The sequence below is a fragment of the Novosphingobium sp. NBM11 genome, assembly GCF_015390225.1.
Taxonomy (GTDB): Bacteria; Pseudomonadota; Alphaproteobacteria; order Sphingomonadales; family Sphingomonadaceae; genus Novosphingobium.
On the sequence record NZ_VUOG01000001.1, the window covers coordinates 4,052,688 to 4,109,210 of the forward strand.

Sequence of the window (56,523 nt, forward strand, 5' to 3'; positions counted from 1 at the left end):
AAAACACGTCGCGGTCCACGGCGAGCGCCGAGCCGGCGGGCACGCGGGCCTTTTCCGCCGCCGCCATCAGCAGACTGTCGCAGCGGCGCATTTCCTCGTGCAGCAGGCCGACGGCGTTCTTTTCGTGATCGTCCGACCGGAAGCTGTTGGAGCAGACCAGTTCGGCCAGCCCCGTGCCCTGGTGCGCCGCCGTGGTGTCGCCGCCGCCTGGCAGATTGGCGCCGCGCATTTCCGAAAGGCGCACGCGCACGCCGCGCCGGGCAAGCTGCCATGCCGCCTCGCTGCCGGCCATGCCGCCGCCGATGATGTGAACCTGATGCGTCATGCCCCGCGCATTGGCATTGCCTTGCGGCGCGGACAACCCCAAGGTGCGCGGCCATCACGCGGGAAGGACGGTATGACAGGTCGCGCATTGGCCGAGCGGCGGCCCTGGCTGCTCGCCAGCCTGGTCTTCGGCATCAGCTACTGGTTCATCGCCGGCGGGCCGGTGCCGGGGCTGTATCAGATCGCGTGGAAGGGCGCGGGCGTGGGCCTGCTCGCGGTCTATGCCTGGCTGCACCACCCTTCGCGCGGGGCGCACCGGATCGCGCTGGTCATGGCGCTGGGCGCGCTGGGCGACATGGTGCTGGAAGTGGCGTTCACCGCCGGCGCGGCGGCGTTCTTCTCGGGCCACCTCGTCGCCATCGCGCTCTACCTGCGGCACGGGCGGGGCAGGGCGGTGCGTCCGCTGGACAAGGGCATCGCGATCGCGCTGGTCGTCGGCGTGCCGGTGCTGGCCTGGCTGCTGCCGACGGATCGGGCGATGGCGATGCAGGTCGCGCTCTATGCCCTGCCGCTGGGCGGGATGGCCGCGGCGGCGTGGCTCAGCGCCTTTCCGCGCTGGCGGGTGAGCGCGGGCGCGCTGCTGTTCGTGGCTTCGGACCTGCTGATTTTCGCGCGCATGGGGCCGCTTGCCACCAGCGCGCTGCCGCACCTGTTGATCTGGCCGCTCTATTACTTCGGCCAGTTCTTGATCTGCACCGGCGTGATCGCCACGCTGCGCCGCGAAGGGGAGTTCAGCGCGGAGTAGGGCTCCGATCCCTTATCCCGCCACCGGCAGGGCGATCGTGCCGTCCGGGTGATGCCGCAGCGGACCATAGGCGATCACCGCGTCCAGCGGCAGGCCGGTGCCGTAAATGTGCGGGAACAATTGCCCCCCGCGCGAGGGTTCCCACTTCACCGCATCGCCCAGAGCGTCCAGATCGACCGTGACGATGTGCAGGTCGGTCTGCCCGGCGAAGTGCTTGCCGATCGTTTCGGCAAGCTGCCCGGCGGTGGAGAGGTGGATATAGCCGTCGGCCAGATCGACCGGCGCACCGGCGAAGCGGCCGCTATCGGCCAGCTCCGCCATCTGCGGCGCGGTCAGCACCTTGTAGGCGACGGCAGGGGTCATGCTTCGGACGGCGCCTCGCCATCGGCCGCACCTTCCGGCACTTCGCCCTCGCTGCCCTCTTCCTCGGCCAGACGCACCGCGCTGACCACATGCTCGTCATCGGCGACGTGGAACAGCCGCACGCCCGCGCTGCCGCGCCCGATCACGCGCAGCGAATCGAGCGGCAGGCGGATCAGCTTGGCCTGATCGGTAACGAGCATCAGCTGGTCGGCCTGCACCGCCGGGAAGCTCGCCACCACCGGGCCGTTGCGGCCGATGTTGTCGATATTGGTGATGCCCTGGCCGCCGCGGCCGGTGCGCCGGTATTCGTAGGCGGACGAAAGCTTGCCATAGCCGTTGGCGCAGACGGTGAGGATGAACTGCTCCTTCTCGGCCAGCTCGGCGTAGCGCTCCGCCGCCATCTGCGGTTCGCCTTCCTTCTCCGCCTTCCACGGGGCGAAGCGGAGATAGTCCTCGCGCTCGTCCTGATCCTTCACGCCGACGCGGTGGAGGATGGACAGCGAGATGACCTCGTCGCCTTCTTTCAGGGACATGCCGCGCACGCCGGTGGACGTGCGGCTCTGGAATTCGCGCACATCGTCCGCCGGGAAGCGGATGGCCTTGCCCTGCCGGCTGGCCAGCAGCACGTCATCGCCTTCGGACAGCAGCGCGACGCCGATCAGGCGATCCTCGCTCTCTTCCTCGAACTTCATCGCGTACTTCCCGTTCGACGGGATGTTGGCGAACAGATCCATGGCGTTGCGGCGCACGTTGCCTTTCGCCGTGGCGAACATGACGTGAAGCTTGCTCCATTCGCCTTCGTCCTCGGGCAGCGGCAGCACGGCGGCGATCGTCTCGCCCTGGTCAAGCGCGGGCAGCAGGTTGACCACCGGACGGCCGCGCGTGGCCGGTCCGCCTTCGGGCAGGCGCCACACCTTCAGGCGATAGACCTTGCCGGCGGTGGAGAAAAACAGAACGGGCGTGTGGGTGCTGGTGACGAACATGTTCGCCACGGCATCCTCTTCCTTCGTCGCCATGCCGGAGCGGCCCTTGCCACCCCGGTTCTGCGCGCGGAAGGTGGAGAGCGGTGTGCGCTTGATATAGCCATCGAGCGTGATCGTGACGACCATGTCCTCGCGCTCGATCAGGTCCTCGTCCTCGATCCCGTCCGCCGCCGGCGCGATCAGCGACACGCGCGGCGTGGCATAGGCATCGCGCACCTCGATCAGTTCCTGGCGCATCACGCCATAGAGCTTCACGCGGTCGGCCAGGATCGAGAGGAACTCCTCGATTGCCTTGGCCAGCACTTCCAATTCGCCGCCGATCTCGTCGCGGCCGAGCGCGGTCAGGCGGTGCAGGCGCAGATCGAGAATGGCGCGAACCTGCGTTTCCGACAGGCGATAGCTTTCGCCGCCGATGCTGGCATCATCCTCGATCGCTTCGACCAGCCGGATATAGGGCGCGATCTCGCCCATCGGCCATTCGCGGGCGAGCAGCGTTTCGCGCGCCAGCGCGGGATTGGCCGATCCCCGGATGATCCGCACGACTTCGTCGAGATTGGTGACCGCGATGACGAGGCCGAGCAGGATATGCGCCCGGTCCCGCGCCTTGTTCAGTTCGAACTTGGTGCGCCGCGTGATCACTTCCTCACGGAAGCGAACGAAGGATTCGATGATGTCCTTCAGGCTGAGGATTTCCGGGCGGCCGCCACGGATCGCCAGCATGTTGGCCGGGAAGTTCGATTGCGCGGGCGTGTTGCGCCAGAGTTGGTTCAGCACCACTTCGGGCGTGGCGTCGCGCTTGAGGTCGATAACCACGCGCACGCCTTCGCGGTTGGATTCATCGCGGATGTCCGAGATGCCCTCGATCCGCTTGTCCTTGGCCGCTTCGGCGATCTTCTCGACCAGGCCGGACTTGCCGACCTGATACGGGATCGAGGTGAGCACGATCGAGCGGCGATCGCCCCGGCCTTCCTCGATCTTGTGGCAGGCGCGCATGATGATCGAGCCGCGGCCTTCGTGATAGGCCTTGCGCGCTCCGGCCGCGCCCAGGATCAGCGGCGCGGTTGGGAAGTCCGGCCCCGGAATGATCTCGATCAGTTCGTCGATCGTGATCAGCGGGTTGTCCATGTAGGCAAGGCAGCCGTCGATCACCTCGCCCAGGTTGTGCGGCGGAATGTTGGTCGCCATACCGACGGCGATGCCGCCCGCGCCGTTGACCAGCAGGTTGGGGAAGCGCGCGGGCAGAACCGAGGGTTCCTGCCGCGACCCATCGTAGTTGTCGGTGAAATCGACGGTATCCTTGTCGAGATCGTCGAGCAGCGAATTGGCCACGCGCGCCAGCCGCGCCTCGGTATAGCGCATCGAGGCCGGCGGATCGGGGTCCATCGAGCCGAAGTTGCCCTGGCCGTCGATCAGCGGCAGGCGCATCGACCAGTTCTGCGTCATGCGCGCTAGCGCATCATAGATCGCGCTGTCGCCGTGCGGGTGATAGTTGCCCATCACGTCGCCGACGATCTTGGCCGATTTGCGATAGGGCCGCCCGGCGACGAAGCCGCCTTCCTGGCTGGCGAAAAGAATGCGGCGGTGGACCGGCTTCAGGCCGTCGCGCACGTCGGGCAGCGCGCGGCTGACGATCACGCTCATCGCGTAATCGAGATAGCTGGTCTTCATTTCATCGACGATGTCGATCCGCTGGAATTCGGGTTCCGGCGCGGGGGCAGGGGGATCGATGATGGTGGTGTCGTCGCTCACGTCGGTGGCTATTTCGCTCTGGTTGTGGGAATTGATGACCGGCCCTAGGACAATCGGGCGGGAATGGCCAGCAACGCCGGGAATTTCGGGCCGTTACGGGGGTAGTTTTCCACACATGCGACAGGTTGACCGTGTTGCGGGACGAAGTGCCGTTCAATCGCGGTTCACTGCGCAAAAGGTATCGCCGGAGCGGTTGCAAAGGTCATGATTCCGCGCCACTAGCGGAGCCGGCCACAAGTCAACGAACGCCGGCCGGGGCAGGGTGCAAAAGCGATTTCACAACGCTTGCCTTCGGGTTTCCGGGTCGAACAGGAGAATGCATGATGCGGGTTTCTTTCGGGAAGTTTGCCAAGGGTGGTGCAGCCCGCATGGCGCTGGCGACCGCGCTGGCAACCGGCCTTGTCGCGGGTGGAGCGACGCTGGGCGCGACAGCCGCCGTCGCCAAGGAAAAGGAAGCGGCCAAGGCCGGCGCCTTCTCCAAGGAATTCGTCGCCGTTGCCGGGCCTTTGCAGAAGGCTCTGGGCGATGCGGCCGCCGCCAAGGCGAAGGGCGCTTCGGACGCCGATATCAAGACGCAGCTTGCCGGCGCTCCGGCGCAGCTGGCAGCCGCCGAAGCCGCGATCAAGAACCCCACCGACCGGATGACGGCCGGCCAGTTCGCGGTGAACCTCGGCGGCATGCTGGGCGACATCGGGATGCGCGAGCGCGGCATCAAGAACATGCTCGACAGCGGGCTGGTGCCCGCCGACAAGGTCAGCGAATACCAGTTCTATCTCGGCAACTTCGCCTATACGCAGAAGGACTGGCCGGTCGCTGTCGATGCGCTGACCAAGGTCGTGCAGGCGAACTACAGCGAGGACACGGCGGCGGAGTTGCTGGCTGATGCCTACGTGCAGCAGGGCAAGTCGGCGGAAGGCCTTCAGGCGCTCAAGCTCGCCGTTGACACGCGCAAGGCCGCCGGTGGCACCGTTCCCGCCGACTGGTTCAAGCGCGCCAACCTGATCGCCTACAAGGCGAAGCTGGGGCCACAGGCGATCGAATGGTCGACGATGATGGTCGCAAACGATCCCTCGCCGATCAACTGGCTGGGAGCCGGCCAGCTGACCCGTGAATTCGGTACGTTCACCAATCAGGAATCGCTCGATCTGGGCCGCCTGATGATGCGTTCGGGGGCGTTCCAGAGCGATCCCAAGTATCTCGAACGCGAATACGTCGAATATATCGAGGCCGCCGACCCGCGTCGTCTGCCGGGCGAAGTTCTGAAGGTGGCGGAAGCCGGCGTCGCCGCCGGCGTGCTGCGCGCGAACGACCAGTTCGTGGCGGATGCGATCTCGCAGGCCAAGGGCCGCATCGCGGCGGACAAGGCCTCGCTGCCCGGCCTGGAGCGCGATGCCCGCGCCGGTGCCGATGGCAAGGGTGCGCTGGCAACGGCCGACGCCTACCTGTCCTATGGCGATGCCGCCAAGGCCGAGGATCTCTACAAGCTGGCGATCCAGAAGGGCAACATCGACAAGGATCGCGCGCTGACCCGCCTGGGCATCGCCCAGTGCGATGAAGGCAAGTACGAGGAAGCCAAGGCCACCTTCGCCCAGATCACCGGTGCCGTCCGCGCGCCGCTGGCCAAGCTGTGGACGGTTTACGCGACCACCAAGGCCGCCAAGTAACCGCTGGCGCCAGGTGTATGAAAAAAGGGGGCGGCCACTGCGGTGGTCGCCCCCTTTTTTGCGTCCTTCACCCGGACAGGGGTTTACCCGACGGGATGGAAATCGCCGCTGGCTTCATCCAGCAGGTGAAGAACGCCGTCGGAAATCGCGAAGAAGGCGCCGCGCAGGATGAGTTCGCCCCTGGCCTCCTTGCGCTGGATGCACGGGAAGGTGCGCAGATTCTTGAGGCTGGCCTTGACGCCGGCCTGCTCCATCGCACGCTCGGCCGTGCGCCCGGTCGTGCCGTGCGCCTCGGCCACGGGCTCGCGCGCCTCGTCCAGCAGGGCGATCCAGTCGGCGATGAAGCCGCCTTCGCCCGGTTCTGTTCCGCGCAGTTCCTGTGTCAGCGCGGCCTTGCAGCCGCCGCACATGCCGTGGCCCATGACCACGACTTCCTTCACCTTCAGTACCTGCACCGCGAATTCCAGCGCGGCGGACACGCCGTGATGGCCGGGGGAAGTTTCGAACGGCGGCACCATCGCCGCCACGTTGCGCACCACGAACATCTCGCCGGGGTCCGTATCGAAGATCTGCGCGGGATCGACGCGGCTGTCGGAGCAGGCGATGATCATCACGCGCGGCTCCTGCCCTTCGCTCAGCTGCTGCCAGCGTTCGAGGCGAGGCGTCCATCCATGGTCACGGAAACGGCGATAGCCGGCGATGAGCTTGTCCAGCTCTGGCGATGAATCGTCTGACATGGTGAAGGCTAATGCGCGGGTCGATTGCCACTTTCAAGTGCCCGAAGATGCGCCTATCTGGACGCCATGAACGATCTAGCCTCATCGCCTCGCCCGGAACGCCAGCGCAAGCCGGACTGGATCCGCGTGAAAGCGCCGACCAGCCGCGGTTACGGCGAAACGCGCCAGCTGATGCGCGACCTTCGGCTGAACACCGTTTGCGAGGAAGCGGCCTGTCCGAACATCGGCGAATGCTGGACCAAGAAGCACGCGACCGTGATGATCCTGGGCGACGTCTGCACGCGCGCCTGTGCGTTCTGCAACGTCAAGACCGGCATGCCGCGGGCCGTCGATCCGCTTGAGCCGGATCAGGTGGCCGAAGCGGCCGCGAAGATGGGGCTGGAACATATCGTCATCACCTCGGTCGATCGCGACGACCTGCCCGATGGCGGCGCTTCGCAGTTCGTCAAAGTGATCGAGGCGCTGCGTCGCGCCACGCCGAAGACGACCATCGAAATCCTGACGCCCGATTTCCGCAACAAGATGGAAAGCGCGGTGGAATCGATCGTCGCGGCCGGGCCGGACGTGTACAACCACAACCTTGAAACCGTGCCCCGGCTCTATCCCACGATCCGGCCCGGCGCCCGTTATTACGCTTCGCTGCGTCTGCTGGAGCACGTGAAGCGGCTCGATCCGCGCATCTTCACCAAGTCGGGCATCATGCTGGGGCTGGGCGAGGAGCGCCTCGAGGTCCATCAGGTGATGGACGACATGCGTTCGGCGCAGATCGACTTCCTGACGATGGGGCAATACCTCCAGCCCACTCCCCGCCATGCCAGCGTGGCCGAGTTCGTGACGCCCAAGGCATTCGAGGCCTATGGCGCGATCGCGCGGGCCAAGGGCTTCCTGCAGGTCGCCGCCAGTCCGCTGACCCGGTCCAGCTATCACGCCGGTGACGATTTCCGCGAAATGCGCGCCACCCGTGAAGCGCAATTGGCCAAGGCCGCGCAGAAAGCCGCAGCGCAGGGCTGATCGGGCGTGCCGCATATCGCCGAGAAGCGGCGCCTGCCCTGGTCGCCCGAACAGATGTTCGATCTGGTGGCGGACGTGCGCCGCTATCCCGAATTCCTGCCATGGGTCGTCGCCACACGCATCCGTTCGGAAAACGAGTCGGAAATGATCGCGGACATGCTGGTGGGCTTCAGCGCGCTGAAGGAGAAGTTCACCTCGCGCGTGCGGTTCGATCGTCCGCGGGGAATCGTCGTCGAATACCTCGACGGCCCGTTGCGCAAGCTGGAGAACAACTGGGCCTTCGCGCCGGATGGGGAAGGGGGCTGCATCGTCGATTTCCAGGTCGACTTCGCGTTCCGCAACGTCATTTTCGAAAAGCTTGCCGGGCAGTACCTCGACAGCGCCTTCCGCAAGATGGTGGCCGCGTTCGAGACGCGGGCGGAAGCGCTTTACGGCAGCAGCAGGTCCAGCGCGACCAGCGTTGCCTGACGGCGCACGTCCGCGCGCGTCTTCGCGTCCTCGAAGAACTTCATCTCGGCATTGACCGCTTCCGGGTCCTCGCCGCGTTCGGCCTTGGCGAAAACGACCGTCCCCACCGGCTTCTGCGGCGATCCCCCGTCCGGCCCGGCAACGCCGGTGATCGCCACCGCCACGTCCGCGCCGGAATGCTTGAGCGCTCCCTGCGCCATCGACCAGGCGACGGCGACCGAGACCGCGCCGAACGTGTCGATCACGTCCATGGCCACGCCCAGCATCTCGTTCTTGGCTTCGTTGGAATAGGTCACGAAACCGCGATCGAGCACGGCCGAACTGCCGGCGATTTCGGTCAGCGCGGCAGCGACTAGCCCGCCGGTGCAGCTTTCGGCCACGGCCACCTTGCGGCCGGCAGCCAGATTAGTCTCGATCACGCGGCGCGCCAGATCGGCGATGTCGGCGGGAAGCAGGTTGTCCATGAAATCGGGCTTTCGGTGTCAATTCTGCGCGGGGCAGATCAACAGCTTGGGAGTCTTGCCGGGCTTGGGCTTGTCCGCGACAGACAGGATGAAGGTGATCAGTTCGGCGGTGTTTTCCGGCGGCAGCGGCGCCAGCAGCCGGGCACCACGTTCGATGGCGACGCATTGATCCGGCTTGATCCCGCTGCCGACCAACTGGCCGACCATGCCTTCCGCAAAGGGTTGAAGCGCCTCGTCAGGCATCTTGGCGAGAAGATCGCGCGTCTGGGCATCGCCCTTGTCCCCGCCCAGCTTGAACAGGGCGGCCTTGGCCGTGGGCCAGGCGGCGGCCTTGCCCGCCGCATAGCGGGCCACAAGCGACCGGCCCTGCGTGGCGAAATAGCCGTTGGGGGAAAGCTGAGGCTGGCAGGTGGTGATGGCGCTGTTCATCACGGTCGGCAGCGCGAACGTGACAAGGCCCGTCACTTCCCGTTCGGTCAGGCAATTCTGCGCCAGAGCGGCCTGCGACTGGAGAACAAGCGCGGCACCCGCGACCAGCGTCGCGGCGATTCTGGTGGAAGAACTGACAGGACGCATGGCGTTTCCTTTCACTGGACCGGAACGACGGTGGCGACGGCTTGTGCGGCGATGCCTTCACCCCGTCCGGTCATGCCAAGCCGTTCGGTGGTCGTGGCCTTCACGCTCACCCGGCCAATGTCAATTGCAAGAATCTCCGCCAGCCTTGCGCGCATCGTCGCCTTGTGCGGGCCGATTTTGGGCGCCTCGCAGATGATCGTGACGTCAACATGCGCGATGGCGTGGCCGGATTGCGCGACAAGCTCGGCCGCGTGCGCCAGGAACCGGTCGGAAGAAGCGCCTTTCCAGCGGGCATCGGACGGCGGAAAATGGTCGCCGATGTCGCCGGCGGCGATGCTGCCAAGCAGCGCATCCACCAGCGCATGGATCGCCACATCGGCATCGCTGTGCCCGGACAGGCCGTGGGTGTGATCGATGCGCAGCCCGCATAGCCACAGTTCCTCGCCGGGGACGAGGCGATGGACGTCAAAGCCCGATCCTGTGCGGGGATAAGGAATCGTCACCGCGTTCTCCTGAAGGTCACTCTCTCGAAGGTCACTGGCGAATGTGACCTTGCGCAGCCTTTCCTCACCCTGAACCAGCGCGACCGCGTGCCCGGCGGCGACGGCGACCTGCGCGTCATCACCCGCTTCGGCTTCGCCCTGCCAGGCACGGTGCGCGGCTAGGATCACCGGGTAGCGGAACGCCTGGGGCGTCTGCACTCTATAAAGCCCTTCGCGCCGCGCCGGTTCCAGCATCATGCCGTCTCCGCCGCGCACGAGGCTGTCGACGACAGGAAGGACCGGAATGGCCGCTTCGTGCCGGGTCAGCGCTTCCACCAGCGCCGCGATCACGCTTTCCGGCAGATCGGGGCGGGCTGCATCGTGGATCAGCACCAGGTCGGGGGCGTCGGCTTCGAGCGCTTCCAGCGCGGCGCGCACCGAAAGCTGGCGTGTGGCGCCACCCGCCACAAGGCGGACATCGGAAATCCCGGCGAGCGACTCCTCGGCGGTTGCACGCCAGTTCTCCGGAATGGCGACGACGATGGGAGCGATGCCTGCGTCCGCCATCCGCTTCACCGAATGGCGGACAAGCGGTGCGCCGCGCCACTGGGCGAACTGCTTGGGGACAGAGCCACCGGCGCGCAGACCTTGGCCAGCCGCGACGACAACGGCCGCGACTCGCTTGCCGGCCGGATCGGGAAACGTGTGGTTCATGCGTGCGCGCCTCTATCAGCCTTGCCGTGCGCCCCGCAATGGACTAAGCGCTGCCTGTTTTTTAGGCAGATTTGTACATACGATGAGCACGCTCCCGCATCCTCCGCGCCTCGCACCGCTTCAGGTCGGGCCGGTGCGTATCGATTGCCCGGTGATCCTGGCCCCGATGACCGGGGTTACGGACATGCCCTTTCGCACGCTCGTGCGGCGCTTCGGATCGGGCCTTAACGTTACCGAGATGATCGCCAGCCCGGCGATGATCCGCGAAACCCGGCAATCGCTGCAGAAGGCCGCCTGGGATGCCGTGGAGGAGCCGGTTTCGCTCCAGCTGGCCGGTTGCAACCCGGTCGAGATGGCGGAAGCGGCGAAACTGAACGCCGATCGTGGCGCCGCGATCATCGACATCAACATGGGCTGCCCGGTGAAGAAGGTGGTCAACGGCGATGCCGGATCGGCTCTGATGCGCGATCTGCCGCTGGCCGCTTCGCTGATAGAGGCGACGGTGAAGGCGGTGGACGTGCCCGTTACCGTCAAGATGCGCATGGGCTGGGATCACAACGCGCTGAACGCGCCCGAACTGGCGCGGATCGCCGAGGATCTCGGCGCCAAGCTGATCACCGTTCACGGCCGCACGCGCAACCAGATGTACAAGGGCAGCGCGGACTGGGCCTTTGTGCGCAAGGTCAAGAAAGCGGTATCGCTGCCGGTCATCGTCAACGGCGACATCTGCGGCATCGAGGACGTGGCCACCGCGCTGGAACAGAGCGGCGCCGATGGCGTGATGATCGGGCGCGGCGCCTATGGCAAGCCGTGGCTGCTGGGGCAGGTGATGCACTGGCTCCAGACCGGCCAGTTGCGGGCCGATCCATCGATCGACGAACAGTATCGGCTGATCGTGGAACACTACCAGGCCATGCTCGATCACTACGGCGCGGAAACCGGAGTGAAAATGGCGCGCAAGCATCTTGGCTGGTACACCAAGGGGCTGCCCGGATCGGCCGAATTCCGCAACCGGGTGAACTTCATCGATGACCCGCGCGAAGTGCTCGATAGCCTGGCGCGCTTCTACGCGCCCGCGGAGCATCGCGCGGCGGCATGACCGGGGCGGCGGACTGGCGCCTGCCCGACGCGGCCAGGCCGGATGCCAAGCGCCTGATCGGCAGCATGCCGATGGCGGTTCTGCTGATCGCGCCCGACCTGTCGATCGTCTCCGCCAACCCGGCCGCCGAACAGTTGACGGGGCAGGGAGCGAGCCGCCTCGTGGGGCGCCGCGTGTCGAGCCTGTTCGAGTTCGACGAACCACTGATCATGAACCGTCTCACGGAAGGCGAGGCGCAGCTTTCCGCGCGCGACGCGCAAGTTCGGATCAACAACCAGCCCGCGCGCAGGCTTGACGTCATGACCGCGCCGGTGGCGCATACCCCGGGCTGGCAATTGCTCGTGCTGCACGAACCCATCGGGGTCGAGGCGCTGGGCGGCAGCGTGGGCGGGGCAAGCGATCAGGGCGGGGTAACGCTGCGCGCGCCCGAAGTCTTGGCGCACGAGATCAAGAATCCGCTCGCGGGAATCAGGGGGGCGGCCCAGCTTCTCAATCGCAAACTGGAAGGAAGCGACCGGGCGCTGACGGAATTGATCACCTCGGAAGTCGACCGCATTGCGAAACTGATCGACCAGATGCAGTCGCTTTCTCGGCGCAGCCAGGAACCGGCGGTGCCGTGCAATCTGCATGAAGCGGTGCGGCGCGCGCAGGCGGTTATCGCGGCAAGCGACCCGGGCCGGGTGGTGATCGAAGAGGAGTTCGACCCGTCGCTGCCGCTGATCATGGCCAATCCCGACGCTCTGGTGCAGGTCCTGCTGAATCTTCTGACCAACGCGCGTGAGGCGTGCGAAGGGCAGACGGACCGCCGCATCGCGGTGCGCACGCGCTTCGCCAGCGGTATCCAGTTGCACACGGGGCCGGAAGGCAAACCCTTGCGCCTGCCGATCGAACTTCGCGTGAGCGATAACGGGCCTGGCATAGACCCCGCGCTGCGCGATCATATTTTCGAGCCGTTCGTCACCGCCAAGAAGCAGGGGCAGGGGCTGGGACTGGCGCTGGTGCAGAAGCTGGTGCGTGAAATGAACGGGCGGATCAGCCATGATCGGGACGAGGCACGGGGCTGGACGCATTTCCGCCTGCATCTGCCGGTGGCGGGAACGGTGAGAGGACAGGCATGAAGAAGTACGTCCTGCTGGTGGAGGACGACGCCTCGATCGCCCTGGTCATCACCGCGGCGCTGGAAGCGGAGGGCTTCCTCGTCGACCGCTGCGACAGCATCGCCGAACGCGATCGGCTGCTGGCCGGCCAGCGCTATGGGCTGATGCTGACTGACGTCATGCTGACCGATGGCGACGGCATCGAAACGCTGGGACGCGTGCGGCAGGGCTATCCGCGGCTGCCGATCATCATCCTGTCCGCCCAGAACACGCTGGATACCGCCGTGCGTGCCAGTGATACCGGCGCCTTCGAATATTTCCCGAAGCCTTTCGATCTTGAGGAACTTGTCCGCACCGTGCGCCAGGCTTTTGCCTCGGCGGCGACCACGGAAACCGAGAACGAGCACGAAGACGTGCCACAGGCGCTGCCGCTGGTCGGGCGCAGCCAGGCCATGCAGGCGGTCTATCGCATGATCACGCGCGTCCTGCGCAACGATCTCACCGTCCTGATCCTGGGTGAGTCCGGAACGGGCAAGGAACTGGTCGCCGAAGCGGTCCACCAACTTGGCAATCGCTCCGCCGGGCCGTTCGTGGCGGTGAACACCGCAGCCATTCCCGGAGAACTGATCGAAAGCGAACTGTTCGGCCACGAAAAAGGCGCGTTCACAGGCGCGGTGGCGCGCCATGTCGGCAAGTTCGAGCAGGCGAGCGGCGGCACGCTGTTCCTCGACGAAATCGGCGACATGCCGATGCAGGCGCAGACCAGGTTGCTGCGCGCGCTCCAGTCCGGGCGGATCCGCCGCGTCGGCGGGCGTGACGAAATCACGCTGGATTGCCGTATCATCGCGGCCACCAACAAGGATCTGCTACCGATGATCGCGGCCGGGCAGTTCCGCGAAGATCTGTACTACCGGCTTGCGGTCGTGCCGATCGAATTGCCCCCCTTGCGCGATCGGGCGGACGATATCGAGGCGTTGTCGCGCCATTTCCTGTTCCAGGCCGCGTCCGAAGGGCTGCCGCGCCGCCAGCTTTCGCCCGGCGGCGTGGCCTTGCTCGCCCAGCAACCGTGGCGCGGCAACGTGCGTGAACTGCGCAACTTCATCTATCGCCTCGCGCTGCTGGCGCGCGATGAAGTGATTGACGCCAGCGCGATCGAGCCCCTGCTGATCCAGGACGGTCCGGCATCCCCTAGGCCCGTCGAAGACATCGGCGCGCACCCCACGGCCAGCGGTGGCACGACGGGTGAGGGCGGGGCGACGGATTTCGCCTCTGCGCTGGCGCACTGGTTGGAGCAGGCGCGTCCCGCAGCCGGCGCTCTCTATGACGAGGCGTTGGCCGCTTTCGAGAAGCCGCTGTTCCTTCATGCCTTGTCGCAGACCGGCGGAAACCAGCTGCGCGCGGCCCACTTGCTGGGGATCAATCGCAACACCTTGCGCAAACGTCTGGCCGAACTGGGCATCCATCCCGACGAGGCGATCCAGCGCGTCTGATTCCCGGATCGTTCCACCTCCCGCCGAACGGCAGAATTTACTTGCGCTTGTGCAACAGCGGTGTTGTATATGAGCAACTATGGTTGGTGAAGGCAAAGCTGGCGTGAACCGCTCGCCGCGCTGGTGGCGGCGCTTGCTGATCGGCCTGCGGCGCGCCAACGTGTTCTTTCTGCTGGAGCTCGTCGCCACGACCGCGCTCGTCGCCATGCTCGCGGTAAGCTGGATGGCGGTCAGCGCCAATACTGCCAGCAACCAGTTGCTGCCTTCGCGGCTGACGTCCACGCTGCTGATCGGCACGCTGGTTCCGGCGATGGCGCTGATCGTCCTCGTGGGCCGGCGGATCGCGCTGCGCCGTGCCAAACAGAGTGGTCTGGGCGCCAGTGGGCGCCTGCACGTCCGCCTTGTCTGGCTGTTTTCGCTGATCGCCGCGATCCCGACCCTGCTGGTGGTGATCTTCGCCTCGCTGCTGTTCCAGTCGGGCGTGGAGTTCTGGTTTTCCGACAACTCGCGCGGAATGCTGGAGAACGCCAACAGTCTGGCGCGCGGATACTACGCGGACAAGCTGCGCGATGTCGGCAACGAAAGCGTGGCCATGGCCAGCGACATGCGCGCCTATCTGAACCAGACGCCGATCACCAGCCAGGACTTTGCCGAGGGGTATTCGTGGCAGGTGATAAGCCGCAAGCTGAACGAATCCGCGCTGATCGAAAAGGGACCGGACGGCAATTTGCGCACCGCCGCCATTGTCGATCCCAACAGCGACGAGAGCCGCGAGCGGATCACGCCCGACGATATGAAACGGCTCAATGCGGGCGAAGCCGTGGTGGTCAAGGCTTCCGCCCAGCGGATCGAGGCGATCTCCACGGTCGATCCCGTGCGGGGCATTTATCTTTATGTCGCGCGCAATTCCGATACCTTGGCGCTCAACCAATGGGCGCGCGCGCAGAGCGTGCTCAAGGCCTATGACATTCTCAGCGGCCGCGCGCGCGCGCTGCAGTTGCGATTCAACCTCGCGCTGCTCACGATCAGCCTGGCGCTCGTGGGGCTGGCAGTGTGGGTGGCGCTGCGCTTCGCCGACCGGCAGGTTTCTCCGTTGGTGGAACTGGTGTCCGCCGCGCGGACGGTGGGTAGCGGCAATTTCTCCATGCGCGTGGCGCATCGCGGTGGCACCGACGAAATCGCGCTGCTGGCGCGCGCGTTCAACCGCATGACCGCGCAACTTGAAGGACAGACGCAGGCGCTGGTCAGTGCCAACAGCCAGCTCGAGGTGCGCCGCGCCTTCATCGAGGCGGTGCTGGAATCGATTACCGCCGGCATTATTTCGGTCGGACCTGACGGGACCATCCAACTCGTGAACAGTTCGGCGCAAAAGCTCCTGCAGGCGGCGGGCGCGCCCGATCTGCTCGGCCGCCCGCTGGACCGGATCGCCCCGCAGTTCTCCCAGCTTGCCGCCAGCGGCCAGCACGGGGGCATCGTTCAGTATGCCAAGGGCGGCGATCTGCTGACGCTGGCAGTGAAAATCACCGCCGATCGCAACGGCCACGTCATCACCTTCGAGGACATCACCCGCCAGTTGCTGGACCAGCGGCGCGCGGCCTGGTCCGACGTGGCGCGCCGGATCGCGCACGAGATCAAGAACCCGCTGACGCCGATCCAGCTTGCCACCGAACGCCTGCGCCGCCGTTATGGAAGGCAAATCACCACCGATCCGGAGCTGTTCGAGGAACTGACCAGCACCATCATCCGGCAAGTGGGCGATCTGCGGAAGATGGTCGACGAATTCTCCTCGTTCGCGCGGTTGCCCAAGCCCGTGTTCAGGGCCGAGGATGCGAGCGATCTCGTGCGGCAGGCCCTGTTCCTTCAGGAAGTGGCGCATACCGAGATCACCTATAGCTTCAGTTCCGACGGGGATTCGGCCGCTATCCAGTGCGATCGGCACCAGTTCGGCCAGGCGATGACCAACGTGCTCAAGAACGCGGCGGAAGCGATCGACAGCCGGGCGCGCAAGGAGGATGTCGATTTCAGGGGGCGCATCGCCGTGCACCTCGCCAGCACCAATACCGCCGTTACCGTCACCGTCACCGACAACGGGATCGGCCTTCCGGCGGAGCGCGAGCGCATCCTGGAACCGTATATGACCACGCGCGAGAAGGGCACCGGTCTGGGGCTCGCCATCGTGAACAAGATCGTCGAGGAACACGGCGGGGAAATGACGTTCTCATCGGCGGATGAAGGTGGCACGTGCGTCTCCATGCGCTTCGCGCGCGAGCCGCAATCCGAAGCGGCGGCGGCACCGGAACCACCCGGCGTCGTCACGGTCTCCTGAACCGGCGCGTGAAATCAAGATTTACGGAACCTGCTCGATTTACGGAACCCGCACATGGCACTCGATATCCTGATCGTTGACGATGAACGCGATATCCGCGAGCTCGTCGCGGGCGTCCTCAGCGACGAAGGCTATGGCTGCCGTCTTGCCGCCGACAGCACCGCCGCGCTGGCGGCGATCGACGAGCGCCGGCCCAGCCTCGTCCTGCTCGACGTATGGCTTCACGGCAGCCCGATGGACGGGCTGGAAGTGCTGGACGAGATCAAGAAGCGCGAGCCGGAACTGCCGGTGATCATCTTTTCCGGTCATGGCGGCATCGATACCGCGGTATCCGCGATCAGCCGCGGCGCGATGGACTTCATCGAAAAGCCGTTCGAGGCGGAACGCCTGCTGCTGCTGGTCGAGCGCGCCACCGAGACCGAAAGACTCCGTCGCGAGAACGCGCGGCTGCGCAGCGGCTTTGCCACCGCTGACGAGTTCACCGGCAACAGTTCCTCGATCAATGCGGTGCGCGCCACGCTGAAGCGCGTGGCCAACACCGGCAGCCGCCTGCTGATTTCAGGCCCGGCGGGATCGGGCAAGGAAGTGGCCGCCCGCCTTCTTCACAGCTGGAGCCCGCGCGCGCAAAGCGCGTTCGTCACGGTCAATTCCGCCCGGATCACGCCCGAACGGTTCGAACAGGAACTGTTCGGGGAAGAAGCCGATGGCAAGCTGGTTCGGGCCGGGCTGCTCGAAATGGCCGATGGTGGAACGCTGTTTCTCGATGAAGTGGCGGACATGCCACCTTCCAGCCAGGCGCGCATCCTGCGCGTGTTGACGGAACAATCGTTCGTGCGCGTGGGCGGGCATCGCCAGATCCGCGTGGACGTGCGCGTGGTCTCGTCGTCGTCACGTCCGCTGGAAAAGGAAATCGCCGAACGACGCTTTCGCGAGGACCTTTACTACCGGCTCAATGTCGTGCCCGTGACGATTCCCTCGCTGGCGGAACGGCGCGACGATATTCCCGCGCTGGTGGACCATTTCTTCACCCGCTACGCCACCGAGCAGGGAATTACCCCGCCGGCCATATCGCCAGAGGCCATGGCCGCGCTGCAAAGCCACGACTGGCCCGGCAACGTGCGCGAACTGCGCAATGTCGTGGAACGGACCGTCATCCTGGCCCCGCGCGACCGGTTGGGGCGGATCGATTCCGACATGCTGCCGTCAGAGATCGTCAGCGGCCGCCTGGGGGCGGAAGCGGGTACGCCGGCGCTGATGGGCGTGCCGCTGCGCGAAGCGCGCGAGAACTTCGAGCGGGAATATCTCAAGGTCCAGATCCGGCGCTTTTCCGGCAATATCTCGAAAACCGCGAACTTCATCGGCATGGAGCGCTCGGCGCTGCACCGCAAGCTCAAGCTGCTGGGCATGGTCGACCGGCGCGAAGACGAAATCGACGACTGATTTCCGACGGCGAGGGGCAATTGCGTTTTCTGTCGGAACTCTTGCGCATTTTCCAAGTTTACGCGCAAGGGTTCCCGCAATAAGAGAGTCATCGAAACCGGCTTGAACGGGTTCCGGCGACGGAGCTTCGAACACGCCAGATCGCGACGCCACAAAGGGCGCGCCAATACGAAGGAGTCACAAGAATGACCGGCAAGACACTTTCCGCACGTCCGCGCGCTAAGGCCGAAGCGGCACCCGCGGCCGAAACGGCCCCAGCACCTCAGTCCGGCGCGCCGGCAGGCGGGGCCAAGGGCCAGAACCTTCAGGACCTTTTCCTGAACCACCTGCGCAAGAACAAGATCCCCGTCACCATGTTCCTGGTGAAGGGCGTTAAGCTGCAGGGCATCGTGACGTGGTTCGACAATTTCTCCATCCTGCTCCGCCGGGATGGGCAATCGCAGCTTGTCTACAAGCACGCGATTTCCACGATCATGCCGGGTCAGCAGCTTTCCGTGGCGCACTTCCAGGGCGCGAATGACGAAGGTGGCCGCAAGCGGCTGTTGCAGGAAGTGTTCCTGTCGAGCGTGCGCGATGCCGGCGTGCAGGTGACGATGTTCCTCGTCAACGGCGTGATGCTGCAGGGCAAGGTCGCGGCCTATGACCTGTTCTGCATGTTGCTGGAGCGCGAAGGCTATGTCCAGCTTGCCTACAAGCACGCGGTTTCCACCATCCAGCCCGCAGGCCATGTCGACCTGACCGGCGATTGGGACGGCGAAAGCGCCTGACCCGGTGGCTTCGGACGCGTCCTGATGAGTTCGTTCGAGTTCGGGAACCGCTCCGAAGAACAGCGCAATGAAGTGGCCCGCGGCGCCCGCGCGCTTGTCGTCCTGCCGGATATCCGGCAGCGCGGCGGCGGGCTGGGCGACGATACCGAGGCGCGCCTGGAAGAAGGGAAGGGGCTCGCCCTCGCGATCGGGATCGAGGTGGTCGACGCTTTCGTCCTGCCGATCCGCGCGGTGCGTCCCGCCACCCTGTTCGGCGAAGGGCAAGTGGAACGGATGGCGGTTGCCGCCAACCAGTCCGATGCCGAACTCGTCATCGTCGATGGCGCGCTTTCGGCGATCCAGCAGCGCAATCTCGAAGACAAGCTCAAGCGCAAGGTCATCGATCGCACCGGCCTGATCCTCGAGATCTTCGGTGAGCGCGCAGCGACTGCCGAAGGGCGCCTGCAGGTTGAACTCGCCCATCTCGATTACCAGGCGGGGCGGCTCGTGCGCAGCTGGACCCACCTTGAACGCCAGCGCGGCGGCTTCGGCTTCCTGGGCGGTCCGGGCGAAACCCAGATCGAGGCCGACCGGCGCCTGATCCGCAACCGCATGGCGCGCATCCGCCGCGAACTGGAGCAGGTCCGCCGCACGCGCGGGCTGCACCGTGACCGGCGCCAGCGCGCGCCCTGGCCGATCATAGCGCTGGTCGGCTACACCAACGCGGGCAAGTCCACGCTGTTCAACCGCCTGACTGGCGCCGGGGTGATGGCTGAGGATCTGCTATTCGCCACGCTGGACCCCACGATGCGGGCGATCCGCCTGCCGGGCGTTGAAAAGGCGATCCTTTCCGATACCGTGGGTTTCATTTCCGATCTGCCGACCCAGCTTGTCGCCGCTTTCCGCGCCACGCTGGAGGAAGTGACGGCGGCGGACATCATCGTCCATGTCCGCGATATCGCCAACCCGGCCACGTCCGCGCAGAAGAAGCAGGTCGAGCAAGTCCTCGCCGATCTCGGCGTGATCGGGGAGGAGGGGGCCACCATTCCGATCATTGAGGCGTGGAACAAGTGGGACCTGCTCCCGGCCGACGAGCGCGCGATGCGGCTGGACCTGATCGCGGCCGACGTGCCAGACCGCCCTGTCGTGCCGATTTCCGCGATGACGGGCGAGGGTGTGGATGACCTGCTTGCGAGCCTGGGCACGATGCTGACCGGCGGCGCGACCGAGCTGGAACTCTCGATCCCGATGGGCGACGGCCAGAAGCTGGCGTGGCTCCATGCGCATGGCGAGGTTCTGTCGGAACGTGAAGTCGAAAGCGCAACCGGCGAACCGCAGGTGCGCCTGAAAGTGCGGCTGACGCCGCGCGAACTAGGGCGCTTCAACAGCCTCTGACGCCTTGACCGCCTGCCACAGCGCTTCCTGTTCATCCAGCGTCAGATCGGCAAAGCGGCCCCCCGCCATGGCTTCCATCGCCCGGAAGCGCCGCTCGAACTTTGCGTTGGCGGCCCGCAGCGCGTCTTCGGGCGCAATGCCGTGGCTTCTGACCACGTTGACGGCGGCGAACAGCAAATCCCCCGCTTCTTCCAGCCGTTCCGCATCGTTCCGCGCGGCTTCCAGTTCAGCGGCTTCCTCGGCTAGCTTGGCTGTCGGCCCGGCGGTGTCGGGCCAGTCGAAGCCTTGCCGCGCGGCCCGTTTCTGGAGCTTTTCCGCACGCATCAGCGCGGGCAGGGCAACGGCCACGCCGTCCATGGCGCTTTGTTCGCCCTTGGCGGCCCGTTCGCCCGCCTTGAGCGCTTCCCACCGGTCCTCGCGGGACTGGTCCGGATCGCCGTCCCCAGTGCTGGCATCGCCGAAGATATGCGGATGCCGTTTCTCCATCTTGTCCGAAATCGCGTTGGCGACGTCGGCGAAGGCGAACAGGCCGGCTTCCTCGGCCATGCGGCTGTGGAACACCACCTGGAACAGCAGATCGCCCAGTTCCTCGCGCAGCGCCGCCATGTCGCCGCGCGTGATCGCATCGGCCACTTCGTAGGCTTCCTCGATCGTGTAGGGGAAGATGGTGGTGAAAGTCTGCGCCCGGTCCCATTCGCACCCCGATTGCGGATCGCGCAACCGCGCCATGATCGCCAGAATGCGGGATATCGCGTCGGCGGGCAGGGGAGTGGATGCTGGCGTTGTCACGGGGAATCGTCCTGGCCGGGGAAGGGCAGCTTGTTCCCTATGCCAGCGCAACGGCGATGTCACCGGCGGCGCATCGACCATCGGATCTGGGGCGGAATGGAGCATTCTCGCCCACCGCTCCCTTGATCCGATCCGGCGCATGTGAAACCGTCGGGGAGCACTTCGGGAAAGGACGTTCGACCATGGCGGAACACGATCAGCAGCGGCGTATGGTTCTGGCGGGCATGGCGTCCATGGCCGTGGCCCCCCTGTTCGGCGCAACCGCGCAGGCGCAGGTCCTCGGCAGCGGCCTGACCGGCATTCTCGGCAATGCCTCGGACAGCGCGCTGGACAAGCTGGCCTTGCCTGGCGCGTTCTACAACGACAGCGCGGTGCGCATCCTGCTGCCGCTGGTGGGCAACGCCGGCGGACTGGGCGGTGCGCTGGGATCGGTGCTGGGCGCAGGCGACCGGCTGGGGCTGACCGACGGCATCACCCGCAAGCTCAATGATGCGGCGGGCCTTGCCGCCAAGGAGGCCAAGCCGATCTTCCGCGCCGCGATCAGCCGCCTGTCGCTGAACGACGTTCCCGGCATCGTTTCGCAGAACGACGGGGCCAGCCAGTATCTGCGGCGCAGCGCCGGGGCCGAGCTGACCGGCAAGATGCGCCCGCTGATCAACGCCGCGCTCGGCAAGGTCGGCGCTTTCAACCAGCTCGATAGCCTGTCGCGCCGCTCCAGCCTGATTTCGGCCGCCGGCATCACGCGCGACAAGCTTGGCAATTCGGTGACCGACCAGGCGCTCAACGGCATCTTCAAGTACATCGGCAGCGAGGAAGGCCGGCTGCGCGCCAATCCCGCCGGCTCCTTGCTCAAGGGCATTCTCGGAAACTGAGGCACCGGGGGAAGCGATCGGCATCCCCCATCATATCGCCTCATTGTTCAGATTTGATAATACTAATTATGTAAATTGGCGTCGAAGCAGAAGGGCGCTCCGATCACCTCAACCGGCTGAACGCCAGCGCCGCTACAGCGATGATGGCAACCCACGCCAAGGCCATCCAGGCTTTCGTTCCCAGCGGCAATCGTGTCAGCCGACGATTGGAAAGCACCAGGACCAGCGCGGCAAGGATTCCGATAATGCTGATCCATTGATCGGTCACGGCGGCGATCCTTCGGCCTTAGAGTTCGATCTCCATCCCGTCGTAACCGGGATCGACATGCGGCGGCGTCTCGTCGCAAAGCGTACGGTAATCCATGCTCTTGTCGAGATGCGTCAGGACGGCGCGCTCGGCGCGGCACGCCTCGACCAGCTCGAGCGCCATGGCCAGATGCGCGTGCGTGGGATGCGGCTGCCGGCGCAAGGCATCGACCACCAGCACGTCCACCCGATCGAACAGCGCCACCATATCCGCATTTATCTCGCTGAAATCTGTTGCGTAACCTATTGATTTTCCGTCTTGATCGAAGCGAAATGCGGTGGATTGCGCGGGGCCGTGCGGCATCTGGCAATGGCTGATGCCGATGCCGGCGATCATGCGCACGCGGTCGAGATTATCGAGATTGCAAATCGTGTGATAGCCGTGCTGGCCGGCAAAGACATAGCCGAAGCGCTGGCGCAGGCGGCGGACCGTTTCTTCGGCTGCATAGCCCGGCAAAGGCCCGCCACGTCCCATGCGCAGCGGTCGCAGATCATCGATGCCATGCGTGTGATCGGCGTGATCGTGCGTCCACAACACGCCGTCGAGCCGGTCAATTCCGGTGACCAGCAATTGCTGGCGCAAGTCCGTCGGCGTATCGACCAGCAGGCGCGAACCATCGGCGCCTTCCACCACGATCGCCACGCGCGTTCGGCGGTTGCGCGGCTCCTCCGGATCGCATGCGCCCCAGTCGTTGCCGATGCGCGGAACGCCGGTCGACGTGCCGGACCCCAGGACAGTCAGCTTCACGCGGCGGCTTTCACAGGCTGGCCTTGCGGAACAGCCGGAAGAAGTTTTCCCCGGTCACCTCGGCCAGACGCTCGCTGCTGATGCCGCGCAACCCGGCCACGAACGCGCACGTGTCGGACACGAACGCCGGCTCGCAAGTCTTGCCGCGATGCGGCACAGGAGCCAGAAACGGCGCGTCGGTCTCGACCAGCAGGCGATCTTCAGGCAGTTCCGCCGCAATCGCCTGCAAGTCCTTGGCGTTCTTGAACGTCACGATGCCGGAAAGCGAAATCGTCAGGCCAAGGTCCAGCGCGGTCCGGGCCAGATCGGCCGACGCGGTGAAGCAATGGATCAGCGCGGTGAAGGCCCCCTTCCCCATTTCCTCGGTCAGGATGCGGGCGGTATCCTCCTCGGCATCGCGGGTGTGGATGATCAGCGGCAGCCCGGTTTCGCGCGCCACGCGGATATGCGCCCGGAACAGGTCCTGCTGCACGGCGCGATCCGAATGATCATAGAAGTAGTCCAGCCCGGTTTCGCCGATGCCGATGACCCGGCTGTCGCGCGTCGCCGCGAGCAGCACGCTTTCGCCAAGGTCCGCATGGGCATCGGCTTCGTGGGGGTGGATGCCCACCGTGGCCCAGACATCCGGTTCGCGATGCGCGGTGGCGATGATGTCGGCCCATTCGCGCTCGCGCGTGGCGATGTTGAGAAAGCCCTGCACGCCGGTTTCGCGCGCGCGCGCCAGCACCGCGTCCTGCTGCTCGACCAGGCCCTTGTAATTCAGATGGCAGTGGGAATCGATCAGCATCAGGCGTCCGTTTCCGCGGCTTCGGCATCGGCGGGCAGTTCGAGGCGCGGGAACGCGCCGACCGGCTGCGCCAGGCGCTCCCCGGTGGCGACGCGTGCCATGTACCAGTCCGCATCGGTGAGATTGGCGATGTTGCGTTCGGCCGGCGGAATGCCCAGCTGGTCCAGTACCTTGTTCGCCGCATCGGGAACCACGGGAAGGATCGCGATGGTCAGATCGCGGATGGCCATGAACAGCGTCAGCAGCACCGCGCGCATTCGCTCCGGATCGGTCTTGCGCAAGGTCCACGGAGCCTGCTCGTCGATGTACTGGTTGCAGGCGAACACCGCGCGCATCCAGGCCTCGATCCCGGTCGAGAAGTTCAGATCGGCAAACGCGGCGGGCAGTTCGTCACGGCAGGCGAGCGCCACGATGGCCAGCAAGGCATCGTCCGTCTCGGTGCTCGAAAACGCGCCAAGTTCGCCACCCAGGTTCTTGAAGATCATGGACAGAACGCGCTGAACCAGGTTGCCATAGCTGTTCGCCAGCTCGGCGTTGCAGCGGGTGACGATGGCCTCGGGCGAATAGCTGCCGTCCTGCCCGAACGCGACTTCGCGCAGGAAGAAATAGCGCAGCGGATCGACCCCGAAGCGCGCGGCCAGCGCCAGCGGATCGGTGACGTTGCCGAGCGACTTGGATTCTTTCTGCCCCCGGTTGAGCAGGAAGCCATGGCCGAACACCTGGCGGGGCAGCGGCAGGCCCGCACTCATCAGGAAGGCCGGCCAGTAGATCGTATGGAAGCGGACAATGTCCTTGCCGATCAGGTGCAGGTTCGCCGGCCAGTAGGCCTTGAACTCCGCCGTCTCTTCCGGCCAGCCAAGGCCGGTCAGGTAGTTGGTCAGCGCGTCCACCCACACGTACATGACGTGGTTTTCGCTGCCGGGCACCTTGACGCCCCAGTCGAAGCTGGTGCGTGAGACCGACAGATCGCGCAAGCCCTGGCTGACGAAGGCGATCATCTCGTTGCGGCGGCTTTCGGGCCGGATGAAATCGGGATTGTCGCGATAGTGCGCCAGCAATTTCTCGCCATAGGCGGACAAGCGGAAGAACCAGCTCTCCTCCACCGTCCATTCGACCGGCGTTCCCTGCGGCGAGAGCTTTTCGCCCCCTTCCCCCGCCACGAGTTCGCTCTCGTCGTAATAGGCTTCGTCGCGGATCGAGTACCAGCCCTCGTAGCGGCTGAGATAAAGATCGCCGTTGGCCTCCATGCGCCGCCACAGTTCCTGCGTGGCAAGGTGATGCCCCGGTTCGGTGGTGCGCTGGAAACGATCATAATCGACGTTCAAGGCATCGCACATATCGATGAAATATTGTGACATTTCATCGCTAAGCTGCTTTGGCGTCACACCCAGTTCGCGCGCCTTCTGCGCCATCTTCAGGCCGTGCTCGTCCGTTCCGGTCTGCAGGCGCGCATCGCGCCCCATCGATTTCTGGAAGCGCGTGATGACGTCGGCGGCAATCGCCTCATAAGCATGGCCGATGTGCGGCTTGCCGTTGGGATAGCTGATGGCAGTGGTAACGTAATAAGGTTCGCCCATCGGGCCGGTCGCTTTCACTCTGGAGACATGCGCTTAATGCGCCCCTTCCCTAGTGCGCGCGACCGATGCCAGCAACCCGCCGATTTCCATCATCAGCAAGGCCGGATCGAAGTTGTAGGTCGGCGCCTGCCCGGCAAGGCGGACCAGCGCGGCATGGGCATCGGCGATGCGGAAGCGGGAATCGTCGTCCCCATCACGCATATGCTCGACCAGCACCATGCGCGCGCATTCGATCGCGGCGAGCTGGCGCTCCCGGTCGGGCCGCTGCCCCATCGCTCCACTCAAGGCCCCGCGCAGGGCGAAATCGGCATCGCCCTGCGCCACGAGTTTGCGGAACAGGCCGTGCACCTTGCCCAGATCCTGCTCGGCGAAAGCGATGGCCGCGCCCGGCGATCCCCCGGCGACCGCGATCGCGGCCGCACGCGTCGCGCTGTCCAGCCCCGGCGTCGCCGTATCGACCGCCCGCGCGAGTTGGTCCCGGTCGAGCGGGTGGAACCGCATGACAAGGCAGCGCGAACGGATTGTCGGCAGCAGCCGGCCCAGCCCATGCACCACCAGCAGGAAGAAAGTGCCTTGCGGCGGTTCCTCAAGACTTTTCAGCAGGGCATTGACCGCGCTCTTTTCCAGCTGGTCCGCGGCGTCGATGATGACCGCCCGGCGCGCGCCCAGCGTGGGGCGGGTTACCAGGCGCCGCTGCATCTCGCGCACCTGGTCGACGGAAATGTTCCGCTTGGTGAGATAGGGCTTGCCGTCCGCCTTCTTCTTCGCCTCGTCATCGTTGGCCGGCAATGGCGACAGTGTGAAAATATCGGGGTGGGAGTCCGGTGGCGGCTGGGGAATGCCCCTTTCCGCGACCAGTTCCGCCGCCGCCATCCGCGCGAAGCTGGCTTTGCCCAGCCCTTCGCGGCCAGCCAGCAGCCAGGCGTGGTGCATCCGGTGCCCGGTCATGGCAGCGCGCCAGGTACGCCAGGGCTCCTCGTGGCCGATCATCGGCGCGTTTGTCGGCACGATCATGGCGAGGGCATCCGGTCGAGCGCGGCAACGATGCGATCGTGCACCGCCTCGGGCGATCCGGCGGCGTCGATCCGCGCAAAACGGGTCGGCTCTTCCTCGGCAAACCGCCGGAACGCGCCGGCCACGCGCGCGTGATAGGGGGCCGCGCGCCCGCCGATGCGATCGGCGCCGTTCGTATCACGCAACGCTAGCCTTCTGTCAGCCTCGTCCGCAGGTAGTTCCAGCAGGAGCGTCAGATCGGGTAGCAGTCCCTCGCTGCCGATCCGGTGCAGGGTGCGGATGTCATCATCCGAAAGCCCGCCACCGCCGCCCTGGTAGGCGCGGCTGCTGTCGAGGAACCGGTCGCAGATCACCCAGGCGCCGCGCGCCAGCGCCGGACGGATCAGCCGTTCGACATGATCGGCCCGCGCGGCGGCGAACAGCAGGGCTTCGGCCCGAGCGCCCCAGCCCTCGCCCTCGGTGGACAGCAACAGCGCGCGGATCGCTTCGGCGCCGGCGGTACCGCCCGGCTCGCGCGTGACGACCACTTCCACCCCGCGCCGGCGCAGCGCCTCGGCCAGCAGACGGGCCTGCGTGGACTTGCCAGCCCCTTCGCCGCCCTCGAATGCGATGAAGCGCCCTGTCATCGGAGTTATCGGCGTCATCGCCCGACCAGCGAAAGCAGGCCATCGCGCATTCGCGCCACCGGTCCGCCGGCGTCCACGGCATCCGCCGCGATCAGCGGCAGGCGTTCATCGGGCAGTCCGGGAACCTTGGCGATCAACGTGGCCACTTCCTGCCCCCTCGCGATGGGGGCGCGCAATGGCCCCTTGTAACGGATCGAGAGCGTATAGCCCGCGCGCTCGCCAGCCGGCATCGAAATCGCCAGCGCCCGGGGCGCGATCAGCCGCACCGCCCGGCTTGTCCCGCCGCGCACGCGCGCTTCGCCCACCAGTGCGCCGGGGCCATACAGTGGCCGATCCCGCCAGGCGGCGAAACCCCATTCCATGAAATCGCGCGACTGCTTCGCGCGCAGGGCCGGCTTGTCATAGCCCCCGACGACCATGATGATGCGCCGGCCGTTGCGGATGGCCGACCCCACGAAACCGTAGCCGGCTTCGTTGGTGAAGCCGGTCTTCACCCCGTCCGCGCCGGCGGTGTAGCCGTAAAGCGGGTTGTGGTTTTCCTGCTCGATGCCGTCCCAGTCCATTTTCGCGTGGCCATAGAAGCGGCGGTAGAGTTGGGGGTGACGCATGATCAGCGCCTGGCTCAGCGTGGCGAGGTCGGCGGCAGAGACATAAGTCTGACCCCCGTCGGGCCACCCGTTGGGCGTGTTGTAGTGCGTATCGCGCATGCCCAGCTTGCGCGCTTCGGCATTCATCATCGCGGTGAAGGCCGGCACGCTGCCGGCCACGCCTTCCGCGAGCACCACGCAGGCGTCGTTGGCCGATACGGTGACGATGCCGCGCAGCAGATCCGCCACGGTCACTTCGGCGCCGTCCGCCAGGAACATGGTGCTGCCCACGCCGCGCCATTGCTTGAACGTGTCATGGCGGACCGGCAGCTTGCGATCGAGCGAAAGCTTGCCCTGCGCGACGAGTTCGAAGGCGACATAGCTCGTCATGATCTTGGTCAGCGAGGCCGGAATGAACCGCCGATGGGCATCGCGCTCGAACAGCACGCGCCCGGAACTGACATCGACCATGTAAGCCGTTGGCGCATCGAGTTGCGGCATGGCCATCACCGGCGGCGCCTGTACCGTGGCGGCCGAAGGCGCCGCGCCAACGGACAGCGCCGTCAACGTCATCAGCGGTAAAAGATACGGGCGTTCAGGCAATCGGCATCCCCGGAGGCTTGCGGATTCCCTGCCCCTTTCAGGGCGCGCGCAGAATCCGCGCATCCGCATAGCCGGAGCGACGCGCTTTCGCCAAGGCCGCATCTGCTTCCGCCTGTGTGGCGAAGGGGCCGCTGCGCACGCGCCACAGCGATCCCGCGGCCGTCACGTCGCCACCGGCCGCCCGGGCGACCGTTTCGGCCCGTTGCCGCGTGGAAAACGCGCCAACCTGCACGAAGAGGCCGGCGGGCTGGCGCGCGGCGGCGGGTGCCGGCTTGGGCGCGGGTTTCGGAGCCGGCTTGGGTAACGGCGTCGCTGTCGGAGCCGGCCTGGGCGCAGGCGTCGCGCGTGGCGTTGGTGTGGCCACGGGATGCGGTGCGGGTTTCGTTGCCGGGGCCGGCTTCGGCGCGGGCGTTGCGGCCGAGACTGGCACCGGCACGGGCGGAGAGGGGCGCAACACCGGCTTCGGTACCGGGGAAGCCGCCGGCCTTGGCGCCATGGCGGGCGGAGACACGGGGTGCGGCGTGGCCACCGGCGCGGGTGTCCCGGTGGGTGCCAGCGTCACCCCGGTCGCGGTGCCCAGTTTGCGGCGCAGCGCGGTGAGCAGGCCCGGCGGCGTATCCATGCGCGCCGGGGCCTGTTCGCCCTGCCGTAGCAAGGCGCGTTCCGGCTCGATCGGATTCACGCGGCGGACGCGCACCGGCGCCTGCGATCCCGGCGCCAACCCCAGTTGCGCCCACGCGGCGGGCGAGAGGTCCAACAGCATTTTGCCCGACATCGGCCCGCGCCGTTCAAGCCGTACGAGGATGGTCTTGCCCGAATCGAGCGCCGTCACTTCCACGTAGCTGGGCAGCGGCAGCGTGCGGTGCGCGCCGCTGATGCCTTCGCCTCCGTCCTCGCCGGCATAGCCGACCGCATCGTAGTTCATCGTGTCGGCAGGCGTATAGGTAACGCCATCGACCATGAACGGCGCGCCCAGCACCATCGGGTAATCGCCCGCCGGCCCGGCCCGATCTTCCACGGGCTGGGTTTTCGCCAGCGCCATCTCGCCCATGACCGGGGCTGAAAAGGCAAGAGCGGTGACCGCGACCATCGCGGTGGCGGAGGCGAAACGGCTAACGGCTGATCTCATCTGCAAGAAGTCCTACGGACAGAGCGTAAAAGTTCGAGCAGTTGTAATCGAGGATAACTCGATAATTTCCGGTTAGCAGATAGGCGGTTCGTCCCCGCCCGTCCGGTTCCAGCAGCGAGGCCAGCACATCGTCGCCCGGCCAGACGCCCGATTTCGGCGCCAGCCCCAGCGCGCGCCATTCGCGCATGGTCTTCCAGCGGCTGTGCCGCGCGAACACCTGGGGGCAGCGCGGGCTGGCCAGCGCCGTGCCCAGCGCGGCGCGGTCAAGCCCGTCTGGCACGCTGACGGCAAGGCCCCACGGCTCGCCCGGACGCCATCCGGCATCGCGGAAATAATTGCCGATCGAGGCCAGTGTATCGGCCCGGCTGCTCCAGATGTCGGCCAGCCCATCGCCATCGGCATCCTGCGCCACGCGCAGATAGACGCTGGGCAGGAACTGCGGATTGCCGAATGCCCCGGCCCAGCTTCCGACCAGCTTGGAGCGCGGCACGCCCCGGTCCATCATCTTCAGCAGCGCGATGAATTCCTCGGTGAACAGATCGCGCCGCCGCCCTTCGTAAGCCAGCGTCGCCAGCGAGCGGGCCAGATCGAAATCGCCGGTATAGCCGCCATAGTGGCTCTCGTGCCCCCAGATGGCGAGGATGATCGGCAGCGGCACGCCATAGCGCCGTTCGAGCGCGCCGGCCTGCCCGGCCACCGCCTCGTACTGCCGCCGGCCACCGCCGATCCGCGCCGCGTCGACATGCTTGCGGCGATAGGGTTCGAACGCCGGAATCGACGAGGACGGGCCGCCGCCGGGCTGGCTCCGGTCGAACGCGATCACGCGCGGATTGAACGTCAGCCCCGGCAGCACGTTGTTGATCGTCGATTCGCGCACCCCTTCGGCGCGCGCCTTGGCGGCGAGAAGCTGGAGATAGCCCTGGAAGCCCGCTTCCTCGCTGCTGTTCTGGGCGCTGGCGGGCGCCCCCAGCGCAAGGGCGGCAACGGCGGCCACGGTCACGCGCCACGATGATCGGATACTGGCAAGAAGCGTCATCCGGCCGACACTCGCACAGGGGGCAGCGATTGGGAATCCCCCGCGGCGCAAATCCTCTTCACGACGGAGCGGTTCGCCGCTATCGCCCCTCCACGCCGCGCGCCCACGGGTCGCGCCGGTGCGGACAGGTGGCCGAGTGGTTTAAGGCAGCGGTCTTGAAAACCGCCGTGGGTGCAAGCTCACCGTGGGTTCGAATCCCACCCTGTCCGCCACATTTCCTCGCAAATTCAACGGCGGCACGCTCTTCGGGGGCCGGAATGGCGATTTGGACAGGCCAAACATGAACCGGACGAATTCGACGCAAACTTTGCGCGCCTGCTGTCGCCCGCCGCAGGAGCGGCTAGACCGCACCGAAAGCAGGAGCGATCGATATGCGCCTTGACCCTCTGACTCCCGGCCAGTTGTCTGATACCCAGCGTCCGCTTTTCGAGAGCATGAAGGCAGGCGTCAGCGCCAAGTATTCGAACTTCGTGACGACGCGGGCCGATGGCGCTTTACTCGGCCCCTGGAACGCGTGGCTGCATGATCCTGAGATTGGATCGGGCATCTGGCATCTCTCGCAGACGATGACGCAAGCGCGAAGGATCCCGGACCGCGCCCGTCAGGTTGCTATCCTGGTTACCGGTGGGCGGCTGGACGCGGCATACGAAATCTACGCGCATGGCGCCGTTGCGACCGCCATTCACGGGATGAGCGCGGCGCGGGTGGAGGCGATAGCGTCAGGCAATCGGCCGGACGATCTTGACGACGAAGAGGAGGTCGCATTCGAGGTTGCCCAGACGCTGGTCAAAGGCGGTGCGCTGCCGCAAGCCCTCTATGATCGCGCTTTGGACGTGTTCGGTCGTGAAGGAGCGACCGAGCTGTTCTACCTCGTCGGCTACTACTGCCTTGTCGCGATTACGCTGAACGCATTCGACATTCGCGTACCCGCTCAACCCTGATCCGTTGGCGGCCCCGCTGACCGGGAGCATCGATCCGGCTTTCCTTCGGGATGGCGGCGGGAAATCGCCATGACGGGCCACGCGCCAGTCAAGGAGGGGTGAATCCCCCCCCTTCCGGGTGTGAAATGGGCTCCCGCCTTGGGCTATCCTCGGGCCGATGACTGAACCATCATGCAACGATGTCCGTCGGTTTGCATCATAGGATGGCGTTTGCGGCCGATCCGGCAGCTTCAATGGCGGCCGGGACAGGTGCTTCCCGTTCTCTGCCGGTTACGCGGCAGGTGGCGGCGGCCCTTCTCGCCGTGGCAATCTTCTGGGCGGACACTTTCACCGACTTCGGAAGCGCCTTCGCGACTCTTTACGTGCTGGTGCTGCTTCTCGCATGCAATCGGGCGGCGCGAGCGCACATTTTCGGATGGTCCGCCGTCTGCGCGCTATTCACCGTCGCGAGCTTCGCCTTCGTCCATGGCATGACCGCTCACGCCGATGCGACATTGCGCATGGTGATCAGCCTGGGCGCGAATGCGGTAACGACCGCCCTCCTGCTGCATCGGCAAGCGGTGGACGATCGGGCAACTCGCGGCGAGCGCCGTCATGAAGATACGCTCAATTCGCTGGCCGTCGCGATCTGGGAACATGACTTTCGCCCCGTGGCCGCCGCGATCGCCGCGGTGCGAGCGGCCGGGGTCGAGGACCTGCCGGCGTTCCTCGACGAAAATCCCGATTTTATCGTCTCGACGCGCTCACTGGTGCGCATCACCGATGTGAACGAAACTGCCCTCGATCTCATGGGCGTGCCGTCCAAGCAGGCCTTCTTCGAGCATCTGAGCGATTTTCTGCCCGAAAGCGATGCCAGCTTCCGCGAGTGCATCCTCGCGATCGACGAACGGCGCGATATGTTCCAGGCGGAAACGCAGGTTCGCGCCGCAAACGGGGAGCCGATCGACATCTTTGTCGCCTTCAGCCTGTCGCCCGATCGCGGGCTTGATCGCGTGCCCGGGAGCATTTTCGACATTCGCCAGCGCAAGCGGCTCGAAATGACGGTCGAACGTACGCGATCGGAACTGGACAAGGTGCAGCGCAGCGCCGCGCTCGGAGCAATGTCGGCGATGATCGCGCACGAGATCAATCAGCCTTTGACCGCGGTCCAGGGATTCGCGTTTTCAGCGCAACGCTGGATTGAACGCGACGTGCCGGATCTGGACGAGGCGCGGCAAGCGCTTGCCGGTCTGCACGACGCCGTGCTCAACGTTCACGAGGTCATGCAGCGCGTCCGGAATCTGGTCGGTAACTCGCAGACCGAAAATGCGCCGGTGAACCTGCATACGCTGATCCGCAATACCGTGTCGTTCGCTTCGCGGGACGTGGAAGCCCAGGGTGCGAGGATCAGCTTTTCCCACTGTGCCCCGGAGGTGATGATCCTGGGGGACCGGGTGCTCCTGAAGCACCTGCTGCTCAATCTCGTCGCCAATGCGCTTCAAGCCATGGAAACTCCGTCGCGCGAGGAAAAGCTGATCGAGATCGACCTCAGTCTCGCCGGGAACCAGGCCAGCATCATCGTGCGCGATACCGGACCAGGCTTGCCCGCATCGACGCGCGAGAAGCTCTTTGAACCCTTCTTTACGACGAAACCCGTCGGCATGGGTCTGGGCCTGTCGATATGCAGGTCCATCGTGGAGCTTCACGACGGGCAGATAACGCTGGCGAACCATCCGGAAGGCGGGACGCGGGTTTCTCTAACCCTGCCCGCACGGGTATGACCTGCCGAGCAGCTTATGCGGGAAGCGCCTGCCGAAGAACGTCTAGAAGCCGATCGGGATGCAGCGGCTTCTCCAGAAAACCTGCCATCTTCAGCATCCGCGCCTTGGCCCGCACGCCCGGCGATGGAAATGCCGTCATCAGGATCACGGGCACGGAGGCCCCCCGTTCCCGAAGGGCAGCGCCGAGGTCCAGTCCGGTCAACCCGGGCATCTGCAAATCGGTCAGAACACAATCGATCGCTGTTTCGGTCGATCCAAGGAAGTCCTCCACCGAGGCGTAGGCCATAGCGGCATAGCCCAACGAACGCAGCAGGCTGGCCGTGGATGCCCGAACACGCGCATCATCGTCGATGACGGCTATGACTTTATTTCTCAAGCGCATGATCTCCGGCCCTGCCTGCTCCCTCAGAAAGCCTGATGGACCGGATATATGGACTGCAACCACGCTGTAACCATACGGTAGTCTAAGCCGGCATTTTTGAGCCGTCGGATGCAAATTGTGTTGCGATTGCATCGGCTGCCCGCACCAGATCGGGCACTGTGCGCATTTCCATCTTCCGCATCATGCTGGAGCGGTGCAACTTCACGGTGATCTCGCTGATCCCGATTTTTCCCGCGATCTGCTTGTTCAACAGCCCCCGAACCACCCCATCCATGACCTGCCGCTCGCGCCTCGTCAGCAAGGCATAGCGTTCGCGAAGGGCTTTCGTCTGCTCGCCCGCGCTCCGTTTGACCGTGGCCGACGAGAGGCCCGCGTAGACTGCCTCCAGTATGTCCTGCTCACGGTAAGGCTTGGTCAGGAAATCGACGGCGCCGGCCTTCATCGCCTTCACCGTCATCGGTATGTCTCCATGCCCGGTCAGGAAAATGGCAGGGATGTCGATGCCCCTGTCGAGAAGCTGTCCATGGCATTCGAAACCGCCCATCTGCGGCATCCGCACATCGATGACGAGACAAGCCGGCACGTCAGGCAAATCGGCATCAAGGAGATCGTGGGCGGAGCCAAAGGCAAGGACCGCAAAATCCACCGAACGGAACAGCGATTCCAGCGACCTACGCACGAGGGCATCGTCGTCAACAATGATGACGACGGGGTTGCCGGCCTTGATCTGAATCGTCGCCATGGCGCGTCCTTTCCGGGCAGGAAAGGACAAGGAACGCGCATCCGATACAAGCCCCTGGCGGGTTAATGGCGCACCACCCTATCGAGGGGGTTCGGTATCAGAGGTTGTATACAGTTTTGACATTAAAGGAGAATTTTAGGCTATTGTTTGAGGCGCCGCACGTCGCACCACGGCAGGGGAGTTTCGCTTGCCAAGCTGGACCATGGTTTAATCTTCTCAAACGATGGCGATGATCAACTCAGCCGCCGCTCGATTTCGCCCCCCGAAGGATCCGGCGACACTCCCGTCAACCAAGATCGGGAGTCATTATGCTTCAAGAGCTGCAACGCGCGTCCGCGGCGCGCATCCAACCCACTGGCGTCCAGCAATCGATCTCCCCGCTTCAGGTCGCGTCGCTTCTGGCCGGTGCGCGGCGTTCGCTTGACGACGATCCCGGCCTGGCGCGGCATTATCTGGAGCAGCTCTCGGCCATATTCGACAAGGAGCTCGATGAAGGAACGCCGGACCGGCTTCTCCTTCCGCAGCGTCTTTCGAACGGGATAATCCAGACCAAGGGGGGGCTGGCAAGCTGGCAGGTCCGCCGCGTTACCGATTATATCGACCAGAAGCTGGAAACGCCCCTCATCACGGAGGAACTTGCTGCCGTAGCCAGGCTCAGCACCGGCCATTTCTGTCGCGCGTTCAAGGTGAGCCTTGGGGAGACGCCGCACGCCTACGTCATCCGCCAGCGCCTGCGGCGTGCCCAGACTCTCATGATCCACACCCGCGATACGCTGTCCCAAATCGCGTGCGCTTGCGGCCTGACCGACCAGGCTCATCTGACGCGGCTCTTCCGTCGCATTGTGGGAAAAACTCCGATGTCGTGGCGTCGAGACCACCAATGCGTCGCCTGAGCGGCGCAGGAAGGCTGCTGGGCCGCTGACCGCCCGGTCGCCCGCGACATCGGCCTTTACCGGTTGAGCGTGTAGTTTACCGGGAGCCACTGGTAGGCGCCGTGGGGAAGTTTGGTCACGTGCCCGATCCCGGGGAACGAGATGTGCGCCGCCGCAACGAGCCATCCCTTGTCGGCTGCTTCGGCCAGGACCGCCTTGCGGGCCGCGATTGCTTCGGGAACGTTCCAGTCATACTTGATCGCGATGTCCGGCTCGGGGAACTGGACCGGCGCCATATGGACGGTGTCGCCCCAGAACAGCATGGTGGCGCTTGCGTCCTGGAGACGGAAGAAGCTGTGGCCGGGCGTGTGCCCCGGCGCCGATATTGCGCTCAGCCCTGAACCGAAGTCGGCATCGGGAGCAAAGGGTTTGACGCGCCCGGCAGCGACGTAGGGTTTCAGAACCTTCTGGATCGCCGGAAAGAAGGGCTGCAACAAGGGGCTGACCGATGCCTTGTTGCTGTCGTTGGTCCAGAAATCGAAATCGGCCTGAGAGACGTGGACAATGGCCTTGGGGAAGACCGGCTTCCCGCCCCTGAGCAGCCCGCCGGCATGATCCTCGTGCAGATGCGTGATGTAGATGTCGTCGATCTGTTCCGGGCCGTATCCCGCTGCCGCCAGCACGCTGACGAGTCCGCCGCCTTCCTTGCCATAGAGATCCCCCGCCCCCGTATCGATAAGCACCAGGCGATCGCCGAGATTGACCAGAAACGCATTGATCATGCCTTCGAATGGCGCAGGCAGGAACTGGTCGGCGAGAAGGCGCTCGATTTCGCCCGGTCGGGCGTCGACCGCGACCGTCGACGCGGGAAAGGGATGGGTGCCATCGAGCAAAGCGGTCACCTCGAAGCGGCCGACATGCATCCGAAAGAAGCTCGGCGCCTGCCGGATGGGCGATGGCGGCACGGCCGTCGTGGCGGCGAGCGCCGGTGCGTGGGGCGCGGCGGGGGAAAGAGCGAGGCAAGTCGCCATGGCGATGGCCGTCGCTGCTTGCCGATATGGTCCGTTCATCGAGAGGGGCCTCCGGTCGAATAGTGTCCTTATTGGATGGGGATGAACGAACGAAGGCGGGCCGGATTGGACATTAGCCACGCAAACAACAGGTTTTCGACAAGAACGCCGGGACATTCAGGCTGCCCGGCTGGCCTGTGGCGCGCCCGATACGCGGGCGAGATTGGCTCACATATGTCCAAATCCCGTCACTCGGAAACAGGACGCGCGGGGGCTGCGATACGAGTTTGACTGCTTCGCGCGATGAGAATGCCGTGACGGAGGCTGTAAAAAATGGGCGAGATTTCGGCGCGTACATTGGGTGAGCGACGCGGGGTCCGCTTCAAGGTCGCGCAGATCGATGTGCTGACGGAGGATGTCGAACTTCTGGTCGTGGGAATGTTCGAGCACGATGGCAGCAACCTGCCGACCGGCGGCGCCAATCAGCTGGACACCGTCTTCCAAGGCACGCTTAGCCGGCTGCGTGAAGGCGGTATCTTCAAGGGCACGATCGGCGAGACTCTGATGCTGTCGACGCCCCCACCCCCGATCAAGGCGCGTGCGCTGATGCTGATTGGAATGGGCGGCAGCGTGCCCTCCCCGCATTTGTCGATCGGCGGGCTCACCGAACTCGCCATGCGCACGGCGCTACGCATGGACGCCCGATCCGCCGGCTGCTTGCTGACCTGGTCGGAACGGGAAATCCCGTCGGATCTGGTGGAGGAGACCGCCACGGCCATGATGGAAGGGGCGCTCAAGGCAATCGAGGAAGCCGGCAAGGGTGCGTCAGGCGAGATGGACTGGATATTTGATATCCGGAACGGAGACGCCACACGGACGGCCAATGCTCTGGAACAGAGGCTGAAGGGCGGCCGTGCGCAGGATTGAGAGCGCCCGGCGGCGGTCGCTCATGCGCGCCACGCGCAATTCAGGGCGGGCCGGGGCGGGATCGCGGATGACGCGCGGTTTCGCGTGCAGATGCGGGTTGCCATCATTCCGGTCCAAGACGGGTGAAGGCAACCAACCTAGTCTCGGGTGCATGTCAGCCTTCGCCTCTGGAAACGGTGCCGTCGATTTGGCCCGGGCCGGCGCGGCACATGCATGACAATTTTGCCGCGTTGATGCCCCCTCGGCGATTTCCGCGGCCGATCTGAAGTCGTCAGCGTGCTTCGCACGCACCCAGACCGTAGTCGAACGTTGTCCGAAAAGGAAATCCCGCATGACGATCAAAGCCACGCCAACCCCCGGCAGGTCGCTTATCTCGCCCACCGACCATACACTCATCCTGATCGATTTTCAGTCGCAGATGTCCTTCGCGACCAGATCGATAGCGATGGAGGTTTTGCGCAACAACGCGGCCCTGATCAGCCGCGCGGCAAAGGCGTTCAACGTACCGACCATCCTGACCACCGTTGCCGAGAAGAGCTTCTCGGGACCGATGTACAGCGAGATCACCGATGCCTTTCCGGGCCAACCGCTTTTCGACCGGACTTCGATGAATACGTGGGAGGACGCCGCGGTGATCGCGGAGGTCAACCGGATCGGCAAGGAGCGGATCGTGTTCGCCGGCCTGTGGACCGGCGTTTGCATCGTGGGACCGGTCGCCTCGTCGATCGATCAGGGATTCGATGCCTATTTCATCGCGGACGCCTGCGGCGACGTGTCTGACGAGGCGCATGAGCGTGCCTGCCAGCGCATGATCCAGCTGGGTGCGAAGCCGATGACGTCGCTCCAGTATTTGCTCGAACTGCAGCGCGACTGGGCGCGGGTCGACACGTACGACGCCACGACGGGAATCGCGAAGGAATGGGGCGGCGGCTACGGCCTCGGAATTACGTACGCGAAGACCATGTTCGGTGCCTCCGAGGGGCACTGACCTCCCTCGGGACCGGCAGCGCCTTCGCCCCTCTCCCGCCCCCGCGCTGTCGGTCCCGTTCTCTCAACCCAGACAAGAGGAACGCGATTATGAGTTTCGCAACGGCCAAGGACGGCACCCAGATATACTATCGCGAATACGGCGAAGGCCAGCCATTCGTCTTCTCGCACGGCTGGCCTCTCAACGCCGATGCCTGGGACGGCCAGATGCTGTTTCTCGCGAACAACGGTTTTCGTGTGGTCGCCCATGATCGACGGGGACATGGGCGCTCCGAGCAGCCCGCGAAGAACAACGACATGGACACCTATGCGGACGATCTGGCCGCCGTGATCGAGGCCCTGGATCTTCGGGACGCAATTCTGGTGGGGCATTCCACCGGTGGTGGCGAAGTTGCGCGCTATATTGGCCGTCACGGTACGTCACGCGTCGCCAAGGTGGTGCTCGTCGGCGCGGTCACGCCGGTCATGAAGGTTGGCCCCAACAACCCGGATGGTGTCCCGGCCGAGGTCTTCGATGGAATCCGCAAGGCGGTGCTCGACAACCGCTCCGGCTTTTATATGTCGTTTCCGGAAACTTTTTACGGATGGGACATCGGCAAACCAAGGGACGAGAGCCTGCGGTACGCTTTCTGGCAGCAGGGAATGGCAGGCGGCGCCTATGCGCAATATGCCTGCGTGCAGCAGTTTTCCGAAAGCGATTTCACGGAAGATCTCAAGAAGATCGACGTACCCGCCCTGTTTGTCCACGGCGACGCCGATCATGTCGTGCCGATCGATGTCTCCGCGCGCAGGGCGGTCAAGATTGCGCCGCATGCCACGCTCTCGGTGTACGAGGGCAGCACGCACGCGATCCCCACGCTGGATCAGGACCGGTTCAACGCGGAACTGCTCGCCTTCGCGCGCAACTGACGCGGGAATCTGACGGGTCCGCCGGGGAGGAAAGTCCATGAAGCCCTATCTGATCTCGCTGGCCGCCGGCTTGCTGATCGGCCTCATTTACAGCCTCCTCGGCGTCCGCTCACCGGCGCCCCCGGCGATCGCCCTGCTCGGGCTGCTCGGCATGCTGCTGGGTGAGCAGGCGATCCCGGCCGCCAGGCGGGTCTTCTCCGGGAAAGAAGTCATTCCCTTTCTGCGTTCGGACCACGCTGGGTACGTGCAGGACCTGCCTGCCAACCAGCAGAAGGACGACGTGTGAAGCTCACTCGGCGCAAAACGGTCGTCGGAGCCGGCGCAACCGCGTTTGGCGCCATGCTCCCATCCCCCTTGTACGGAAGGACTCCTTCGGTGCCACAATCCGACCTTCTTCTCGTCAACGCCAAGGTGTCGACGCTTGATCGTGCCAATCCGGTTGCTGAGGCCATCGCGATCCGGGATGGCCGGTTTCTGGTGGTGGGGAGCGAAGCGGAAGTCCGCGCCGCGGTCCTGCCCGGTGCGCGGGTCATCGATGCCGGGGGCCGCCGCGTCATTCCGGGGCTGATCGACAGCCACATGCACATCATCCGCGGTGGTCTGAACTTCAACATGGAACTGCGCTGGGACGGCGTGCCTTCGCTGGCCGAGGCGATGGCCATGCTGAAGCAGCAGGTCGATCGCACCCCCGCGCCGCAATGGGTGCGCGTGGTCGGCGGGTTCACCGAGCACCAGTTCGCCGAGAAGCGCCTGCCGACGATCGCCGAGCTCAACGCCGTCGCGCCCGATACGCCGGTGTTCATCCTGCACCTCTACGACCGCGCGCTGCTCAACGCCGCCGCGCTGCGCGTGGTGGGCTATACCAAGGACACGCCCAATCCGCCCGGTGGCGAGATCGTGCGCGATGCCGCCGGCAACCCGACCGGCCTGCTGCTGGCCCAGCCCAACGCCACGATCCTCTATTCGACGCTGGCCAAGGGCCCCAAACTTCCCGAGGACTATCAGATCAATTCCACCCGTCACTTCATGCGCGATGTGAACAGTCTGGGCGTGACCGGGGTGATCGATGCCGGCGGCGGCTTCCAGAACTATCCCGACGACTACCGGATCATCGAGAAGCTGCACCAGGACGGCGAACTGACCGTGCGCATCAGCTACAACCTGTTCACGCAGAAGCCGAAGGAGGAACTCGCCGACTTCAGCGGATGGGTGAAGCAGGTCAGCCCCGGCCAGGGCGACGACAGCTACCGCCACAACGGCGCGGGCGAGATGCTGGTCTATTCTGCGGCCGACTTCGAGGACTTCCGCGTCGCCCGGCCCGACATGCCGCCCAGCATGGAAGGCGATCTCGAACCGGTGATCCGCCTGCTGGCCGAACACCGCTGGCCCTGGCGCCTCCACGCCACCTACGACCAGACCATCGGCCGCGCGCTCGATGTGTACGAGAAGGTCCATCGCGATATCCCGCTGACCGGGATCAACTGGTTCTTCGACCATGCCGAGACGATCAGCGACCGCAATATCGACCGCATCGCCGCGCTGGGCGGCGGCATCGCCGTGCAGCACCGCATGGCCTATCAGGGCGAATACTTCGTCGAACGCTATGGCGCCAGGGCGGCCGAGCGCACCCCGCCGATCACGAAGATGATCGCCGCGGGCATCCCGGTGGGCGCGGGCACGGATGCCACGCGCGTCGCCAGCTACAACCCGTGGGTGTCGCTGTCCTGGCTGGTCACCGGGCGCACGGTGGGCGGGCTCACGCTCTATCCCGGCGCCAACCGCGTCAGCCGGGAAAAGGCCCTGGCGATGTGGACCTACGAGAATACGTGGTTTTCCAACGAAGTGGGGAAGAAAGGTCAGATCAAGGCGGAGCAGCTTGCCGATCTGGCGGTGCTGTCGGACGATTACTTCAGCGTGCCCGAGCACGCGATCGTCCACATCCGCTCGGTCCTGACGCTGCTGGGCGGCAAGGTCGTCCATGGCGAGGGCGACTATGCGCCGCTCGCCCCGGCCCTGCCGCGCCCGATGCCCGACTGGTCGCCGGTCGCGACCTTCGGCGGCTACCACAAGACGCCCGAGGCACGCGCCAAGCTCGCCTCGGCCTGCGGCTGCCACTCCGCCTGCGGCGTCCATGGCCACGATCACGCCGCCGCGCTGGGCGCGTCCGTGCCGGCGGCCGACGTGCAGACCTTCTGGGGCGCGCTCGGCTGCGGCTGCTGGGCGGTCTGATCCCGGGAATACAGGAGAAATCACATGAGGAAGCTTGCCTATCTTGCTGCTGTCAGCCTGGTTCTGTCCACGCCGGCAGCGTTCGCGCGCGATGCCGCCGCCGCCGACTACGCCGTGGGGCCGCAGTACGACACGACCCATGTCTACGTGCCCGAAGACGCCTTCGACACGTTCGTCGCCAGCTTCGTCGCCACCTTCGGCGGCAGCACCAGCAAGCAGGGCGAATTCCAGGTCACGCCCACCAAGAGCCTGACCAAGTCGCAGCTTGCGCTGACCCCCGCCGGCACGGTGTCCGCCTTCGGCTTCAAGACGCCGATCCCCTACCCCTTCGGCGACGAGCGCACCGGCTATCTGGTCACCGACATGGACGCCGCCATCGCTTCCGCGGTGAAGCATGGCGCGGTGCGCCGGCTCGATGCCTTCCCCGATCCGATCGGGCGCGACGTGGTGATCCAGTGGCCGGGCGGCGTGAACATGCAGCTCTACTGGCACACCGCCAAGCCGAGCTACGCGCCGCTCGCCACCGTGCCCGAGAACCGCATCTACCTGACGGCCGATGCCGCCGACCGCTTCATCGCGAGCTGGACCGGCTTCGCGCACGGCCGGGTCACGGCCGACAACCGCGCCGCGTCGGGGGCCGAGGTGGGCCAGCCCGGCAAGACGATCCGCCGCGTCGCCATCGACAGCGGCTATGGCCGGATGGTGGTGTTCGTCACCGACGGGCAGCTTCCCTGGCCCTATGGCCGCGACATGACCGGCTACGAGACGGCGGATCTGGCCGCCACGCTGACGCGGGCCAAGGCCGCCGGTGTCGAGACGCTGGTTGCCCCGTTCACCGCCAATGCCCGCCAGAGCGCGATCGTGCGCTTCCCCGGCGGCTATATCGCGGAAATCCACGCCGCGGCGGCGCAGTGACATGGCCGCCGATGCTCCGCCGCGCTTCGTGAACCGGTTGCTTGGCTGGGCGCCAACGTGGTTCATCGCCCGCCTGCTGCTGGTCAGCGCCTACCTTCTGGGCGGCGTGACCAAGCTGGCGGACTGGCCGGGCGCGGTGGCGGAGCAGGCGCATTTTGGGTTATATCCCGCAGGTTTATGGGCCGCTCTTACCATTCTTGTCGAGATCATCGGTCCGCTGCTGATCCTTGCCGGCCGCCTCGTCTGGCTGGGCGCCGGCATGCTCGGCGTGTTCACGGTACTGGCCGCGATGGTGGCCAACGCCTTCTGGACCCTGCCCGCCGGCGCGGACCGGTTCATGGCGACCAACGCCTTCTTCGAGCACCTCGGGCTGGCGGGCGGCTTCGTGCTGGTGGCGCTGGTGGCGCGACAGGCGCGGTGACATGGCGCGGTGACATGGCGCGCCGCGTCCTTCTCGCGCTGCTGCTCGCCGTGCTGTCCTTGCTACGGCCCGCCCCAGCGGCCGCCCAGACCGCCGAAGCCTGGCAGGCGCCCACGCTGAGCATCACGCGCTATGACGAGGACTGGTCGGACCTGGCCGACGCGGCAAAGCGCGCCCACCACTGGACCGGCCCCTTCAAATACATCCCGCTGGGCGATGATGCCTGGCTGTCCACGGGCATCGAAGTGCGCCTGCGCAACGAGAACAACCGCAACGCGCTGTGGGGCGGCGCGCAGGCGCCCGACGACAGCTTCCTGTGGGTGCGCGCGCTGCCCTATGCCGATCTCCATGCCGGGCCGGTGCGCCTGTTCGCCCAGCCCATCGTCGCCTATGCCGCCGGCGTCGCTCCCGCCCCCGGGCCGGTCGACCGCACCGGGATCGACCTGCTGCAAGGCTTCGCCGAAGTCGACGCGGGGCCGGTCACGCTGCGCGCCGGGCGCCAGATGCTCTCGCTCGGCACCGAACGGCTCGTCGGCACGCGCTATGGCCCGAACGTGCCGCTGGCCTTCGATGGCGTGCGCGCCATCGTTACCCACGGACAGGCGCAGCTCAGCCTGCTGGCGGTGAAGCCGGTGCTCTCGCGCCCCGGCAACTTCGACGATCGCACGTCCCCCGCCAAGGCGCTGTGGGGCGCTTACGCGACGGTGCCGGGCGTCGACCTCTACTATCTCGGCTATTACAACCGCGATGCCCGCTTCGGCGCCGCGCAGGGCCGCGAGCGGCGCCACACGATCGGCGCGCGGCTCCACGGCGCGCGCGCCGACTGGCACTGGAACGTCGAGGGCGTCTACCAGTTCGGCGATTTTGCGGGGCAGCCGATCGCCGCCTGGACGCTGGGCAGCGAAGTGGGCCGCGCCGTGCCGCTGGGCCGCCTCTCGCCCGACGTGACCGTGCGCTTCAACGTGGTCAGCGGCGACCGCAATCCGCGCGACAATCATCTCGGCACGTTCAACGCCCTGTTCCCCAAGGGCAAGTACTTCGGCGAGCTTTCTCCCGTGGGGCCGACCAACATCGTCAGCCTCAACCCCCGGATCAGCACGCCGCTGGGCAAGGGCTGGTCCGCCAGCATCGCCGCCATGGCCTATTGGCGCTACACGGCCGGCGATGGCGTCTATGACATTCCCGGCAACCTGATCCGCGCGCCCGGCACCAGCCACGCCCGCTTCATCGGCAAGGAAGCCGAAGCCACCCTCGCATGGCAAACCACCGCCGAACTGGAACTGTCCGCCTCCCTCTCCGTCTTCTCACCAGGAACTTTCATCCGCCAAACCGGGCCCGCTCACCGCATCACCATGATCGGCTTCGAAAGCAATTTCCGATTTTAGTCCGCCACCGGAACGCCCGGCTTCCATCCGGATGCTTTGGACCGGCGCGATGGGGCTGCCGCCACGCTAGGGCATTTCCCCGGCGGAATCGCCCCAGCCGATCACCCGTTGTTCCTGCATGCCAAGCCCTTCAATGCCCAGCGTCATCACGTCGCCCGGCTTGAGAAAGACCGGCGGCTTATGCCCGAAGCCGACACCCGCCGGTGTCCCGGTTGCGATAAAATCGCCAGCCTCGAGCGCGTAGAAGCGCGACAGGTAGCTTACGATCTGGCGTACTCCGAAGACCAGATTGCCGGTGCTGCCGTTCTGAAACCGATGCCCGTTGACTTCAAGCCAGATGGGCAGGCCGCTGGCGTCGCCCAGCTCGTCGCGGGTGACAAGCCAGGGGCCGATCGGCGCGACGCCCGGAAAGCTCTTGCCCTTGGTCCACTGACCGCTGTGATCCATCTGGTAGGACCGTTCCGTGAGATCGTTGAACAGGCAGTAGCCGGCGACGTGATCGAGCGCGTCCGCCTCATCGATGTACAACCCGCCTCGCCCGATAACGATGCCGAGTTCGACCTCCCAGTCCCCTTTCTCCGCAGCCATCGGCAGCCGGACCGGATCGTCGGGGCCTGACGGCGCGCAGCCTTTCATGAAAACGGTTGGTTCGCTGGGCAGTGGGAGCCCGACTTCGGCGGCATGATCGGTGTAGTTGAGCCCCACGCAGATGATCTTGCCCGGCCGGCCGATCGCGGGACCATAGCGTACGGGCTGCGCGATGACCGGGAGCGAAGCCGTGTCGATCGCGGCGAGAGCCGCCAGCCCTTCCGGCAAAAGGACGTCGCCCGCAAGATCGGCGACATGACCGGAAAGGTCTCTCAGCCGCCCTTCGCTATCGATCACCGCGGGCCGTTCGCGGCCTGCTTCTCCAACTCGGGCCAGTTTCATCCACACTTCCTTTCGATGCCGGGCGCTTCTTTCGCCGCCGGACGCGGCCGAGGTATTGGCGGATTGAGCGATTGCTTGGACATTCTTAGCGGCGAACGTGAATCAGGAACCGCCAGCCTGCTTCGCTGCCGTGTATGCGCGCTTCCGCGTTGGCCTTGAAGGCAAGCCGGCGGTCTTTGGTCAGAAACTGCCAAAAGGGCGCAATCCGGGCCAATCGCAAGACACCATGGTCAAGCAATACCGCAGAAGAACCTGGGCGGGATTGGCCTGCCGCCGATTCTGGAACCTGAAATGATCGCACAGACAAGCCATACCTTGCGGGCAAACGGCATTCGGCAAAACTACATCGATGCCGGCGACGGCCCGCCGGTGGTGCTCCTGCACGGCTTTCCAGAAACGAATTTCGCCTGGCGGTTCCAGATTCCGGTTCTTGGCGAGCTCCATCGCGTGATCGCACCGGATCTTCGGGGCTATGGCGAGACCGACAAGCCGGCTGCCGGATATGACAAGCGGACCATGGCCCGCGATCTCGCGGCGCTGCTCGACAAGCTGGGCATCGGGAAAATCGCGTTGGTTGGCCACGATCGGGGCGCGCGGGTGGCAACGCGGTTTGCCAAGGACTATCCCGAACGCGTCGACCGTCTCGTGGTGATGGACAACGTGCCGACCCGCATCGTCGCGCGCGAGATCAACGCCGAAATTGCCAAGGCCTATTGGTTCTTTCTGTTCCACCTCATTCCGGACCTTCCGGAAACGCTGATCGCCGGCAAGGAAGAACAGTGGCTCCGCTGGTTCTTTTCGGACTGGGCCTATGACCCCTCGGCAATCTCGGGCGATGCCTTCGACACTTACGTGCGTGCCTACCGCGCGCCGGGCGCCGTGCGCGGCGCCATGGCGGACTATCGGGCCAACGCCGAGGATGTCGCACAGGACCTTGTCGATGCCGACGTCAAGATCGCCTGTCCCACGCTTGCACTATGGGGCGCGGATTTCGGGGCGGTCGGCAAGATGTTCGACATGCCGAAAGTCTGGGCGGAGATGGCCGACAATCTCCGCGCGGTGCCGATTGAGCGCTGCGGCCATCTGCCGCACGAGGAGCGGCCGGAAGCGGTGAATGCGCTCCTCCTTGAATTTCTCCAGGGCTGGCAAGGCTGAGCCATGGCCAGGATCGATCCCGTGCCGTCCGCCGTCTCTCCGCCAGCAGCCGCGGCACCGGACTTGATCGCCGAACTCGGAGCGATCGTTGGAAGCCGGTATATCCTGACCGGCGAGCGGGAGACCCGGCGTTACCGCACCGGCTTCCGCTTCGGCGGCGGCAAGGCGCTTGCCGTGGTCCGGCCCGGCAGCCTTGTGGAGCTCTGGCGCGCGGTGAATGCCTGCGCGCGAGCACGCACGATCATGATCGTCCAGGCAGCGAATACCGGCCTGACCGGCGGCTCGACGCCGGACGGCGACCGCTATGACCGCGATGTGGTCATCATCAGTACTACGCGGCTCGACGGCATCCAGCTCGTCCGCGACGGCAAGCAGGTCATTTGCCTTCCAGGTTCACGCCTGTTCGAGCTCGAGGACATCGTGGCTGGGATCGGCCGCGAACCGCATTCGCGGATCGGCTCGTCCTGCATCGGCGCGTCCGTGCTCGGCGGCATCTGCAACAACTCCGGCGGCGCGCTGATCCACCGTGGCCCCGCCTACACGCAGATGGCGCTCTACGCCCGGATCGAAGCGGACGGCTCGGTGCGACTGGTCAATCACCTCGGCGTGAGCCTTGGCGTCGAGCCCGAGGCCATGCTGGCACAGCTGGATGCCGGCGAGATTGCGGAGAGCGATATCGTCGACGACGCGACCCGCGTCTGCTCCGATCGGCATTACCAGGATCATGTCCGCGAAGTGGATGCGGACACGCCGGCGCGCTTCAACAACGATCCCCGGCACCATTTCGAAGCGTCGGGCAGCGGAGGCCATGTGGTCGTGTTCGCGGTGCGGCTCGATACCTTTCCGAAGGAAGAGGCCATCGCCGATTTCTATATCGGCACCAACGATCCCGCGGAGCTGACGGCGATCCGGCGCGTGATCCTGAAGAGCTTCACCTCGCTTCCGATCCAGGGGGAGTATATCCATCGCTCGGCGTTCAGGCTGACCGCATCGTATGGAAAGGATACGTTCCTTGCGATCCGGTATCTCGGCGCCAAATACCTCCCGGGCCTGTTCGCGCTGAAGGCGCGGTTCGACGCGTTCTGCGCGAGACTGCCCTGGGCGCCCCACGATCTCTCCGACCGGATCATGCAGACGTTCGCGACGCTGTTCCCGCAGCATCTTCCGGAGCGGATGCGTGATTTCGACAACCGGTTCGAGCATCACCTCATCCTGAAAATGGGCGGCCGCGGTATCGAGGAGGCCCGCACCCTGCTCGCCCAGGCGTTCCCCACCGCCCAAGGCGACTATTTCGAATGCACGAAGGACGAGGGCGATCGCGCCTTCCTGCATCGTTTCGCGGTGGCCGGCGCTTCCATCCGGTATCGCGCGCTCCATCGGGACACGATCACCGATATCGTCGCGCTCGATGTCGCGTTGCGCAGGAACGACGACGAATGGGACGAACACCTCCCTGCCGAACTCGCGAAGCAGATCGTGGGGGTCAGCTATTGCGGGCATTTCTTCTGCCACGTCTTCCACCGCGACTATCTGGTGAAGCAGGGGCACGATCCGGTGGCGTTCGAACAGGCGATGCTGGCGTTGCTCGATGCACGCGGTGCGGAATATCCCGCCGAGCACAATGTCGGGCACCTCTATCCCGCAAAAGCGGCGCTTGCGCGGCATTACCGGGAGCTTGATCCGACAAACAGCCTGAATCCCGGCACGGGCCATCTCTCGCGCAACGCGGATTGGGCCTGACGCAGCCCGTCCAGCCGCGACCCAAACCTCAGAATAACGCAAAAATGCGCGGGATAGGACAATATGAGAGCCGCCACCGCCGTTAGGTTCCGGGGACATCTCAATCAGGAGTGCCTCCACGATGACCGCATCCCGCACGCAAGAGCCAACCGTTGTCCTCGTGCATGGCGCATGGGCCGACGGTTCCAGCTGGCAGCGCGTGATTCCGATCTTGCTCGACAAGGGGCTGTCGGTCGTTGCCGTGCAGAACCCGACCAGTTCACTCTCCGATGACGTCGCGGCCACGACGCTCGCACTCAACGCGATTTCGGGACCGGTCGTGCTTGTCGGCCACAGCTGGGGCGGTGCGGTAATCACGCAGGCCGGCACCGATCCCAAGGTGAAGGCGCTGGTATTTGTGGCGGCCTTCGCCCCCGCGGCGGGTGAAACCGTTGGCGAACTGGTCAGAAAATACCCGAATCCACCCGCGCTTGCCAAAATCACCGATGATGGAAACGGAAACCTGAAGCTCAGCGCAGCCGGATGGATCGAGGACGTAGGCCACGACCTCCCCGAGACCGAGGCGCGTGTACTGGCAGTGCTCCAGCCCCCGCTGCCGGCCGCCACGTTCGGCGAGAAGGTCACGCAGGCAGCGTGGGAAACGCGGCCGAACTGGTACATCGTATCCGGCGACGATCGCGTGGTCAGCGTTGATCTGCAACGCGAATTTGCTGACCGGATGAAAGCGATCTCGTCTGAACTGCGGGCCGGCCACCTTTCCCTGCTGTCGCAACCCCAGGCGGTTGCCGATGTGATCATTCAAGCTGTCGAGCAAGTCGCACAGGCGGAAATCCCGGCATGGCGTGATGGTGGTGGCTAGCCGGACCTGTACCCCGCACTAGGCACAAGGCACGGGAGCGAACCAGGCAATCTGCCGTTCGCTCCCGTAAAGACTCAGGCTCGTCTGGCGCGGTTGTTCAGTTGCAGGACGGACGCAGCCGCCGCCAGCGCGATCCCAAGCGCGCAAACGGCCGGCCAGCCACCGGTGGTCCAGCCCACCGTCGCTGCCGCAGCGCCGCCGGCGCCGCCGAGGAACATCAGGCCCATGAAAATGGTGTTGAGGCGGGCACGCGCTTCGGGGCGCAATGCGAACACGATATGCTGGTTGGATACGAGCACGCTCTGCACGGCAAAATCCAGCAGGATACATCCGGCCACAAGCCCCATGATCGACGGCCACAGACCGAAGATCGTCCAGGCGGCGACCGTCAGCAGCGTGCCGGCAAGGATGACCTTGCGGGGGCCGCGCTTGTCCGCAAAACGACCGGCAATCGGCGCCGCCAGGATACCCACCGCGCCCACGATACCGAACAGCCCGGCAACGTCTGCTCCGAGACCGAAGCGCGGCTCTTGCAGCCGCAGCGCGAGGATCGACCAGAACGCGGTGAACGCGGCGAAGAGCAGACCCTGCGTGACGGCGGCAAGACGCAGTTCCCCGAATTCGCGCCACAGGTGAATCAACGAAACGATAAGGCTGCCATAGCTGTGGTCGGTATCGGGATGGCTGCGCGGCAGCGTAAAGGCCATCAGGCCACCGGCGCCGAGCGCGAGGGGGATGCCTAACCAGAACATCTCGCGCCAGCCGGCATGGGCGCCGACAAAGCCTGACAACGTGCGGCTGAGAAGAATGCCGCAAAGCACGCCGGACATAACCAGACCAACGGTGGCGCCTCGCTTTTCCGGCGCGGACAGGTGCGCGGCAAACGGAACGATCTGCTGGGCGACCGTCGAGGCTACACCCAGCACGAGCGATGCCAGGAGAAGCAGCGTAGCGGAAGGCGCCATCGCCGCGCCGGCGAGGGCAAGACCGAGCACGATGAACTGGATCACGATCAGGCGTCGGCGTTCCACCAGATCGCCGAGCGGAACCAGGGCAAAGAGACCGAAGGCATAGCCAAGCTGGGTCGCTGTCGGGACGAGACCCACCAGCCCCCCGGCAAAGTTCTTCTCCATGATCCCGAGCATCGGCTGGTTGTAGTAGATGTTGGCGACGGCCAGACCGGCCGCGATCGCCATGGCGAAGGTCAGCCCCCGTCCGATTGACGCCGGCGCGGCGTCCGCCCTTCCCTGCATAATGGTGCCGCCCATAGAAAAATCCTCACGAAAGCGTGCGCAGCGACGGCAGGTTGGATAAATCTGCGCCAACTGGACGATTGACTTGCGGCGGATATAGAGTTGCAGCATTTCTCGCTGTAGTGTTTCATTCGGTTAGGCCAGCATAACGGAAAATGTGGTAATGGAATTGTCCGACCTGGCGGTGTTCGTCGAGGCCGTGCGGGCTGGAAGCCTGGCCGCCGCCGGCCGCCGGCTGGGCATCAATGCGATGGCCGCGTCGCGCCGGCTCGCCGCGCTCGAGACCGAACTGGGCATTCGCCTGGTCCACAGGACAACCCGATCGCTTTCGCCAACCGCAGAAGGAGAGACGTTCCTCCCCCATGCGCAGGCGATGCTGGATGAGCAGGCAAGCGCCCTCGCGGCGCTACGACCAAGCACATCCGGTGTCTCGGGCCAACTCCGGGTGACGGTTTCTGCCGCTTTCGGACGCAAGGTTGTCGCGCCGATGATCGCTCCGTTCATGCGCGACAACCCCGAACTGCAGGTTGACCTGCTTCTGACGGACGATCAGGTCGATATCGTCGCGCAGGGCATCGATGTGGCGATCCGGATCGCCAAGCTCCGGGACAATCACCTCGTTGCGCGCCGTCTCGCGGACAATCCGCGCCGGCTTGTCGCCTCGCCCGCCTATCTGCGTTCCGCGGGGACGCCCGGCGTGCTGGCCGCCCTGCCCGACCATGCGTGCCTGCCGGCATCGGGTACTTCGCACTGGGTCTTCAACCGCAACGGAAAGACGGTGCGCCAAAGGGTGACAGGCAGATTTACGGCAAGCTCGGTCGAGGCGCTGCATCAGGCTTGCCTGGGCGGCCTGGGCATCGCCAATCTTTCGGCCTGGGACGTGGAGGACGATCTGGGCAGCGGTCGTCTGAGGGAAATCCGGCTTGCGGATGCGGAGCCGGAACCCCTGGCGATCTGGGCGGTCTATCCCACAGCACGCATGGTGCCCGCCAAGGTTCGCGCGTTCGTGGACGCGCTAGAGCAGATCCTGCGCCGTTCCCCTCATCAGGCTGCCGATGGCCAGAGTGCCTAACCGTTTTCGCCTGAGCGACCGAGGGATGCGCAAGCCACGGATAACGCCGGAACAAGGTCACGCGAATGTCGGCGCGGCCTAAAGCTCGATGATGCCGCGGCGCGCGGCGATGGTGACGGCATGGGTGCGATCGGCGGCACCGAGCTTGGAATAGATAACCTTCATGTATCCCTTGATCGTGTCCTCCGAGAGCCCCAGGCGCACCGCGATCTGGCGATTGGAGTTTCCTGCGGCGGCGAGAGTTAGAACCTCTGCTTCCCGCCGTGAAAGCATATCCTCGGTTACATGCAGCGCTATGCCGGTTGCCACCTCGGAGGAGAGATACTTGCCGCCAGCATGAACGCTTCTGATCGTATCCATCAGTTCCTTGCGCATGCTGCTTTTCAACAGATAGCCTGCCGCGCCGGCACGAAGGGCGCGCATGGCCTGGGCGTCTCCGGCATACGTGGTCAGGACGACGATCCGCGATGACGGATGGCTCTTTCTCAGCGCCTCGATCGCGGCGACGCCGCCCATGCCCGGCATCTGAAGATCCATGAGCACGATATCCGGCCGGTGCGCTTCATAGAGAACAAGCGCCTGCTCGCCGGTTTCGGCCTCGGCGACGATATCGAGATCGGCCTGCGTTGCGATAACCGCGCTAACGCCCTCCCGCAGCAGCGGATGGTCGTCGACGATCATTATGCGGATTTTGTCGGACTTGACCATTCCCGTGCGCTTTCCGTGTCTTCGATTCGGCGAGGCTCGCCCTACTGTCCCAGATCGATGGCGGCGCTATACGATACTATCGAAGCCGTGCTCGCCTGCGCCTTGCCGATTGCCAGGGATGCCGATCAGGCGCCGAGGCCGGGGCTGGTCATATACGCTGCTTTAGAAATGGTCACGCCGGACGTAAAGGGTGGTGCCGATGACGGCGTTGAGCCATCGCCGTTGCTTCACCGCTCACGATCTTTCGCCGCCACTTCGGGAGGAGCCATCCCGCAGACCCCGTTTCCGGAACCAGTCCCACTGCGTTTGATAAGCGACCCGTGCGGGAACGCGCAGATGGACCTGGGTTCCGTTTGTTCCATTGGCGGTGAACCACAGCTTCCCGCCGATGCGGCCTGCCCGCTCCGACATGCCCTGCAAGCCGTAATGGCCCCGACGCCCGCCCGACGCGAGGATGGCGGGAGCGATGCCGACGCCGTTGTCACCGACGAAAATGTCAAGCGCGAGCACCCGGTACCGCAGTTCGACCGCGATATGGGTGGCCTTTGCATGCTGCTCGGCATTGGCGATCGCTTCGCCGACGATCGCGAGGATTTCATCGGCCACCGGCGCGCATATGGGGCGCCGATAGCCACTGATGCGCAGGTCGGCGCGATCTTCGGCCAGGGAAGCCATACGACTTTCGAGACTACCCGGATCTGATGCCCGCAAATCGAGAACCCGTTCGCGACTTGCGATCATGAGGTCGTCGCCGCGCTCCAGCGCCCGCTCAAGCATGCCGCGCGCGGCCGTGTTTGAGGGCGTGATCTCCGCCACTGCCTGGAAGCGCATCATGAGACCTTGCTGCCCTTGCAGCAGTGTGTCGTGAAGCTCCCGCGCGATGCGTTCCCGCTCCTCTACCTGGACCTCAACGCGGCGCCGGGTCCGGTCTGCGGCGGCGCGGGAACGCCAGCGTACGAGCACGATCACGAACAGGAACAACGCCGTCACCAACAGCGCGCGAAACCACCATGTCTGATAGAAATAAGGCTTGATGTAGAAGTCGAGCGCCGCCCCTTGCTCGTTCCACACGCCATCGCCGTTCGCCGCGATCACCTGGAAACGGTATGTGCCCGGGGCGAGGTTGCCGTAATTGGCCTGCCGCCGCTCACCGGCGTCGACCCATTCCTGGTCGAAGCCGACAAGGCGATAGCGGAACTTGTTTGCCGCTGGATCGGTGAAGCTCAAGGCGGTGTAATCGATCGTGATCCGATCGGTCCCCGGGGGAAGAGACTGGCTCGTGCCGTCGGCACCGCTTTCCAGCGCGATGACACGATCGTCCGCGACCATGTTGCGAATGACCACGGGCGGCGGGATCGAGTTATGGACAAGCTTGCGTGGATCGATCCACGCCAGACCGCGGTTCGTCGCCAGCCACAACAGACCATCACGATCCTCGACGATATCGTTCATGTCGTACCAGTTGGACCGCGCGCGCAACCCCTGGTCGCGGCCATAGACGAAGGCCGTAAGGCGTTGGGCCGGATTGAGAAAGGCGGCGTCGAGATCGGCGGAACGCACTTTTGCGATGCCTTGGCCGGTAATCAGCCAGGTCGATCCATCGGCGCGTGGCAGGATGCCGGTGACGTTGGCCAGAAAGGGATGCGCCCGATCGTCGATCGTGGCGAACCGGGCGCCGTCATATCGGGCAAGGCCATGCTCTCCCCCGATCAGCATCCCGCCGGGAATCGGCACGACGGTCTTGATGAAACCGACCGGGATGTTCCGCCCCTGCCAGATTTTCGATATGCGCCCCTGCCGGCGTACCGTGAGCGCGCTCAACGCCTGATAGGACAGGATATCGCTCCCTCCCAGATTCCGCATGAGCATCGCATGACCGAGCGCTTCCGTGCTGTCCGCGACCTCGCTGACCTTTCCCGCATGCAAGCGATACGTACCGTAGGCCGATATGAGCCAGTCACCATTGCCTTCGGATACGCAGGCCGTGGGCGTCGCTCCCTCGGGCGCGAAGAGCGTTCTGGATATGCCATGCCGCGAAATCAGCATCAGGCCTTTCGAGCTGACGACAAGAACATTGCCTTAATGGTCGCTGCATATGTTGAAGATGATGCCCCAGTTGGGCGCCACCATTTCTGTCCGGATCGGATTTCCGTGGATGCGGTACAGCCCTTTGGGCGTGCCGAACAGAAAGGTGCCTTCGCGCCCGATCGGGACAAATCCGGTATTCGTCGTCGGGAAGCTGGACACGAGGTGGACGTCGATTGCCGAAAACCGGTCAAGCCCGTTCGGGCTGCCGACCCAGACGTTGCCTTCGCGATCCTGGAAGGGAGCCAATGACAGCGGACCGAGCACGTCCCGGAGGACTTGCACGGTCGGCCTCGATGTGTCTCCGCGCTCCAGGCGTTGCAACGTTTCGGGTAGCAACCGGATGATTCCCCGCTCCTGCCCCGTCACCCAGAGCCGGCCATCGCGGTCGAACAGCAGTCTGCGCCCAATGTACCCCGTCGTTCCGGGGGTGAGCCTCATGGCGCCTCCCCGGCCGTCAAGACGCCGCAGGCTGTCGTTGTCGATGATCCAGATGTTTCCGGATCTGTCCTTGCCCAAACCGACGGAGACACCTCCGCGGGCGTTCAGCCGGACAAAGCGGCCCGCCGCGGGATCAAAGCGGTGGATCGAGTCGCTCAGCGCGATGATGATAGTGCCATCGCGGTCGGCGATCATATCCTGGGTGTGCTCGTCTGGAAGATCCACGCCCGAGTTGAACACATGCCACTTGCCTGCCTTGTAGTATCGCAGGCGCTGGCTGTTCGAACTTTCGGAGGCGACCCAGATCGCCCCGTCCGAACTTTGCACGATCGCGACCACCGAGCCCCGCGGCGTTCCTGCATTGCGCCCCTGCAGCCTGCCATGCCGATAGACCGCCACGCCGCCGTAGTCATAGCCGACCCACAGGTCACCGTCGCGGGCGGCCAGCAAGGCGGTAACCTGCAACGATCGCGCGGGATCGCCTTCCTGCGCTTCGATATGCTCGAACCGGACTCCGTCGAAGCGATACAGGCCGGTTGCCGTGCCCAGCCAGATGAAACCGTCAGGGGTCTGCGCGATGGCAACAACATTGGCGGGAGCGCCTTCGGCGATCGACCATTTCACATGCCGCATCTCGGTGGTCGGCACGGTAAAATCGAGCGCCTGTCCGGCGCGGGGGGTAACGATCATCATCCCGAACAGCAAGGCCAAGAAGGCCAGCCGAAAACGGCTTGCAGGCAGATCAAACACCGGGCGCAAAGAGATCATCGGCGACAATATCCCGCTCCGCTGACAATCACCAACCCTATCTTGCAGCGAACGACAATGGGCACGCAACGAACACCGCGCGGCAGCCGGGATGCGTCGATCAACGCGGTGGGCTCATCCGGTCCCTGGCAGGCCGATTTCCAAGCCCAAAGATCGCGGGATTGAGCGCCGAAGACAGCAACAGGCCGATGCCGATGCTGACGGTCAACACGAACGCGGAGATCAGCGCAGCGGCGCTGGCCGCCAGCAATGCGGCGGGAGCGGCAGGTCCTGCGAGCATGATATCCAGTGCGCCGATCAGCCCGCGAAAGGCATAGGAGCCCGGCACCATCGCGACAACGCTGGGAAAGGCCAGCGCCGAAGAGGGGGTGCCAAGCCGGCGCCCGACCAGCCGTGCGAGGACACCGGCAAGAGTGGCGCCAGCCAGGGTCGCGATGGCGATGTCGCTGCCCAGCATCATCAGCGCCGTGCGCAATCCATGGGCGAGAGCGCCGGTTAGCATAATCGTCGGAACCGCCCCGCGCGGTGCTCCGAACAGGATCGCGAAGCCGAAAGCGGCGATGCTGGAGAACAGCAGGTCCCATGCCAGCCCGAGATTCGGCGTGTTCAGCGTGACCGGAAGATGCACGCCCACCGCCAGACTCGTGGCGGCCAGCCCCGCGGCTATCGCGATAACGGTGATGGCGCCATTGGCGATCCGGGCCAGCCCGATCGCGGCGTGCCCCTGCATCAGATCGCGCACGCCGTTGATCAGAGGAACTCCCGGGACCAGAATCATGCCTGCCGCAACCAGAGCGAGCGTAGGGTCCGCGCCACTCGGGCGCGACGCGAGCACAGCGGTCATGCCACTAATGGTCGCCGTTATTCCCGCTGCGGCGGCAGGCCCGACACGTAACCGGGGTAACACGCGCCGCAGCACGGTACTGACTGCGCCGGCAAGGAAAGCCGCGCCGACGACCGGCAAGGTGGCGCTAAAAAGGCGGGCGAGCGCCGCCGCCGTGCCTGCCACCGCCAGTATCGTCAGCCACCCCGGATAAGCGGGCCGGGCTTTGGCGATCACGCTAAGGCGGGCAGCGGCCGCTTCGAGTTCCAGCGTGCCCGCTTCAATCGCGGTCGCGACCTCCTCCAGCGCGACGAGGCGACCGGCGTCAATCCCCATCACGCCCAACGCGTGGCCAATGCGGGTACGATAGACTTGATCGTTTCCCAACATCAGCAGCAGGCGTTCGCTGCCGAGAAACAACTCGGCTGCGAAATCCTGCCGTTCGGCAAGCGCCTCGACGCGCCGGCGGACATGCTCGCTGTCCGCTCCTGCTTCCAGCAGCAGGCGCGCGAGGAGCAACAACACGTGGGCGGCAGCATCGAGGCGGTTTGTGTCAGGCATCGCTATTCAGGCCAGCCCATATGCGGATGCGGCATACCATTGGATCGTCTCATTCAGGCGCCCGCCAGACCGTGGCCGACCATGTCGAGCGGGCGGATGGTGTTGTCGAAAAGCGCTGCGTCCACCTTGCCGGAAGCGAGCGCGGCTGCGCGCAGCGTGGTGCCGTCGGCGATCGCCTTTTCGGCGATATGCGCGGCATTCTGGTATCCGATCACCGGCGACAGCGCGGTGACCAGCATCACGCTGCCCTCGACGTAGGACTGGATCTTGTCGCGCAGGATTTCGGTCCCCTCGACCGAGAACTCCCGGAACCGGTCGCACCCATCGGCGAGGATGTGAATCGAGTGCAACACGTTGTTGATGATCACCGGCCGCATCGCGTTGAGCTCGAAATTCCCCTGGCTGCCGGCGAAGGCGACGGCGCTATCGTTGCCAAGAACCTGGATGGCGATCATGACCATAGCCTCACACTGGGTCGGGTTGACCTTGCCCGGCATGATCGACGAGCCGGGCTCGTTGTCGGGCAGCTTCAATTCGCCAAAGCCGCAGCGTGGACCGGAGGCGAGCCAGCGCATGTCGTTGGCGATCTTCATCAGCGCGACAGCCAGGCCGCGCAGCCCCGCGGAGGCCCTCACCATCGCGTCAAGCGAACCCTGCGCGGTGAACTTGTTGGGCGCCGTGATGAACGGCTTGCCCGTAAG

General features: G+C 65.4%; 55 protein-coding genes and 1 tRNA gene (2 of these 56 running past the window's edge). 29 read left to right on the plus strand and 27 right to left on the minus strand.

Features of this window, described 5'->3' with window-relative positions:
• Positions 1-325, minus strand: the 5' portion of a protein-coding gene (trmFO, locus tag F1640_RS19625; RefSeq protein ID WP_194920881.1) for a methylenetetrahydrofolate--tRNA-(uracil(54)-C(5))-methyltransferase (FADH(2)-oxidizing) TrmFO. It extends 1,034 nt beyond the left edge of the window; only the first 325 of its 1,359 coding nucleotides appear in the window; its start codon is at positions 323-325; the stop codon falls past the left edge of the window.
• A gap of 72 nt (positions 326-397) precedes the next feature.
• On the opposite strand from trmFO, the gene F1640_RS19630 reads away from it, so the two are divergent.
• Positions 398-1,069 carry a lysoplasmalogenase family protein gene (locus F1640_RS19630; RefSeq protein ID WP_194920882.1) on the plus strand — a complete coding sequence of 224 codons (672 nt, stop codon included), beginning with the start codon at positions 398-400 and terminating at the stop codon, positions 1,067-1,069.
• Between the two features lie 12 nt (positions 1,070-1,081).
• Here F1640_RS19630 and F1640_RS19635 read toward each other — a convergent pair whose 3' ends face one another.
• Positions 1,082-1,432, minus strand: coding sequence for a DUF952 domain-containing protein (locus F1640_RS19635; protein WP_125955539.1), 351 nt, complete (start codon positions 1,430-1,432; stop codon positions 1,082-1,084).
• Entirely contained in the window at positions 1,429-4,164 is a 2,736-nt protein-coding gene (gene gyrA, locus F1640_RS19640) for a DNA gyrase subunit A (RefSeq protein ID WP_194920886.1), read from the minus strand. Before gyrA ends, F1640_RS19635 begins: the two co-directional genes overlap by 4 nt.
• Before the next feature lie 320 nt (positions 4,165-4,484).
• On the opposite strand from gyrA, the gene F1640_RS19645 reads away from it, so the two are divergent.
• Positions 4,485-5,828 carry a hypothetical protein gene (locus F1640_RS19645; protein WP_223806397.1) on the plus strand — a complete coding sequence of 448 codons (1,344 nt, stop codon included), beginning with the start codon at positions 4,485-4,487 and terminating at the stop codon, positions 5,826-5,828.
• 83 nt (positions 5,829-5,911) lie between these two features.
• On the opposite strand, the gene F1640_RS19650 is transcribed toward F1640_RS19645, so the two are convergent.
• Complete coding sequence (locus F1640_RS19650) at positions 5,912-6,565, minus strand: carbonic anhydrase (protein ID WP_125955541.1); 654 nt, start codon at positions 6,563-6,565, stop codon at positions 5,912-5,914.
• Positions 6,566-6,631: 66 nt separating this feature from the next.
• Between F1640_RS19650 and lipA the strand changes: the two genes are divergently transcribed.
• Both lipA and F1640_RS19660 read left to right on the plus strand, forming a co-directional pair.
• Positions 6,632-7,576, plus strand: a complete 945-nt coding sequence (lipA, locus tag F1640_RS19655) for a lipoyl synthase (RefSeq protein ID WP_194920890.1) — start codon at positions 6,632-6,634, stop codon at positions 7,574-7,576.
• 6 nt (positions 7,577-7,582) lie between these two features.
• Positions 7,583-8,044 carry a type II toxin-antitoxin system RatA family toxin gene (locus F1640_RS19660; protein WP_124807376.1) on the plus strand — a complete coding sequence of 154 codons (462 nt, stop codon included), beginning with the start codon at positions 7,583-7,585 and terminating at the stop codon, positions 8,042-8,044.
• On the opposite strand, the gene F1640_RS19665 is transcribed toward F1640_RS19660, so the two are convergent.
• Genes F1640_RS19665 through F1640_RS19675 form a run of 3 tightly spaced genes read right to left on the minus strand, consistent with a single transcriptional unit; the run spans position 8,005 to position 10,280 of the window.
• Complete coding sequence (locus F1640_RS19665; protein WP_124807375.1) at positions 8,005-8,508, minus strand: CinA family protein; 504 nt, start codon at positions 8,506-8,508, stop codon at positions 8,005-8,007. The genes F1640_RS19660 and F1640_RS19665 overlap by 40 nt on opposite strands.
• A gap of 18 nt (positions 8,509-8,526) precedes the next feature.
• Positions 8,527-9,084 (minus strand): hypothetical protein, encoded by a 558-nt coding sequence (locus tag F1640_RS19670; protein ID WP_125955546.1) that lies wholly within the window; start codon positions 9,082-9,084, stop codon positions 8,527-8,529.
• A gap of 11 nt (positions 9,085-9,095) precedes the next feature.
• Positions 9,096-10,280 (minus strand): bifunctional 2-C-methyl-D-erythritol 4-phosphate cytidylyltransferase/2-C-methyl-D-erythritol 2,4-cyclodiphosphate synthase, encoded by a 1,185-nt coding sequence (locus F1640_RS19675; RefSeq protein ID WP_194920891.1) that lies wholly within the window; start codon positions 10,278-10,280, stop codon positions 9,096-9,098.
• Between the two features lie 82 nt (positions 10,281-10,362).
• Between F1640_RS19675 and dusB the strand changes: the two genes are divergently transcribed.
• From dusB to hflX, 7 genes are all read left to right on the plus strand, one after another.
• A complete protein-coding gene (gene dusB / locus F1640_RS19680) occupies positions 10,363-11,379 on the plus strand; it encodes a tRNA dihydrouridine synthase DusB (protein WP_194920893.1) in 1,017 nt (338 codons plus the stop codon).
• Positions 11,376-12,497: a nitrogen regulation protein NR(II) gene (locus tag F1640_RS19685; RefSeq protein WP_194920895.1), complete on the plus strand. Its 1,122-nt coding sequence runs from the start codon at positions 11,376-11,378 to the stop codon at positions 12,495-12,497. Before dusB ends, F1640_RS19685 begins: the two co-directional genes overlap by 4 nt.
• A complete protein-coding gene (locus F1640_RS19690; protein ID WP_194920903.1) occupies positions 12,494-13,966 on the plus strand; it encodes a sigma-54 dependent transcriptional regulator in 1,473 nt (490 codons plus the stop codon). The genes F1640_RS19685 and F1640_RS19690 overlap by 4 nt, the downstream gene beginning before the upstream one ends.
• Before the next feature lie 79 nt (positions 13,967-14,045).
• On the plus strand, positions 14,046-16,292 hold the full coding sequence (locus F1640_RS19695; RefSeq protein WP_194920906.1) for an ATP-binding protein: 2,247 nt from the start codon (positions 14,046-14,048) through the stop codon (positions 16,290-16,292).
• Between the two features lie 54 nt (positions 16,293-16,346).
• Complete coding sequence (locus F1640_RS19700) at positions 16,347-17,732, plus strand: sigma-54 dependent transcriptional regulator (RefSeq protein WP_124807368.1); 1,386 nt, start codon at positions 16,347-16,349, stop codon at positions 17,730-17,732.
• A gap of 185 nt (positions 17,733-17,917) precedes the next feature.
• Positions 17,918-18,499: an RNA chaperone Hfq gene (gene hfq, locus F1640_RS19705; protein ID WP_124807367.1), complete on the plus strand. Its 582-nt coding sequence runs from the start codon at positions 17,918-17,920 to the stop codon at positions 18,497-18,499.
• Positions 18,500-18,523: 24 nt separating this feature from the next.
• Positions 18,524-19,873 carry a GTPase HflX gene (hflX, locus tag F1640_RS19710; protein WP_194920913.1) on the plus strand — a complete coding sequence of 450 codons (1,350 nt, stop codon included), beginning with the start codon at positions 18,524-18,526 and terminating at the stop codon, positions 19,871-19,873.
• Here hflX and mazG read toward each other — a convergent pair.
• Positions 19,850-20,662, minus strand: a complete 813-nt coding sequence (gene mazG, locus F1640_RS19715; protein ID WP_309229306.1) for a nucleoside triphosphate pyrophosphohydrolase — start codon at positions 20,660-20,662, stop codon at positions 19,850-19,852. The genes hflX and mazG overlap by 24 nt on opposite strands.
• A gap of 182 nt (positions 20,663-20,844) precedes the next feature.
• Here mazG and F1640_RS19720 point away from each other — a divergent pair, with 182 nt between their 5' ends.
• A complete protein-coding gene (locus F1640_RS19720) occupies positions 20,845-21,534 on the plus strand; it encodes a DUF4197 domain-containing protein (protein WP_255530415.1) in 690 nt (229 codons plus the stop codon).
• A gap of 103 nt (positions 21,535-21,637) precedes the next feature.
• Here F1640_RS19720 and F1640_RS19725 read toward each other — a convergent pair whose 3' ends face one another.
• From F1640_RS19725 to F1640_RS19765, 9 genes are read right to left on the minus strand one after another with little or no spacing between them, the layout of a single operon-like run.
• Complete coding sequence (locus tag F1640_RS19725) at positions 21,638-21,802, minus strand: hypothetical protein (protein ID WP_158453984.1); 165 nt, start codon at positions 21,800-21,802, stop codon at positions 21,638-21,640.
• A gap of 18 nt (positions 21,803-21,820) precedes the next feature.
• The gene (locus F1640_RS19730; RefSeq protein ID WP_194920916.1) at positions 21,821-22,588 is read right to left on the minus strand and encodes an MBL fold metallo-hydrolase; all 768 of its coding nucleotides are present in this window, start codon (positions 22,586-22,588) and stop codon (positions 21,821-21,823) included.
• A gap of 10 nt (positions 22,589-22,598) precedes the next feature.
• Positions 22,599-23,375: a TatD family hydrolase gene (locus tag F1640_RS19735; protein ID WP_194920918.1), complete on the minus strand. Its 777-nt coding sequence runs from the start codon at positions 23,373-23,375 to the stop codon at positions 22,599-22,601.
• The gene (gene metG / locus F1640_RS19740; RefSeq protein WP_194920919.1) at positions 23,375-24,952 is read right to left on the minus strand and encodes a methionine--tRNA ligase; all 1,578 of its coding nucleotides are present in this window, start codon (positions 24,950-24,952) and stop codon (positions 23,375-23,377) included. The genes F1640_RS19735 and metG overlap by 1 nt, the downstream gene beginning before the upstream one ends.
• A gap of 33 nt (positions 24,953-24,985) precedes the next feature.
• Positions 24,986-25,966 (minus strand): DNA polymerase III subunit delta', encoded by a 981-nt coding sequence (locus F1640_RS19745; protein WP_255530416.1) that lies wholly within the window; start codon positions 25,964-25,966, stop codon positions 24,986-24,988.
• On the minus strand, positions 25,963-26,592 hold the full coding sequence (gene tmk, locus F1640_RS19750; protein ID WP_194920921.1) for a dTMP kinase: 630 nt from the start codon (positions 26,590-26,592) through the stop codon (positions 25,963-25,965). Before tmk ends, F1640_RS19745 begins: the two co-directional genes overlap by 4 nt.
• Before the next feature lie 14 nt (positions 26,593-26,606).
• Positions 26,607-27,782 carry a D-alanyl-D-alanine carboxypeptidase family protein gene (locus F1640_RS19755; protein ID WP_255530417.1) on the minus strand — a complete coding sequence of 392 codons (1,176 nt, stop codon included), beginning with the start codon at positions 27,780-27,782 and terminating at the stop codon, positions 26,607-26,609.
• A 37-nt stretch (positions 27,783-27,819) separates the two neighbouring features.
• Positions 27,820-28,911: an SPOR domain-containing protein gene (locus F1640_RS19760; RefSeq protein ID WP_255530418.1), complete on the minus strand. Its 1,092-nt coding sequence runs from the start codon at positions 28,909-28,911 to the stop codon at positions 27,820-27,822.
• Positions 28,895-29,947, minus strand: coding sequence for a lytic transglycosylase domain-containing protein (locus F1640_RS19765; RefSeq protein ID WP_194920922.1), 1,053 nt, complete (start codon positions 29,945-29,947; stop codon positions 28,895-28,897). Before F1640_RS19765 ends, F1640_RS19760 begins: the two co-directional genes overlap by 17 nt.
• Positions 29,948-30,069: 122 nt before the next feature.
• Between F1640_RS19765 and F1640_RS19770 the strand changes: the two genes are divergently transcribed.
• The 3 genes from F1640_RS19770 to F1640_RS19780 all read left to right on the plus strand — a co-directional run bounded on the left by F1640_RS19770 (position 30,070) and on the right by F1640_RS19780 (position 32,648).
• Positions 30,070-30,159: transfer RNA gene (locus F1640_RS19770), tRNA-Ser, on the plus strand.
• Positions 30,160-30,381: 222 nt separating this feature from the next.
• On the plus strand, positions 30,382-30,888 hold the full coding sequence (locus F1640_RS19775) for a carboxymuconolactone decarboxylase family protein (RefSeq protein WP_255530419.1): 507 nt from the start codon (positions 30,382-30,384) through the stop codon (positions 30,886-30,888).
• A 203-nt stretch (positions 30,889-31,091) separates the two neighbouring features.
• A complete protein-coding gene (locus F1640_RS19780) occupies positions 31,092-32,648 on the plus strand; it encodes a sensor histidine kinase (RefSeq protein ID WP_194920926.1) in 1,557 nt (518 codons plus the stop codon).
• 13 nt (positions 32,649-32,661) lie between these two features.
• On the opposite strand, the gene F1640_RS19785 is transcribed toward F1640_RS19780, so the two are convergent.
• The gene (locus F1640_RS19785; protein WP_309229307.1) at positions 32,662-33,093 is read right to left on the minus strand and encodes a response regulator; all 432 of its coding nucleotides are present in this window, start codon (positions 33,091-33,093) and stop codon (positions 32,662-32,664) included.
• Between the two features lie 19 nt (positions 33,094-33,112).
• A complete protein-coding gene (locus tag F1640_RS19790) occupies positions 33,113-33,772 on the minus strand; it encodes a response regulator transcription factor (protein ID WP_125955573.1) in 660 nt (219 codons plus the stop codon).
• Between the two features lie 308 nt (positions 33,773-34,080).
• Here F1640_RS19790 and F1640_RS19795 point away from each other — a divergent pair, with 308 nt between their 5' ends.
• Positions 34,081-34,665, plus strand: a complete 585-nt coding sequence (locus F1640_RS19795; protein WP_194920928.1) for a helix-turn-helix domain-containing protein — start codon at positions 34,081-34,083, stop codon at positions 34,663-34,665.
• Positions 34,666-34,721: 56 nt separating this feature from the next.
• Here F1640_RS19795 and F1640_RS19800 read toward each other — a convergent pair whose 3' ends face one another.
• Positions 34,722-35,714, minus strand: coding sequence for an MBL fold metallo-hydrolase (locus F1640_RS19800; RefSeq protein ID WP_255530420.1), 993 nt, complete (start codon positions 35,712-35,714; stop codon positions 34,722-34,724).
• Between the two features lie 273 nt (positions 35,715-35,987).
• Here F1640_RS19800 and F1640_RS19805 point away from each other — a divergent pair, with 273 nt between their 5' ends.
• From F1640_RS19805 to F1640_RS19840, 8 genes are all read left to right on the plus strand, one after another.
• Positions 35,988-36,581 carry a M17 family peptidase N-terminal domain-containing protein gene (locus F1640_RS19805; RefSeq protein WP_125955578.1) on the plus strand — a complete coding sequence of 198 codons (594 nt, stop codon included), beginning with the start codon at positions 35,988-35,990 and terminating at the stop codon, positions 36,579-36,581.
• Between the two features lie 331 nt (positions 36,582-36,912).
• On the plus strand, positions 36,913-37,569 hold the full coding sequence (locus F1640_RS19810; RefSeq protein WP_194920929.1) for a hydrolase: 657 nt from the start codon (positions 36,913-36,915) through the stop codon (positions 37,567-37,569).
• A gap of 89 nt (positions 37,570-37,658) precedes the next feature.
• The gene (locus F1640_RS19815; RefSeq protein ID WP_194920931.1) at positions 37,659-38,477 is read left to right on the plus strand and encodes an alpha/beta fold hydrolase; all 819 of its coding nucleotides are present in this window, start codon (positions 37,659-37,661) and stop codon (positions 38,475-38,477) included.
• Positions 38,478-38,514: 37 nt separating this feature from the next.
• A complete protein-coding gene (locus F1640_RS19820) occupies positions 38,515-38,763 on the plus strand; it encodes a DUF1427 family protein (RefSeq protein WP_194920932.1) in 249 nt (82 codons plus the stop codon).
• A gap of 53 nt (positions 38,764-38,816) precedes the next feature.
• On the plus strand, positions 38,817-40,706 hold the full coding sequence (locus tag F1640_RS19825; protein ID WP_194920933.1) for an amidohydrolase: 1,890 nt from the start codon (positions 38,817-38,819) through the stop codon (positions 40,704-40,706).
• A gap of 24 nt (positions 40,707-40,730) precedes the next feature.
• The gene (locus tag F1640_RS19830) at positions 40,731-41,621 is read left to right on the plus strand and encodes a glyoxalase (RefSeq protein WP_194920934.1); all 891 of its coding nucleotides are present in this window, start codon (positions 40,731-40,733) and stop codon (positions 41,619-41,621) included.
• Position 41,622: 1 nt separating this feature from the next.
• Positions 41,623-42,042: a DoxX family protein gene (locus tag F1640_RS19835; RefSeq protein WP_194920935.1), complete on the plus strand. Its 420-nt coding sequence runs from the start codon at positions 41,623-41,625 to the stop codon at positions 42,040-42,042.
• Positions 42,043-42,056: 14 nt separating this feature from the next.
• Positions 42,057-43,427, plus strand: a complete 1,371-nt coding sequence (locus tag F1640_RS19840; RefSeq protein ID WP_194920936.1) for an alginate export family protein — start codon at positions 42,057-42,059, stop codon at positions 43,425-43,427.
• A gap of 66 nt (positions 43,428-43,493) precedes the next feature.
• Here F1640_RS19840 and F1640_RS19845 read toward each other — a convergent pair whose 3' ends face one another.
• Positions 43,494-44,357, minus strand: a complete 864-nt coding sequence (locus F1640_RS19845; protein ID WP_194920937.1) for a fumarylacetoacetate hydrolase family protein — start codon at positions 44,355-44,357, stop codon at positions 43,494-43,496.
• Positions 44,358-44,454: 97 nt separating this feature from the next.
• On the opposite strand from F1640_RS19845, the gene F1640_RS19850 reads away from it, so the two are divergent.
• The 4 genes from F1640_RS19850 (at position 44,455) to F1640_RS19865 (ending at position 48,111) form a co-directional block, all read left to right on the plus strand.
• Complete coding sequence (locus F1640_RS19850; protein ID WP_194920938.1) at positions 44,455-44,652, plus strand: hypothetical protein; 198 nt, start codon at positions 44,455-44,457, stop codon at positions 44,650-44,652.
• A complete protein-coding gene (locus F1640_RS19855) occupies positions 44,649-45,512 on the plus strand; it encodes an alpha/beta fold hydrolase (RefSeq protein WP_194920939.1) in 864 nt (287 codons plus the stop codon). Before F1640_RS19850 ends, F1640_RS19855 begins: the two co-directional genes overlap by 4 nt.
• A 3-nt stretch (positions 45,513-45,515) precedes the next feature.
• Positions 45,516-47,252, plus strand: a complete 1,737-nt coding sequence (dld, locus tag F1640_RS19860) for a D-lactate dehydrogenase (protein ID WP_194920940.1) — start codon at positions 45,516-45,518, stop codon at positions 47,250-47,252.
• A 121-nt stretch (positions 47,253-47,373) separates the two neighbouring features.
• Entirely contained in the window at positions 47,374-48,111 is a 738-nt protein-coding gene (locus tag F1640_RS19865; protein ID WP_194920941.1) for an alpha/beta fold hydrolase, read from the plus strand.
• Positions 48,112-48,185: 74 nt separating this feature from the next.
• On the opposite strand, the gene F1640_RS19870 is transcribed toward F1640_RS19865, so the two are convergent.
• Positions 48,186-49,364, minus strand: a complete 1,179-nt coding sequence (locus F1640_RS19870; RefSeq protein WP_255530619.1) for an MFS transporter — start codon at positions 49,362-49,364, stop codon at positions 48,186-48,188.
• 163 nt (positions 49,365-49,527) lie between these two features.
• On the opposite strand from F1640_RS19870, the gene F1640_RS19875 reads away from it, so the two are divergent.
• A complete protein-coding gene (locus F1640_RS19875) occupies positions 49,528-50,436 on the plus strand; it encodes a LysR family transcriptional regulator (protein WP_194920944.1) in 909 nt (302 codons plus the stop codon).
• Between the two features lie 78 nt (positions 50,437-50,514).
• Here F1640_RS19875 and F1640_RS19880 read toward each other — a convergent pair whose 3' ends face one another.
• The 5 genes from F1640_RS19880 to fumC form a co-directional block, all read right to left on the minus strand.
• Entirely contained in the window at positions 50,515-51,144 is a 630-nt protein-coding gene (locus F1640_RS19880) for a response regulator transcription factor (protein ID WP_194920946.1), read from the minus strand.
• A 234-nt stretch (positions 51,145-51,378) separates the two neighbouring features.
• Positions 51,379-52,704: a triple tyrosine motif-containing protein gene (locus F1640_RS19885; protein ID WP_194920947.1), complete on the minus strand. Its 1,326-nt coding sequence runs from the start codon at positions 52,702-52,704 to the stop codon at positions 51,379-51,381.
• A gap of 519 nt (positions 52,705-53,223) precedes the next feature.
• Positions 53,224-54,438 carry a two-component regulator propeller domain-containing protein gene (locus tag F1640_RS19890; RefSeq protein ID WP_194920949.1) on the minus strand — a complete coding sequence of 405 codons (1,215 nt, stop codon included), beginning with the start codon at positions 54,436-54,438 and terminating at the stop codon, positions 53,224-53,226.
• Positions 54,439-54,538: 100 nt separating this feature from the next.
• On the minus strand, positions 54,539-55,780 hold the full coding sequence (locus F1640_RS19895) for a threonine/serine exporter ThrE family protein (RefSeq protein ID WP_206694721.1): 1,242 nt from the start codon (positions 55,778-55,780) through the stop codon (positions 54,539-54,541).
• A gap of 95 nt (positions 55,781-55,875) precedes the next feature.
• Positions 55,876-56,523 carry the 3' portion of a class II fumarate hydratase gene (fumC, locus tag F1640_RS19900; RefSeq protein ID WP_206694906.1) on the minus strand. 747 nt of this gene lie beyond the right edge of the window, so 648 of the gene's 1,395 nt are visible here — the last part of the coding sequence; the start codon falls outside the window, past its right edge; the stop codon is at positions 55,876-55,878.

Excerpts from the sequence above, each read along its gene's own strand:
- F1640_RS19630 (WP_194920882.1), top strand. The coding sequence starts at position 398 with ATGACAGGTCGCGCATTGGCCGAGCGGCGGCCCTGGCTGCTCGCCAGC.
- F1640_RS19635 (WP_125955539.1), bottom strand. The coding sequence starts at position 1,432 with ATGACCCCTGCCGTCGCCTACAAGGTGCTGACCGCGCCGCAGATGGCG.
- F1640_RS19645 (WP_223806397.1), top strand. The coding sequence starts at position 4,485 with ATGATGCGGGTTTCTTTCGGGAAGTTTGCCAAGGGTGGTGCAGCCCGC.
- F1640_RS19650 (WP_125955541.1), bottom strand. The coding sequence starts at position 6,565 with ATGTCAGACGATTCATCGCCAGAGCTGGACAAGCTCATCGCCGGCTAT.
- lipA (WP_194920890.1), top strand. The coding sequence starts at position 6,632 with ATGAACGATCTAGCCTCATCGCCTCGCCCGGAACGCCAGCGCAAGCCG.
- F1640_RS19665 (WP_124807375.1), bottom strand. The coding sequence starts at position 8,508 with ATGGACAACCTGCTTCCCGCCGACATCGCCGATCTGGCGCGCCGCGTG.
- F1640_RS19670 (WP_125955546.1), bottom strand. The coding sequence starts at position 9,084 with ATGCGTCCTGTCAGTTCTTCCACCAGAATCGCCGCGACGCTGGTCGCG.
- F1640_RS19675 (WP_194920891.1), bottom strand. The coding sequence starts at position 10,280 with ATGAACCACACGTTTCCCGATCCGGCCGGCAAGCGAGTCGCGGCCGTT.
- dusB (WP_194920893.1), top strand. The coding sequence starts at position 10,363 with ATGAGCACGCTCCCGCATCCTCCGCGCCTCGCACCGCTTCAGGTCGGG.
- F1640_RS19685 (WP_194920895.1), top strand. The coding sequence starts at position 11,376 with ATGACCGGGGCGGCGGACTGGCGCCTGCCCGACGCGGCCAGGCCGGAT.
- F1640_RS19690 (WP_194920903.1), top strand. The coding sequence starts at position 12,494 with ATGAAGAAGTACGTCCTGCTGGTGGAGGACGACGCCTCGATCGCCCTG.
- F1640_RS19695 (WP_194920906.1), top strand. The coding sequence starts at position 14,046 with ATGGTTGGTGAAGGCAAAGCTGGCGTGAACCGCTCGCCGCGCTGGTGG.
- F1640_RS19700 (WP_124807368.1), top strand. The coding sequence starts at position 16,347 with ATGGCACTCGATATCCTGATCGTTGACGATGAACGCGATATCCGCGAG.
- hfq (WP_124807367.1), top strand. The coding sequence starts at position 17,918 with ATGACCGGCAAGACACTTTCCGCACGTCCGCGCGCTAAGGCCGAAGCG.
- hflX (WP_194920913.1), top strand. The coding sequence starts at position 18,524 with ATGAGTTCGTTCGAGTTCGGGAACCGCTCCGAAGAACAGCGCAATGAA.
- F1640_RS19720 (WP_255530415.1), top strand. The coding sequence starts at position 20,845 with ATGGCGGAACACGATCAGCAGCGGCGTATGGTTCTGGCGGGCATGGCG.
- F1640_RS19735 (WP_194920918.1), bottom strand. The coding sequence starts at position 23,375 with ATGCTGATCGATTCCCACTGCCATCTGAATTACAAGGGCCTGGTCGAG.
- metG (WP_194920919.1), bottom strand. The coding sequence starts at position 24,952 with ATGGGCGAACCTTATTACGTTACCACTGCCATCAGCTATCCCAACGGC.
- F1640_RS19745 (WP_255530416.1), bottom strand. The coding sequence starts at position 25,966 with ATGATCGTGCCGACAAACGCGCCGATGATCGGCCACGAGGAGCCCTGG.
- tmk (WP_194920921.1), bottom strand. The coding sequence starts at position 26,592 with ATGACAGGGCGCTTCATCGCATTCGAGGGCGGCGAAGGGGCTGGCAAG.
- F1640_RS19760 (WP_255530418.1), bottom strand. The coding sequence starts at position 28,911 with ATGAGATCAGCCGTTAGCCGTTTCGCCTCCGCCACCGCGATGGTCGCG.
- F1640_RS19765 (WP_194920922.1), bottom strand. The coding sequence starts at position 29,947 with ATGACGCTTCTTGCCAGTATCCGATCATCGTGGCGCGTGACCGTGGCC.
- F1640_RS19775 (WP_255530419.1), top strand. The coding sequence starts at position 30,382 with ATGAAGGCAGGCGTCAGCGCCAAGTATTCGAACTTCGTGACGACGCGG.
- F1640_RS19780 (WP_194920926.1), top strand. The coding sequence starts at position 31,092 with ATGGCGTTTGCGGCCGATCCGGCAGCTTCAATGGCGGCCGGGACAGGT.
- F1640_RS19790 (WP_125955573.1), bottom strand. The coding sequence starts at position 33,772 with ATGGCGACGATTCAGATCAAGGCCGGCAACCCCGTCGTCATCATTGTT.
- F1640_RS19795 (WP_194920928.1), top strand. The coding sequence starts at position 34,081 with ATGCTTCAAGAGCTGCAACGCGCGTCCGCGGCGCGCATCCAACCCACT.
- F1640_RS19800 (WP_255530420.1), bottom strand. The coding sequence starts at position 35,714 with ATGAACGGACCATATCGGCAAGCAGCGACGGCCATCGCCATGGCGACT.
- F1640_RS19805 (WP_125955578.1), top strand. The coding sequence starts at position 35,988 with ATGGGCGAGATTTCGGCGCGTACATTGGGTGAGCGACGCGGGGTCCGC.
- F1640_RS19810 (WP_194920929.1), top strand. The coding sequence starts at position 36,913 with ATGACGATCAAAGCCACGCCAACCCCCGGCAGGTCGCTTATCTCGCCC.
- F1640_RS19815 (WP_194920931.1), top strand. The coding sequence starts at position 37,659 with ATGAGTTTCGCAACGGCCAAGGACGGCACCCAGATATACTATCGCGAA.
- F1640_RS19820 (WP_194920932.1), top strand. The coding sequence starts at position 38,515 with ATGAAGCCCTATCTGATCTCGCTGGCCGCCGGCTTGCTGATCGGCCTC.
- F1640_RS19825 (WP_194920933.1), top strand. The coding sequence starts at position 38,817 with ATGCTCCCATCCCCCTTGTACGGAAGGACTCCTTCGGTGCCACAATCC.
- F1640_RS19830 (WP_194920934.1), top strand. The coding sequence starts at position 40,731 with ATGAGGAAGCTTGCCTATCTTGCTGCTGTCAGCCTGGTTCTGTCCACG.
- F1640_RS19835 (WP_194920935.1), top strand. The coding sequence starts at position 41,623 with ATGGCCGCCGATGCTCCGCCGCGCTTCGTGAACCGGTTGCTTGGCTGG.
- F1640_RS19840 (WP_194920936.1), top strand. The coding sequence starts at position 42,057 with ATGGCGCGCCGCGTCCTTCTCGCGCTGCTGCTCGCCGTGCTGTCCTTG.
- F1640_RS19845 (WP_194920937.1), bottom strand. The coding sequence starts at position 44,357 with ATGAAACTGGCCCGAGTTGGAGAAGCAGGCCGCGAACGGCCCGCGGTG.
- F1640_RS19855 (WP_194920939.1), top strand. The coding sequence starts at position 44,649 with ATGATCGCACAGACAAGCCATACCTTGCGGGCAAACGGCATTCGGCAA.
- dld (WP_194920940.1), top strand. The coding sequence starts at position 45,516 with ATGGCCAGGATCGATCCCGTGCCGTCCGCCGTCTCTCCGCCAGCAGCC.
- F1640_RS19865 (WP_194920941.1), top strand. The coding sequence starts at position 47,374 with ATGACCGCATCCCGCACGCAAGAGCCAACCGTTGTCCTCGTGCATGGC.
- F1640_RS19870 (WP_255530619.1), bottom strand. The coding sequence starts at position 49,364 with ATGCAGGGAAGGGCGGACGCCGCGCCGGCGTCAATCGGACGGGGGCTG.
- F1640_RS19875 (WP_194920944.1), top strand. The coding sequence starts at position 49,528 with ATGGAATTGTCCGACCTGGCGGTGTTCGTCGAGGCCGTGCGGGCTGGA.
- F1640_RS19880 (WP_194920946.1), bottom strand. The coding sequence starts at position 51,144 with ATGGTCAAGTCCGACAAAATCCGCATAATGATCGTCGACGACCATCCG.
- F1640_RS19890 (WP_194920949.1), bottom strand. The coding sequence starts at position 54,438 with ATGATCTCTTTGCGCCCGGTGTTTGATCTGCCTGCAAGCCGTTTTCGG.